The sequence below is a fragment of the Lentzea miocenica genome (genome assembly GCF_033949945.1).
GTDB lineage: Bacteria > Actinomycetota > Actinomycetes > Mycobacteriales > Pseudonocardiaceae > Lentzea > Lentzea miocenica.
The window spans coordinates 171088-227816 of the sequence record NZ_JAXAVW010000013.1 but is presented as its reverse complement, the minus strand read 5'-3'; the positions used below and the strand labels follow the sequence as shown (position 1 = coordinate 227816).

The window sequence follows — 56729 nt, the reverse complement described above, 5'->3', positions numbered from 1 at the left end:
CCGACGCCGTGGGTCAGCACGAGCCAGCCCTCGGGAGTCTCGATGGGGGAGCCGCAGTTGCCGACCTGGACGAGGTTCCAGTCCCTGCCGGGCACTTCCACGGGCTGGGTACCGTTCCAGGTCCTGATGTCGTCGGAGGTCACCACGGCCGAGCTTTCGCCGTCTCCGCGCGTCAACGCCGCGAACCGGCCCCCGACCTTCCTGGGGAACAGGGCCATGCCCTTGTTGCGAGCGGCCGAGCCTGTTGTCTGCGTGACGTGGAAGGTGCGGAAGTCCTTGGTCTGCAACAGTTGCGGTGCGACATCGACACCGTCGAAGGCGGTGTAGGTCGCGTAGTAGGTCGGCTCGCCGTCATCGTCGGTGAAGCGCACGAACCTGGCGTCCTCCATGCCCTGGCGTTCGGACGGGCCGGTCGGCCAGAGCACCCGTCCACTGATGACGGTGTCGTCGGGGAACTCCGAGGTGTAGTTGCACGCGGCGATCCACCGGATCAGCTCGACGGTCCGGTGCGCCTCCTGGCGGGCGACCAGACTCGGGTGCAGGTCGGCCAGCACCAGGTCCAGCTCGGCACCGGTGAACCGCGCGGGCAACCACCGGTTGAGCACGGCGGAGACCTCGTCGTCCTGGCCGAACTCGGCGAGCTTGCCTTGGAAGAGGCTCTTCTCGTACACCGCCTCCCGGTGCAGACCGGTGGTGACGACGTTCGGGGGCGTGTCGACGGTGAGCGCTCCACCGGGACCGATCACCCCGGTGCGGAAGCCGATCGAGGACAGATGACCCTCACCGATGCCGCGCACGCTCAGCACAAATCTCAGCTGCCCCGGTGTCATCCCGCTCTGATCAGGGTGCGCGACCATCGACGGGTTGCACAGCGCGGCGCCCTCGATGGCGTACTCGTGGGTGAAGTACGCGCCGATCAGCAATCTGCGGGAGTCGGACAGTTCGACATCCGGGGACAGGCGGTGGCTCACGCTCGCGAAGTGATCTGCGAACATCACCTGGACGTCCCGGTGCCTGCCTGCGAACAGGCGGATCGTGCGGTCCAGCATGGTGCACACCGTCGCCTCGTCCAGCGCCATCACCCGACGGATCACGGCCGCGGACCGCGACTCGTGCTCCGGCCGCTCCTCTCCTGGCACGAACAGCTTGGAGATGACGCGGCGCGGGTTCGGCCGCAGCCGCACCGATGTGCGCGTGACTCCGGCGTTCATCCGGTGCTCCCCAGCAGAGTGCGGCCGTGTTGCAGAGTGGAGATCAGCGCCAGCGTCGACTCCGCACCCTGGTTGCGATTGGGGCCGTTGGGGGTAAGTCCGTCGTAGCCGCCACCCGTCTCCACGTCGCGCATGGGCACGCCGAGGTCGTTGTCACCGTCGAACCACGCGACCGCGCGGCGGACACCGGCTTGCCACCTCAGGTCGCCGGTGACCTGGTGGGCGCGTGCACACGCGTCCGCGAGCGCCGCGACCTCGATGGGTTGCTGGTCGAACGCCGGGCGGCGTTCGCCGACGCGCCAGCCGCCTGCCGGGGTCGGTGAGAGGTGGACCTCGAGGGACTCGACGGTCAGCAGCCAGCCCAGCAGTCGCAGGCCGTCATCGCGGATCTGGGGATCCTCGAGGAGTTCGCCCGCGGCGATCAGCGCCTCGGGCAGCACGGCGTTGGCGTAGTAGAGGCGGTGCTCGGGCCACGGCCATTCAGCGGCGGGGCGCGGTTCGCCGACGTACGTGGCGACATCACCGAGCAGTTTGGCGGCGAGCGCGTGGCCGGGAACCACACTCAGCACTTCGGCTGCGCCAAGCGCTGCAAACGACGTCGACCGCACCGATGGCGGCCGGTGATGGGCGCTTCTTTCGAAGCCGGTCAGCGCGGCCTGGCGGATCCAGGGCACCGGGCAGCGGGCGGCCGCGGTGCCCAGCCCCCACAGCGCGCGTCCCCACCAGTCACCGAGTCCCGGCTCGTCCCGCCATGCGCGATCGGGGCCGAGCCGGTTGTGGAACTGGCCGTCGTCGGCCTGTGCGTGAGTGGTGAAGGCGAGATAGCGCTCCACCAGGACGACCAGCTCGGCGGACAGCTCCGACTCACGGCACAGAACGACCAGGCCGCGGGCGACGTCGTCCAGGCAGTAGCCGTGTTCCCGGCGGGGCAGCGGACCGTCGGCGTGCTCGTACAGGCCCGTGTCGTCGCTGAGCCGGAGCAGGTGGGCGAAACTCGGGCCGGTCACGTGGTCACGACGACTCGGGCGGCGAGCAGACGCTCCGTCAGGCGGCGATACCGGTTCGCGACGGCCGACCAGCTCAGTGCCGGGGCGAGACGCGCCGAACGGTCGCTCATCCCGGCCGCGAGTCCCGGTTCGGTCAGCACCCGCCGCAGTGCCGCACCGATGGCGGCCGGATCGCGGTGGGGCACCAGCAGCCCGGCCCCGTCCGCCAGCAGCTCGACGGCGTGCGGGAACTCGGTCGCGACCACCGGTTTACGGGCGGCCAGGGCTTCGATGAGCACGCCGGACGTGACCTGCTCGGATGAGTCGTAGGGCAGCAGGACGACATCGGCTTGGCCGACCAGTTCCGCCAGCGCCTCGACCTCACGGTAGGTCGGGTCGAACTCGACCAGGTCCGCGACGCCGAACGCGGCCGCGCGGTTGCGCAGGTTGCGGCGGTAGGCCTCGCCCTCATGCGCCAGCACCTTGGGATGGGTCTGGCCGGCCACCAGGTAACGCGGCTTCAGGTCGCGCAGCGCGCCCAGCGCGGAGATGCCCCACTCGATGCCCTTGCCGCGTCCCAGCAGTCCCCAGGTGAGGATCATCGGCCGGTCGGCGGACGGGCTGTGGGCGGGTGGCTCGACGGGGAGCGCGCCGTGTGGAATCACGACGACCTCATCGGGCCGCTCGATGGCGTAGCCGTCCACGAGCCGCTGCCGCGCGGCCACGGACATGGTCACCACGGCATCGGCGTGGCCGACGACCTCTTCGAGCACCTGCCGCTGGCCAGCGGTGGGCGTGGTGAGCACCGTGTGCAGGACGACGATCACCGGCACCCGCAGCCGGGCGAGCACGCCGAGCACGTCGTCGCCATCGCGGCCGGCGTAGATCCCGTACTCGTGCTGCACCACGACCATGTCGCAGCGGTTGAGCACCTCGGCCGCGTCCTCGACCGCGCCGGGAGTCATCTGGTGCACCATCCGGGTTTCCTCGGTGGCGACCGGCTCCTGGTGCGGCTCCGTGAGAACGCGGACCACCCGGCCCGTGCTTCCCGGCGTCACCGCGGTCAGATGGCGCAGCAGAGAAGCGGTGAACGTGGCGAGTCCACATTGCGTGGGCGGGTACGTGCTCAGAAAACCGTAGGTACGGGCCACGAAGCGGGCCTTTCAGATCGACGGAAGCGGACACTCCACTGTGGACGGATCAGGCGAGGGGTCGCCGCGCCTGGTCCGGGATGTGACCGTGCAAGCTCAGCCTGCGCATCTCGACGTGCTCCCGGCGCGCAGGCAGCGTGATGCGATGCCCGTCCAGCGTGGTCAGGTCGATGGTGCGCACGGGGCCTGAAACGAACCCGTCGAGCTGAGTCCGCCGCCATCGGTCGGCGAGGTGGTAGTAGCTCAGCCACAGGGTGTCGCCCAGCTCGGCGAGCAGTGTGCGCGGCGAGCGCCGAGGCCGCTCGGAGACCGGGTCGGTCGATGGAGCGATGGGAAGGTGGGATGCCGACATCATGTCGGGGACTCCCGTCCCCGGCCGGAAAGCAGCCGGTTCAGTTTTTCGCCGAGTACGACATGAGCTTGACCGCCCAGGTGCGAGGTGTTCCCGGCAAAATCAACTCTACACCAATTCCGCCGTGAACGACGAAACGCGCAGCATGGTTTTGGTAATCGATCACCGCAGCTAGGAGTACCTTCTGTTGATGCGGCAAATGCCGAGCAAGAAATACCGCGAGCGCGTAATATGGTGGTGAATCGCACAATTCGGCAGATCGAAATGTCTCGATTCGGCGTGCCGGCGGGGCGCGATGTCCTCCTGGCCGGCCGCGTGTGCGACCAGGAACGGAGCAGTCGACATGAGCACACCGATGCGGACGACCGAGGTGCTGACCACCGAGCGGCTGCTGTTGCGGCCGTGGCTGGTCGACGACGCGCAGGCAGCGCTGGAGATCTACGGGCACGCCGAGGTGACTCGATGGCTGAGCCCCGACATGGATCAGGTGCTGGATCTGGCTGCCATGCGATTGTTGTTGCAGCAGTGGATCGCCGAAGGCGCCCGGCTGCCCGCTCCGGCCGGGCGATGGGCGATCCAGCGCACCATCGACGACCAGGTGATCGGCGGCGCCATCCTGCTCCCGCTGCCTCCTGGCAACGAGGACTTCGAGATCGGCTGGCAGCTGCGCCCCGATGTCTGGGGCAACGGCTATGCCACCGAAAGCACTCACGCACTCGCCACGTGGGCGTTCAGCCGCGATGTCGAAGAAGTCTTCGCCGTCGTCAGGCCCGGTAACACGCGCGCCGCGGCCACTGTCCGGAAAAACGGCATGCACTGGGTCGGCGAGACCACCAAGTACTTCGGCGTCGAACTGCAGGTGTTCCGACTCCGCATCGCCGACCTCGACCAGGCGGCACCCACCGCGCTCCGCCCGCCGAACCTCGGCGGCGACTGACGCACCCGGCTGCTGTTCCTGAACGTGTACTCGCTTTCCGTCAGGCGGGCGGGCGGGTTACAACTCCGGCCAGGCTGATCGCGTCGTTCGCCTGGGTCGCGCTGTTGTTCACCGGGCGCCATCCGCAGGTTGTCGATTTCCTGCCCACACATCGCTTGCGGCAACACTGACACGTTCCCCGCCGGAACTGCCTCTGCTCGACCGGTACCACCGCCCTGCGTCGGTCCGTGTGGTCCCACGACCGGTCGGAGGCAGTGGGTGGTGTGAAGGGCTAGGGTTCGTTCGAGATCACAATGGCGAGGAGTGACCGACGTGGGCACGAATCGGCACCTCGACGTACTCGTGGCGGTCAATGAGCTCGCCAGGGCGGACCAGGAGCCCGTTGGTGTCCGTCATGTCTGCCTTGCCTGCCGGATAGGTCTGAACGCGGTCGGCGTCGGGGTCTACGTGGTCGGTGTCGCGCAACCGCTCGAGGTCGTCGGGACGGTCGGTGACGAGTTGGCCGAGCTGCAGGTGACGATCGGTGAGGGGCCTGCGACGGAAGCCGTGCGGCAGAACCAGCCGGTGTTCGTGCCCGACCTGGCGGACAGCTGGAGTATGAGGCGCTGGCCCGCGTTTGCCCCGGCAGCGGTCGCGGCCGGGGCGGCAGCGGTGTTCGTGATCCCCTTGACGCTGGGCGCAATCGCGCTGGGAGCGCTGGAGATTTGCCGGGACGCCGTCGGTCCGCTGGAGCCGGATGAGCTCGCGGACGCGCTGCTGTTCGCGGACACGGCGGCAACGCTGTTGCTCGGCCGGTCCGCGACGCCGGCGACGCTGGACTACTACCTGCGGGGTAGCGATCCGGAGCGCCGCTGGGGCGTGGTGCACCAGGCCACCGGCATGGTGTCGGTGCAGCTGGACACTGATCTGGGTGAGGCGTTCCTGCGGTTGCGGGCGCACGCGTATCTCACCGGCCTCCGCCTGTCGGAGGTAGCGGCCGACGTGGTTGCGCGCAGACTGAGATTTACCCCGGATACCAACCATGAGAGGCAGAGGTGAGTCACGTGTTGGACCGGCGGATCGCTCAGACCTTCGTCGAGCTGGCGGACACGCTCGTGTTGCGGTTCGACGCCATCGACTTCCTGCACACCCTGACCGAACGCTGCGTCGAACTGCTGGACGTGGACGCGGTCGGAATCCTGCTGGCCGACCAGCGCGGTGCGCTGAACGTGGTGGCCGCGTCCACCGAGCAGGCCCGGATGTTGGAGCTGTTCCAGCTGCAGGACGAGGAGGGTCCTTGCCTGGACTGCTTCCACACCGGGCGGCCTGTGGCGTGCGTGGACCTGGCGGAGGAGCCGCAGCGCTGGCCCCGGTTCACGGTGGCCGCGCGCGAGCAGGGATTCTCGGCCGTCCATGCGGTGCCGATGCGGCTGCGCGAGCAGATCGTCGGCGCACTCAACCTGTTCCGGACCGCGCCCGGCACCATCCCGGTGGACGCGGTCGAGCTGGCCCAGTCCTTCGCCAACGTCGCGACCATCAGCATCCTCCAGGTTCGTGCGCTCCGGCACAGTGAGATGGTCTCCGAACAGCTGCAGAACGCGCTGAACAGCCGCATCGTCATCGAACAGGCGAAGGGCATTCTGGCCGAACGCCTGCAGATCGGTGTCGCGGACGCGTTCTCCCTGATGCGGACCTACGCGCGCAACAGCAACCAGCTGCTGTCGGACATCGCGCAGCAGGTGATCGCGCGATCACCGGAGATCGCCGACCTGACGAGGACCACCAAACCCCGGCCACATCGGTAGAGAGGCGGCGCACCGTCCACCAGCGTAGGTTCGAGGGTGCCGAGAGCATCTCGCGCGCTGGAAGCCGAACCGGCGCCGTCCTCGGTGTTCCCCCGAGAACGGTCATCAGACGACCGGGACGGGAGTCGGCACGATGCCGAGCCAGCGTGCCTACCAGGTGCCTGTGCGGACCATCCTCGCGACCATCGGGTTGACCCTGGCCACGGTCGTGGCCGTGGTGTTCGTGATGCAGGTCCAACGAGTTCTGGTGTGGATGCTCATCGCGCTCGTCTTCACCGTCGCGTTCTACCCGGCGGTGAACTGGCTGCAGGAGCACGTCAGATGGTGCCGCCGTTCGCTGGCGACATTGGTCGTGTTCCTGGTGGTCTTCCTGGTATTCGGCGGTGTGCTCACACTCTTCGCCATACCGCTGGCCGAGCAGGGCACGCAACTGGCGGCACGGTTGCCGGACATGATCGCGGACGCACGCGGCGGCAGAGGCCCGGTCGGCATCCTCCTGGAACGCACCAACGCGCTCGAGCTCGCCCGCGACAACGAAGAACGCATCCGCCAGTTCGCCACAGGCCTCGGCACCCCGGCCCTGAACCTGCTGAGCAGCGCGGTCACCGGAATCGTCGCAACGATCTCCATCTTCGTCCTGTCCTACCTCGCGGTCCTGCAAGGCCCCAAGGTGATCGACGGGACCCTTGCGCTGTTCCCACCGCAACGCGCGCAGCGCATCCACCGGGTCGGCCGCGAGTGCGCGAAGACCATCACCGGCTACATCTCCGGCAACCTGCTCATCAGTGCGATCTGCGGCCTGCTCACCTACATCGTGCTCAAGATCTTCGGAGTGCCGTTCGCCGAGCTGATCGCGGTCTTCGTCGCGATCGCCGACCTGATCCCGCTGATCGGCGCCACCCTCGGCGCGGTGGTCGCAGGCGTCGCCGCACTCATCCATTCGCTGCCCGCCGCCATCACCGTGATCATCTTCTTCATCGTCTACCAGCAGCTGGAGAACCACCTGCTGCAACCGGTGATCTTCTCCAGGACGGTCAAACTCAACCCGCTGACCGTGCTCGTCGCATTGCTGCTGGCGACCGAACTCGCCGGAATACTCGGCGCACTGCTCGCCATCCCGATCGCCGGCGTCATCCAGGTCGTCCTGCGTGACATCTGGAACCACCGCGCTGCAGCGCCGGGCGCCCGACCTGTCGCGTCAAAGCCAGCCGCGACGTCGGAAAACCAGGTACAGGCCGGTGCAGACCAGCGCCATGAGCAGCAGCGCGAACGGGTATCCCCACACCCAGTTCAGCTCGGGCATGTGGCGGAAGTTCATCCCGTAGATGGTGCCGATCAGCGTGGGAGCGAACAGAATCGCCGCCCATGAGGAAATCCTCTTGATCTGTTCGTTCTGCGCGTTGCTGGCTTCGGCCAGACGTTGCATCTCCTCATTCTGCGCCTGGGTGACCAGGGTGGTGTTGACGGCGAGGATGTCGGCGAGCATGCCGCGGAAGCCGTCGGCCTGCTCGACCACGACGGTGGCGTGGTCGGCCACGTCGCGCAGGTGGCGCTGCAGTTCCTCGTCGATGCCGTGCTCGGCGAACTCGGCCGAGAGGCTGTCGAGGATCGTGAGGAGCGGGCGGGTGGCGCGTTGGAACTCCATCACCTCACGGGACAGCTCGTAGATTCGTCGCGACGCGTTCGGATCGCGGCTGAACACATCGGTCTCGATCTCCTCGATGTCGTTGCGCAGCCCGGAAATGACGGGCGTGTACCCGTCGACCACCGCGTCCAGCACGGCGTACAGCACCGCCTCGGAGCCCAGTCGCAGCAGATGGGGCTGCGCCTCCAGCCGGTGCCGCACGCCGGCCAGATGCGGTGTGTCGGTGTGCCGCACCGTGAGCACGAAATTGGGGCCCACGAACAGATGCAGCTCACCGAACTCGACCCGCTCGGTGTCATCGCGGTAGTTGGCCGAGCGCAGCACCACGAACAGGGTGTCGCCGTAGCGTTCCAGTTTCGGCCGCTGGTGAGCAGTGATGGCGTCTTCTACCGCCAGTCCGTGCAACCCGAGCTGGGTGGCCGCGTCCATCAGCTGAGCCTCTATCGGCCGGTAGAGGCCGATCCAGGCCGTGCTGTCGGGCTGCCGCTCGAGCAGCCGGAAGGTGTCGGCCAGAGTGGCGGGCGACGCGGCATGCCGCCCGTTCAGGTAGACGACGTTGTTGATGATGCTGCTGGTCTCTGAGGGCAGTTGCCGACACTCCTCGCCGGAGGAGCCGTTCCCGGCCGATCGATGTGCCGCCATGCCGGTCACGCCGGGCAGGGCTCCGCGCGCGGCATTGGCAGGACGCCGGGATCATCAAGCGATCCACCGATGATCTGTTCGGCGACGGCTCCGAGGCGCAGTTGGACGTGTTCGATGTCGGGACAGACGTCGAACACGTCGTCCAACCTTGTGATCATCAGCGGCCGCAGCACCACGCGTGTGTCCGCGACCAGAAACAGCCTGACGCCCGCTGCCGTTGCCGCTTCCCTGACAGTGACCAGGACGGTGAGACCGGCTGCTGCGAAGAAACGCACTTCGGTGAGGTCCACGACCAGTTGCCGACAGGTGGGCCGCAAGTGCTCGAGCAGACGTTCGCACAGCAGCGGGCTTGTGCATGAGTCGACCTCGCCGCGCACGGCGAGCACGACAACGCCAGGCGGGGACGCGCACACGGTTACGCTCGCAACTTCTACGTCTGGCTGGACGACAGCTGCGGGTGAGGGTCGATCAGTCGACACACGTTGGAGGACGGGCGTCATGGCGACATCTCCTTGATCGGAAAGCGTCCTCTGTCAGAAGTTCGCAGACACAGCAGTCACGTGTCTGTCCCATCAGGACTGTCCGGAAGGACTCCCGCTGTGTGCGTGGTCACGAGCGCGCGGATCCGGTCAATCATCAGTTCGGCCTCGACCACGCTGAACAGGCCCAGCCCGACAGCACGCTGAATGGAGGCGACCGTGCTCTGATGGGGCTCCGCGATCCCCGCGACCGGCGCTCCAGCGGAAAGCTGATCGATGTGCGCCATGAGAGTGCCCCTCGATCGGATGCCGCCATGCCGGGGTCCAGGGCACTTTCCTGAAACAGTACGCGCTTCTCCAGGCAACGTTTGATCATGACGCGCTCCTCGTCGACCGGCCGGGCACGCAGGCGCCGGGCCGTGTACATGACACGTCGAATTAGTCCGCTGACCAGTGCGTTTTATGTTCTCGGCGTAGGCTGAGGGCACCGGAGGCGACCGAGTACCGCGATGTCGTTGGTGCCGCCTCAGGCGCACGAGCAATTCCGGCGCTCACTCATCGGGCGGGCCGGAGGCAGGAGCGCCGAGATGATCTCGGATCAGCTCAGTCCCACACCCACAGCACCGACAGACCGGCGCGACCACGCGTTGCGCCTGCAGATGAAACCGGCCGGGGCGGCACGGGGGCACGTCGCCGGAGGCTGGTGGCCGTGGTCGGACGACCCGGCAGCCGAGTTCCCCGCGCTGATCACCGCGCTCCGCGCATGGGTAGGTCCGGTCAACCGGGTCTCCTACCACCTCGGCACCTGGGGCCCAGTCGCACGCAAAGCACCCGTCGGCGGCCGCATGGTCCGGTTCGAAGGCTTCCATTCAATCGACCCGCACAACGTCGTGGTGATCGGGGCCGACTACCGGCGGGTCAGCCTGCTCGTCGTGCCACCCGGCATCCCGGCAGGTGCAGCGCGCGCGGCACTGAGATCGGCCGCCGACCGTGACTCGACCGCGAACATCGCGGACATTCTTGCCAGCAACGGTGTGCCGCTGGATGCTCACCACTTCAGCCCTGTGTTCATTCCCAGCGCCCACCCGGCCGAGCCCACAGACCGACGCCCCGCAGACCACAGGAGAGTCGTGGTGAAGGTCCAAGATTGAACACGCTCGTGCAGGCCAAGTACACAGCAATCCCGACCTGCCGGCAGGTGACCGACAAAGTGACGGGTCTGCCGCCGTTCCGGTCAGGCAACGAGAAGCCTTCAGGGTCCGACATGCTCACCGGCTGCGAGTTTCAGCGCATACCCGACTGGCCGCGGGTGAACTTGCAGGTGTTGGCCTGGCGAGACGACATCGGTGACATCTCGTATCCGGCCGGTGCCGGCCGAGGCGGACTCAAGGCTCGTGAAGCCTACGACGCGCCTTCCAAGCCGGGCTCCGACCCGGCCGACGACGGCATTGCCGAGGATGTTGCGGTCGGCGAGCAGGCGAAGTGGCTGACACCGAAGGATAACGGCAGCTGCACCCTGATGATCCTCGATCAGAACGCCGTGCTGCTTCTCGAGTACAAGCCCGCGGACAGACTGGCGCCGAGGTCGCAGGACTGCCGGGGGCCGCTACGTGAACTCGCGAAGTCGTTCTACGACGCGGTACAGACGCGGTAAGCGCCGCGAAGACCCCGGCCGAGTCCACGGCCATCGTCTCCTCTGCCGTGGCGATCTACCTGGTGTGACGCAGAAGAGCGCTTGAGCTGGCAACGGTTCTTCTCAGCGACACCCACATGTCACTTCCGCATGCAAGCGGATGCGCCGTGTCCCGACGGGAATCGCCAAGGCGATCGTCGGGACTCGGCTGGTTCTGACACAGACGTGGGCTAACTGGTCGGGACGGGAGTCGCCGTCTGCTCCGTCAGGGCCAGGGCGAAACGCTTCGGTTTGTCGTTGGGTCTGCGCCCAGCTCGCACGCTATTTGGGGGAGTACTCGCCGGAACCGGAGGCTGACGACGCGGCCGACGACCCGTGCGAGATGACCAAGGCGCACATCGGGTCTTCCAGGCATGGATGATCGAGACCCGGTCCAGTGCGGCCGCGCTGAACAAGCACAAGGATCTGCGGCAGCTCTTCAAGTGGCTGATGCTCGACGAGGAGGACATCGACCGCTCGCCGATGGAGCGGGTGAAGCAGCCCAAATCGCAGAAGAAGCTCATCGCCGTCATCCGCGACGACACCAAGAAGGTCCTCGGTACATCGGTACGTGAAGGAGACCGGAGTCGGTGTAGTGGTGCTGAGTAATTCCGGGTCCGTAAGCGAGGCCGTCGACGGGCGAGGTACTGATCAGGTTGACCCGCATGCCGCTCGTTGCCAACCCAGGCGCGCAGCGGGAGGTGCAGCGGGGTCAGCGCGCGGAGGCGTGTACATGTACGACGGCACGTGCGGGACATCAACGGCACGGCTGGCGCCTATGTCGGCCAGTGGGTGGAACGCAGTGGCAGCGGCAACTGCACGACCACCGGCGGCGAGCCGTTCTTCCAGCCGGTCGTCGAGGCGATGTACAACTACGGCGTTTGGGTCTGCTGAGCACGGGTGAAAGGCGCTCTGTCCACAGCGGACAGAGCGCCCTTTGTCGCCCGGGCCGCTCAGCCGGCGGCGTTCATGAGGTCCACCGCGCTGTGCTGACGGGCGGCATCACTGCGCTGGAACGGGCCCGCCCACGGCTGGTCGTACGCGTCGGCGCTGGAGCGGTCCCGTGTGTAGGCGGTGTCGGCCTGGCGACGCAGGTAGGTGGTGTAGGGGCGGTCTGCCAGTGCTCTGTTCAGGGTGGACAGACCGCGGACGTAGATTCCCTTGAAGGACGGGACATCCCCGCCGCCGCCGTTGTCGAACAGGATGCCGCCCGGGTTGAGGAAGCTGCTGCTGGTCGAGGCATCGGCGAGGGCGCGTGCTTTGGTGAGCAGGCTCGTGTCTCCGGTGGCCCGGTACAGTTCGGTCAGCGCGGCGAGCGGAACGCCCTGGTTGTAGCTCCACGGTGTCAGGTTGTTGTTGGCGCAGGTGGTTGTCGTCAGGCCGTCGTTGACCAGGTTGGCGCTGTTGATCATCTTGCTGTTGACGAACCAGGTCCAGCCGGTCCTGGCGCGCTGCAGATAGCCGGTGTCGCCGGGGATCCTGTTGTGCAGCGCGGCATTGAGCTGAACGTACAGCGAGTTGGTGATCGCGTTCTTGTAGTTTCTGCTCGCGCTCCACCACACTCCGCCGCCACACACCGAGTCCCAGTACCGGAAGATGTGGTCCGCGCCGATCCGAGCGGTGTTCAGGTACCTGCTGTCCCCGGTCAGGTCATAGGCGGCCAGCCACGCCAAGCCCCACCAGGCGATGTCGTCGTTGTAGTCGTTGATGAAATTGCCCTGCCAGGCAGGGAGATTGAGGTTGTAAGTGCGGGCGATGGCGTAGCGGTAGCTGTTCATCCCGGTCAACCGGATGTTGTCGATGATCGCGGTGAGCGCGTTGGCGGAGTTCCACCAGCTGGTCGTGTCGAACAGGCCGTTGCCGAGGTTGTAACGCTCCATCAGCGCTGTTGCCGCAGCCGTGCGCCGTTCGCCGGCGTTCCACGTCGTGCGATACCAGCTCGTGCAAGCGATCGTGGACGATCCGGCCGGCCGACCGCAGGCTCGCAGCAGGCCGACCCCGAAGTTGGCCCAGTCGTCCACGTTGAACATCATGGTTCGCCAGTCGCCGAAGCCCGGCGGGACCGACGTGTTACCGAGCCGGGAGCCGGATCCCCAGCTGACACCGGCGTCGAAGGACCGGTCCAGCCACACCTCGTCCCCTTGCCCGGTAGCCGAGATCGCCGCCCAGCCCATCGCATCCGCGTCGTCGAAGTGCAGGGAGATCCGGCGACTGCCGACCGTGACGGTCTGGGTCAGCCGGTCCGCGGGCGCGAGGGCGGGGTCACGGCCGTCGCAGTACTTGTTGCAGATGACGGCTGCCGCGGCTGGTGCCGCGTTTCCTGTTGATGGCGGGCCACCCGTCCGCTGCGGTGCGCTGGTGCCGGGCTGGTGGACGGACCGCCTCGAACCGGGTGGCAGGGCAGGATCGCGGTTGTCGCAGTAGTTGCCGCAATCAACGACGGGTTGACTCGTCTGCGGAGTGACGGCCACCGGCTCGGGCGGCACGGCCACGACGAGCGCGGACATCATCAGGGACGGGAGAAGAACACTTCTGAGCATGGGGCCTCCCGAGGCGGGGTGGGCGGCCCGAGAGTGCTTGAGAGCGCTCTCAAGACTTGACGCTAGGGTCGGGCAATCTTGCTGTCAACGCATCCCGCTGGTCAGGTTCTTGTCAGGCTGTGCCGAGATGTCGAGGTCCACAGCTGGATCACCCGAGGTGCTTGACGCAGGTCCTGGCCCCCCGATCCCGCGGTTGAGGTCATCCAGCGGCGTGATCGGGAGGCGGCCAGAGCGCGTCGGAGTCCATGTGGCCGAGGATGCGGTGGCCGAGGTCGCGCAGGTGGCGCAGGTCGGCGGGGCTCAACGCGTCGAGGACCAGGGTGCGCACGGCGTTGACGTGGCCTGGCGCGGCAGCAACGACCTTGTCGTGGCCCTCGTCGGTGAGGATGGCGTTGGTGTAGCGCCCGTCGTCCGGGGATGGTTCGCGGCGCATCCAGCCCTGCCGTTCCATGCGCTTGACCAGGTGCGACAGCCTGGACAGTGAACCGCCGGTCAGCTCGGCGAGCGCGCTCATCCGCAGCGTGCGGTCCGGCCTGGAGGACAGCTGGGTCAGCACGGTGTACTCGAAGTGGCTGATGCCGGAGTCGGTTTGCAGCTGCTTGTCCAGCGCGACCGGGATCTTCGACATCAGGACCGCCAGCGGCAGCCAGGCTTCCTGCTCCGGACCGGTCAGCCAACGCGGCTCGGCGGCGCCCGGTCGAGGTGGGTGAGCCTTGCTCATGCCGGCCAGCGTACCTGACTTGAATCGTCAAGCTGTTTGGGCTGCAAGTTCCTTGAAGGTTCAAGTCGGCTCAGCTCGCTGTCGACGCGCTCGCGCCAAGTAGTCCCGCAGATTAACTTGAACATTCAAGTCATCACGGCTACGTTTGACTTGAATGTTCAAGTGATCATCCCCGAAGGGACGGGCTTCCATGAGCGGCTTCCTGAACAGGCGCCGGGTACTCACCGGCGGCGCTGCCGTGCTCGGTGCGGCGATGCTCGGTCCGGCACGGTCGGCCCAGGCGGCGGCACCGGTGGGCGGTGGCAAGGGTGTCTCGGAGGAGTCCAGGACGCTGGATGAGCTTTATCGGGAGGCTTCGGCGCACGGCGGCAAGCTCGTCGTCTACTCGGGTGGCGACCGAGCGTCTTCGGCGGATGCCGTCCGTGCGGCGTTTCTCGCGGCTTTTCCCGGCATCGAGCTGACGATGATCGTGGACTACAGCAAGTTCCACGACGTCCGGATCGACCACCAGCTCGCGACCGGGACGCTGGTGCCCGACGTGGTGCTGCTGCAGACGTTGCAGAACTTTCCCCGCTGGGCCGACGAAGGCAGGCTCCTGCGGTACAAGCCGGCCGGTTTCTCGAAGATTCACAACGCGTTCAAGGATCCCGGCGGTGCGTGGCTGGCACCGTTCATCGTCGGGTTCAGCTACATGTACGACGCCGCCACCGCTGGATCAGCGGCGCCCCGATCACCCGCGGACCTGGTCGATCCACAGTGGAGGGGCAGGATCGCGTCCTCCTACCCCCATGACGACGACGCGGTCCTCTATCTCTACAAGCTGTACGTGGAGACCTACGGCTGGGGCTGGCTGGACAAGCTCGTCGCGCAGGACCCGCAGTTCGCCCGCGGCAGCTTCACCCCTGCCGCGGCGGTCGGCGCCAGGCAGAAGGTCATCGGCATCGGGGGATCCGGCTCGCTGGTCGCTCCCGCGACGACGCCGGCCAGGTGGGCCGTGGCCGACGGGCACCCGTTCATGGCCTGGGGCCAGCGGATGGCGATCTTCAACAACGCCGCGAACCTGGCCGCCGCCAAGCTCTACGTGAACTGGATGGTGTCGGCCGAACGTCAGATGGCGGCGTTCAACGGCTGGTCGGTGCGCACCGACATCACCCCGCCCGGTGGTCTCAAACCGGTGTGGCAGTACCCCAACGCGAACGTCGACGGATTCCCGCGCTTCATGGCCGACCGCGCCGAAGCCGAACGCTGGCGGCAGACGTTCGCACTGTACTTCGGCGAGGTGCAGGGCGAGCCGACTCCCGGCCGGCTCGGGCTGCACCCCGGCAGGTAACAGCACTCCCTTTTCCTACAACGGTATTCCGGACCATTGGAGACACTCATGCGCACCACACCCCCGCGGCTGACAGTGCTCAGGCGCGCACTCGCGACACCCCTGCTCGTGATGGCGCTCGCGACCGCGGCCGCCGTCCCTGCCGCCGCGTCGCGCCCGCAGATGATCGTGCTCCCCGGCGCCGTGTCGGCCGAAGGCATCGCCGTCGGCCGCGGCAGCACGTTCTTCGCCGGAGACCTCATCCGCGGCGACATCTTCCGCGGCGACCTGCGCCGCGGCCAAGCCGAGATGTTCATCGACAACCCCGACGGGCGCATGGCCGTCGGCATGGCCGCGCTGCCCTCGCACAACCTGCTCTTCGTCGCCGGCGGCCAGACCGGCCAGGCCTACGTGTACGACACGGACACCGGCGCGACCCTGGCCACCTACCAGCTCGGCGACCCGTCCGCCTCCATCATCAACGACGTGGCCGTCACCTCGCGTGGCGCCTGGTTCACCGACTCGCGGCAGGCGAAGCTCTACTTCGTGCCGGTCGGCCCGGCCGGGACGCTCGGGCGGTTCCAGACGTTGCCCGTCACCGGACCCGCGGCGGTCACTCCCGGGCAGTTCAACCTCAACGGCATCCAGGCCGCGCCAGGGGGCCGGACACTCGTCGTGGCGCACTCCGGCACGGGCAGCGTGTACCGGGTCGACGCGGCCACCGGCGCCAGTGTCCTCATCGGCGGGGTGAGCGTGCCCGGCGTCGACGGACTCGTGCTCTCCGGCCGGTCGCTGTGGGCGGTGCAGGCATCGAACCAGATCAGCCTGATCCATCTCAGCACTGAGCTCGACTCGGGTGTGGTGCAGAAGGTGATCACCAGCGACCTGCTCCAGTCACCGGCGACCGCGGCACTGCACGGCAACCGGCTCGCGGTGATCAACGGGAAGTTCGACACCGGTTTCCCGCCCACCGCGGACCAGTACGAGGCGGTCGTCATCCCGGCTCGATAGGGGGCCGGTCCACGCGCTGATGGACATCAGCCGGACAAGTTTCTCGTCCGGCCCCGCCGATCGATGTCAACGTTGTCATCCCTGCCCTGTGACACGTGCTGTCGGAGAGTTCGAGGTGACCTGTGGAATTCCCGCACATTCACGCACTGGCGGCGGAATCAGCCGCTGCCGACCCTGTGGCACATTTCCTGCTGGCCCTCGCGGTGATCGTCGTCGTGTGCAACCTGCTCGCCTGGATCTTCCGCGAACTCGGGCAGCCGCCCGTGGTCGGCGAGATTCTCGGCGGCCTGCTGCTCGGGCCCACCGTGCTGGCGCAACTGTGGCCGGCGGGCTCGGCGTGGCTGCTGACACCGTCCGTTGTCGGCACGCTGAACGTGGTGGCCCAGCTCGGTCTGGTCACGTTCATGTTCCTGCTCGGCAGCGAACTGCGGTTCGGTGCGGCCGGCGCGGACCGCAAGATCGTCACCGCGGTGGTGGCGGGCAGCATCGGGCTGCCGTTCGCCGGCGGTGTCCTGCTCGCCCTGTTCGGGCAGCCGCTGATCGCGGGCGAGGCCGGGGGTGGGGTCGCCTACCTGGTGGTCTTCGGCCTGGCGGTGTCGATCACGGCGCTGCCCGTGCTGGCCAGGATCCTCGTGGACGCCCGGATGGACACCACCAGGGTGGGCCGGGTGGCGCTCGCCTGTGCGGCGGTTGGTGACGGTGCCGCGTGGATGGTGCTCACGGTCGTTCTCGCGGTGTCCGGCCTGGCGGCGTCGGGCAGCGCCGTCCTCACGGTCGTCCTGGTGGGCGGCCTGGTCCTGGTCACCGCGCTGGTGGTGCGCCCGGTGCTCGCCTGGCTGGTGGAGCGGGCCGGTGGTGGACCGCTGCTGCTGCCGATGCTGGTGGCCGGCGCGGTGGCGTACGCGGCGGTCACCCAGCTGATCGGCCTGCACGCCGCGGTCGGGGCGTTCCTGTTCGGTGCCGTGCTTCCGCGTGACGACACCATCATGCGGAAGGTCCGCCAGCAGTTGCACGGGTTCGCCGAGGTGGTGCTGCTGCCGCTGTTCTTCGCGAGCGTCGGGTTGAGCACCGCGGTCACCGCGGTCGGCGGCTCGGTGGCGAACTGGCTGCTGCTCGGCGCGGTGGTCGTGGTCGCGACGCTGACCAAGGTCGTCGGCGCGGGCGGCGCGGCCTACCTCGCCGGGATGCCGATGCGTGAGTCCCTGCAGATCGGCGCGTTGATGAACTGCCGGGGCGTCACCGAACTCATCGTCGCCACCATCTGCTTGCAGTACGGCGTGGTGAACACGTTCGGATTCACCGTCCTCGTGTTGATGGCCCTGTGCACCACCGCGGTGACCGGTCCCTTGTTGAGGCTCTTCACCTCGGACAGCCGGGAAGTCGTCGTCCAGCAGCGCTGAGCTCGTTCTGCCGCGCGGACAACCATTCGGAGATTCTGATGTTTCTGACAAATGAGTTCAGCCTGAGCAATCCCGATCTCTTTATCGATCCATACCCCGCTTACGCGGAAATGCGGGAAAACGATCCCATTCACCGTTCGCAGATGTACGGCGGTTCGTGGGTCCTCTTCTCCTACGAGGACGCGGCCGCGCTGCTGCGCGACCCGAGACTGACCAACAACCGGGCGAACCTGCCGGTGCTGGCGCTGCCCGAAGAGGAGCGAGGCCAGTTCGACGACTTCGTCTCATTCCTCCGCACCTGGACCGCGTTCTACGAGGGCGACCACCACCTGTTGCGCCGCAAGAGGATGGACGAGGTCTTCCGCGTGCTGACGCCCTCCCGTGTCGCGGCCGTCGTCCACGAGGTGGTCAACCGCCTGATCGACGGCTGGGGCGGCCGGCGCTCGATCGACGTGGTGCAGGACTTCGCGCGGCCGTTGCCCGCGATGGTGTTCACCCGGCTCATGGGTGCGCCGGAAAGCGACTACGCGCAGCTCGACCACTGGGCCGACGACATCGCGTACCTGTTCGGTGCCAGCGACCTGACCGTCGAGGACGTGAGCCGCGGCTGGGAGAGCGCGCAACTGCTCGTGGCGTACCTGCGCGACCTGGCCGCCGACATGGCGAGGTTGCCGCACAACAGCATCCTGGGCGGACTGATGGCGCAGGACAACCCCGGCTTCAGCTTCACGGAGGCGGAAGCGTGCGCGCAGGTCGTGCTGCTGATGTTCGCGGGCCTCGAACCCTCGCGCCACCTGATCGGCAGCGCGGTGCTCGGGCTGCACCGGTTCCCCGAGCAGCGGGCGCTGCTGGCCGAGCAGCCGCGCCTGTGGCCGGCGGCGGTGGAGGAGTTCCAGCGGTTCGACCCGCCGGTGCAGTACATCGGCCGGATGGCCGCGGAGTCCTTCACCTACCGCGGTCACCAGATCGAGAAGGGGCAGCTGGTGCTGCCCCACGTCGGGTCGGCCAACCGCGACCCGAAGCAGTTCACCGATCCGGACGTGCTCGACGTCCGCAGGCGGGCCAGGCATCTCGCGCTGGGGGAGGGGGTGCACCGCTGCGTCGGCGCCGCCCTGGTCCGCGTCCAGACCGGCGTGGCGGTGCGGACGCTCCTGGAGCGGTTCCCCGGCCTGCGCGTGAGTGGGCATCTGAAGCCGATATGGCATTCGTACGTGGGATTTCACGGCCTGCAGTCCCTGCCGGCCTGGCTCTGAACTCGACGGCGTTCTCACATCTCTTCAGGAGGAAGTTCCCCATGGGCAAGGAAATCAGCTCCGAGTACGACGTCGTCGTCATGGGCGGCGGACCGGCCGGCTCGACCCTCGGCGCGATCCTCGCGCGCCGCACGGACCTGCGCGTCGCGATCTTCGAGAAGGAGCTCTTCCCTCGCGAGCACATCGGCGAGTCGTTCGCGCACACCATGATCCCGGCGCTGGAGCAGAGCGGGGCGCTGCCGAAGGTGCTCGCGAGCGAGTGCTGGATCAAGAAGTTCGGCGGTGGCGTGTTCAACTGGGGCGAGACGCCGATGGTCGCCTTCTTCGACCAGCCCAACTACCTCAAGGACGGCGTGCACCGCTTCGCGATCCACGTCAACCGCGCGGAGTTCGACGACATCCTCCTCAAGCACGCCGCCGAGGTCGGTGTCGACGTCTTCGAGGAGACCTCGGTCAGCGGGTTCTCCTCCGACGGCCAGGGCTGCACCGTGACGCTCAAGGACGGCACCGAGGTCAGGGCGAAGTACTTCGTCGACGCGTCGGGACGGCGCAACAGCATTGCCGCCAAGCAGAAGCGGGAGTGGCTCTCCGGCTACCGCAACATCGCGATCTGGCAGCACTTCCTCGGTGGCAAGAACGTGCAGAGCCTGCCGGGCGACTGGAACATCTTCGCGCCCGGCGACCTGTCGCCCATCGGCTGCTTCGCGTTCCGCGACGGCTGGTGCTGGTACATCCCGGTGCCGAAGGTGATCAACGGCGAGCGCAGGGTGACCCACTCGATCGGCATCGTGACGATTCCGGAGATCCTCAAGCAGGACGGCTACGACTTCACCGACCAGAAGACGTTCCTCGACACGGTGAAAGAGGTGCCGTACCTCAAGGACCTCATCGCCGACGTCGAGCCCGTCGCGGAGAAGATGCTCACCGCGACGAACTACTCGATGATCAACGGGAAGTTCTCCGACTACGACGAGCGGTGGCTGCTCGCGGGTGACGCCTCCTACTTCGTCGACCCGCTGTTCTCCTCAGGTGCCGGGTTCGCCGTGAACATGGCCGCGAACGCCGCGATGGTGCTCGAACAGACGTTGTCCGGCGACCTCGACGAGCAGTCCATGCGGGACCTGTGGCGTGACTACGACGACGGCTGGCACGGCATGGCGGAGAACTTCGCGCTGTCGATCGACCAGTGGTACCACGCGCTGGGCAACGCGAGCCCGGACAGCATCTACTGGAGCCACCGCGGCAGCAGCCCCGACCTCGACATCCAGGAACGCACCTTCGACGTGCTGATCAACACCGCCGTTACCGCGCACGTGCTGCAGAACATCGTCGACGGCCCGGTCGAGGGCATGGCCCCGGCGCCCGTCCAGGCGAAGCCGGGGCCGACGCCCACCTCGGAGCCGTTCGACCCGGACACCGTGCTGATCCTGCGTCCCGAGGTGCGGCTGCGGCAGTCCGTCGCGCTGGACGTGCCGGGCTTCAAGGGTTTCCTGCCCGCGCCGCCGTTCGACGAGGACGTCGACGACGAGACCAGGGCCGCGATGGCCCGCTACTGGTCCGATCCGGTCGCGAACGGCGACGCGCTCACGTCACCGGTCGCGCATCCCGTGCCAGCGCACCGGTTCGCCTTCGACGGCACCGAGATCCGGGGTCTCGACCGCGAGGGCGCTGCCGAACTGGTGACCCTGCTGGAGTCGGGTGCGACCGCCGGACAGTTGCGGGACAAGCTCACCGGAGTCCAGCACCACCTGTTCCAGCGCCTCGTGCGCGCCGGAATGGTGGTCGCGGCCTGACCACACCGCGGGTCACCGGGAACTCCCGGTGGCCCGCGATGGTCAGTTCACGGATGCCCGCCGTCGTTCGCGGGCAGCCCGGAGGTAGCCCTTCACCAGCGACTCCAGGTCGGGCTGGGCGGCCATCCAGCCGCCGGGTGGCGGGCCGTCGGCGCCGCGCACCAGCAGGGTGGTCTGCCGTTCGGTGCGGGAATCGGAGACGATGGTGCCGCGCACCTCCGGCTGCTCCACCGCGGGACCGACGAACAACCGGTGCTCGGCCAGGACGTCGTCCACGTCGCCCGCGAGCTGGATCCGGCCGTCGTCGAGGAGCAGCAGGTGGTCGCAGACGTCGCTCAGGTCGCTGAGCAGGTGGGACGACATCAGCACCGTCGTGCCACGATCGGCGACCTCGGTCATCAGGATGCGCAACGCCTCGTCCCTGGCCAGTGGGTCCAGATCGGACAGTGGCTCGTCGAGCAGCAGCACCCTCGGCAGCCTGCCCAAAGCGAGCGCGAAAGCCACCTGTGTGCGCGTGCCCGCGGACAGCGACCGCACCTTGGCATCGCGGTTCACGCCGGCGAGCAGGTCGAGCACCTCGTCCACGCGCTGCTGGGACCAGCGGTGGTTCATCGCGGCCAGGACGCGCATGTTCTCACCGACGGTGAGGTCCTGGTAGAGCGGTCGGCGCTGGGCGAGGAACGAGACGTCCGGAGGTGTCCGGCCGCGCACCCCGCTGCCGTGCACCCTGATCCACCCGCTCGTGGGCGTGATCAGCCCGGCCGCGAGTGAGAGCAGCGTGCTCTTGCCCGCGCCGTTCGGCCCGACCAGCGCGGCCACGCGTCCTTCCGGCAGAGTGAAGGCGCAGTCGTCGAGAGCCTGGACGCGACCGAACTTCTTGGACAGGCCCTTCGCGCTCAACGCGTTCATGAACGAGGTCCTCCCATGGGGTAGCGCTCCTCGCGGACATCGATGTAGAGCGCGTCCACGTCCTCGATGCCCAATCCACTGGACGAGGCCCGGTCCATCCAGTCCGCCAGGTCCCGGCGCAGGGGCGCTTCGCGATTGGTCGCTTCTCGGGCCAGTGACCGCGTGACGAACGTGCCTGTTCCGCGGCGGCCCTCGACCAGCCCTTCGTGCTCCAGTTCCCGGTAGGCCTTCTGCACGGTGTTGGGATTCACGGCGGTCGCCTCGACCACCTCCCGCGCCGATGGCAGTCGGTCGCCCGGCTTGAGCAGTCCCATCCGCATGGCCTGCTTGACCTGTTGAGCTATCTGCAGATAGGGGGACAGCCCGGAGCGCCGATCGATTCGGAACTCGATCACGCCTGCCAGCATAGGTGCCTCACCGGCGTTGACGGCCGCACGGTCACGTCTGCCGCCGCAGCGCCCATCCGGTGGCGAGCACGAACACCACCGCGAGACCACCGAAGATCGACGCCTCGACCAGGTGCAGGGTGCCGACCTCGCTCGAGGGGATGATGTCGGAGAAGGACTTCGCCAGGCCCTGCTCGCGGTAGCAGGTGGCCAGATCCGTGGCCGCCTCGGTGTTGCCCCGCGAGCCGCACTGGCCGATCCGGTCCTCGGCGCCGTCCGGCACCGGTGTTCCTCGCGCGTCCAGGTAGCCGCTGCGCACGACCAGGGCTGCCTGATCGGTGACACTGGGCTGTGAGGGGTCGTCGGAGACGACCCGCTGGGTGGGGAGCAGGAACTGCTGCACACCGGTCAGGACGAAGCGGACCACCACGAACACCGCGAGCGTCACGGCCATCGCGGCCAGCGTCCGCCCGGACAGGGCGCCGACGAGCATGCCGAGCCCGAAGGTGAACAGGGCGTAGGACACCGGCGCGAGACCGCTGGTGCCGAAGTTGCTGTAGACGAACGGCCCCGAGACCAGCGGTCCCAGCTTGCCCGCCGCGTTCAGCCACCCCGTGACCAGCAGCTGCAGGACGACCAGGACGACCAGCGCCGGCGCGGCGACGACCGCGAACTTGGTCGCCATCCACCGGGTGCGGCTCACGGACTGGGTGAACGCCAGCACGTGCGTGCCCTGTTCGAGCTCCCTCGCGAACAGCGGCGCACCGCAGAACAGGCCGATCAACGCCGGCAGCGCGAGGACGAGCAGCTGGCCGATCTTCATCCGGTCGAACCAGACGGCCTGGAACTCCTGCGCGGCCAGTCCGCACGTGCTTCCGGGCTGCACGCCGCTCGCGATGCAGGACGCGAGACCGTGAGTGTCCAGATAGGACGACATCGAGGACCGGAGGAGCAGGACGCCCGCCGCGCCCACCACCAGCACAGCGAGCAGGGTGATCAACTGGGCGCGCTGCTGGCGCCATACGACCCAGGTCATGCGGCTACCTCCGAGCTCGCGCCACGCATGTAACCCAGCGCCAGATGCCCCAGCGTGGGCCGGAACCGCCGCCATCCCGGTGTGGTGCCGATGGCGTTCGCGGGTACCAGCAGATGCTGGCCGTTGACGCCCCGCTGCGCATCGATCACGGCGGCGCGCGGTACTGGCTCGGGGTGCCCTGGCGGGCCCGCGAGCACCACGTGCCCGTTGAGCAGGTGGTCGACGTCGCCGGAGAGCCGCACGCGGCCGCCGACCAGCAGCAGGAGGTGATCGCACACGCCCTCCAGCTCAGCCAGCACGTGGGAGGACAACACCACGGTGATGCCCTCGCGGCGGCTCTCCTCGACCAGTGTGCCCAGTACCGCCTGCCGGGCGATCGGGTCCAGGTCGGCGAGCGGTTCGTCGAGCAGCAGGAGGCCGGGGCGCTTGCCCAGCGCCAGTGCCAGCGCGACCCTCGTGCGCTGGCCACCGGAGAGGGTGCCGACCTTGGCGGACATCGGAACCTGCGCGCGGGACACCAGGTCCTCGGCGTAGGACTGGTCCCACGTGGGGTTGGCGTGCTTGCCCAGCTGGAGCGTCTCGGCGACGGTGAACTGCGCGTACAGCGGTTTCTGCTGCGCGAGGAACGCCACCGCGGGATGCATCCCCTTGCCGTGCGGGGTGTCGCCGAACACGGAGATCGTGCCCGTGCTCGGCCGCGTCAGTCCGGTGATCAGCCCCATGAGCGTGCTCTTGCCCGCTCCGTTCGGACCGACCAGCGCGACCACCCGGTTGCCCGGGATCTCTGTCGAACAGTCCCGCAGCGCCCAGCCCCGGCGGTAGTTCTTGCCCAGTCCGTCGGCGAGTACCGGCGGTTGGTTCGTCATGTGCTTCTCCTTTCGACGCCGCTGACGGTACACCAGTTCACTAGATACCTAGGTAACTGGGAATGTGATCCAGGACTCCGCGATGAGCCGAATGGCGCCGCTGACGTGTAAGCGCTCCCACCGGAAGGGTTCCCGCGGAGCGGAATGGGTGCTTGCATGCACGTTGAACGCCTCACGCTGCCGCCGCCGCGTCGAACAAGTCGAGGAGGGCACGCATGAGACTCCGCAACACTCTGGCGATCGGGGCCGCGGTCGTCGTGGGCCTGTCGCTGACACCGGGAGCCGCTTTCGGCGTCGAGCGCGACGTGGCGACCAATCTGGTCGTACCGTGGGACATCGATTTCCTGCCCGACCGGTCGGCGTTGGTCACCGAACGCGGCTCGGCCAGGGTTCTGTCCGTCACCGGAGGTGTGACGCGCGAGGTCGCTCGCATTCCCGGCGTGTCGGCGCAGGGTGAGGGTGGCCTGCTGGGCATCGCCGTCTCGCCGACGTACAGCACCGACCGGTACGTGTTCGTCTACTACACGTCCACTTCGGACAATCGAATCGCCCGCTTCCGCATCGGCGAGACACCACAGCCGATCGTGACCGGCATCCCGCGTGGCCGGACGATCCACAACGGCGGCGGGTTGTCGTTCGGCCCGGACGGTCTGCTCTACGCCGGCACCGGCGACGCGGGCAACACGGCCAACGCGCAGAACCCTGGCTCGCTGGGCGGCAAGATCCTCCGGATGACGATGGACGGCAGGCCCGCACCGGGCAATCCGACGTCCTCGCTCGTCTACAGCCTCGGCCATCGCAACGTGCAGGGTCTCGCGTGGGACGCCCAGCGCCGGATGTTCGCCGCCGAGCTGGGGCAGAACCGGCTCGACGAGCTGAACCGCGTCCAGCCCGGCGGCAACTACGGCTGGCCGGCGTGCGAAGGCCCCTGCAACGACCCCAGGTTCGTCGATCCCGTGCTGACCTGGTCCACCGCACAGGCCTCGCCCAGCGGCCTCGCGTTCCACCAGGGAAACCTGTACATGGCGGCGCTGCGCGGCCAACGGCTGTGGAAGATCCCGGTCGCCGCCGACGGTGGCGTCGGCCGGCCGCAGGCGTTGTTCTCCGGCGTCTACGGCCGGTTGCGCGCGGTGACGGCCGCGCCGGACGGCACGCTGTGGTTCTCGACGTCGAACCGCGACGGCCGCGGTACCCCTCAGGCCGGTGACGACCGGATCGTCAGCACGACGAGTTGACCGAACCTGCGGGGAGGGCCTGCATCGCACGGCCCTCCCCGCTCTCAGCCGGCTTGATCGAGCAGCCCGCGGACCACGTCCAGCAGGTCGGCCTCGGCGTAGGGCTTGGCGAGCAGGACAGCCGCATCGTCCAGTTTCTCCGAAGTCGTGCGGCCGGACACGTACAGCACCGGCACACCAGGCCGGATCCGCCGCAGCGTGGCCACGAGTTCGGGCCCGCCCATCTTCGGCATCACGACGTCGGTCACGACGAGGTCGATGTCGTCGTGGGTGTCGACGAGCTTCAGCGCCTGCAGGCCGTGGCGCGCCTCGATCACCGCGTACCCGGATCGTTCCAGCAGGCGGCGCGTCAAGGCGCGCACCTGGCTGTCGTCCTCCACCAGCAGGATGGTCTCCGAGCCCTGCTGAGGTGACGTCCGTGGTGTGGCGCAGGGGAGCGCTGCTGTGGAACTCCACGCACGGGGCAGATACACGGACACCGTCGTGCCCGCGCCGGGCGAGCTCGTCAGGTCGATCTGGCCGCCACTCTGCTGCACGATCCCGAACACGGTGGCCAGACCGAGACCGGTGCCCTTGCCCACCGGTTTCGTGGTGAAGTACGGCTCGAAGATCTGCGCCTGGACCGACTCGTCCATACCTGCGCCGGTGTCGCCGACGCTGAGCATCACGTACTCACCGGGGCGCACGCCGACGATGCGGCCGGGGTGGCAGGCGTCGAGGTGCACGTTGGCCGTCCTGATGCTGAGCACGCCGCCGCCCGGCATCGCGTCACGGGCGTTCGCGGCCAGGTTGAACAGGATCTGCTCGAGCTGCCCGGCGTCCGCCCAGACCGGCGCCACGTGCGGCGGCACGTCCAGCGCCAGCTCGACGTCCTCGCCGACCAACGTCGCCAGCATCGCCCTCACCTTGGTGATCGTCGCGCTGAGGTCCACGCACTCCGGCGCCAGGACCTGCTGGCGGGTGAACGCGAGCAGCTGCTGGGTCAGGTTCGCCGCGCGCTCACCGGCGTGCCGGATGTCCTCGATCTCCGTACGCCGCGGGTCATCCGGGGAACAGCGCCGCAGGAACGCCTCGCTGTTGCCGTTGATGACGGTCAGGATGTTGTTGAAGTCGTGGGCGATGCCACCGGTGAGGCGGCCGATCGCCTCCATCTTCTGCGCGTGCCGCAGCTGTGCCTCCAGCCGCTCGCGCTCTGCGATCTCGTCGACCAGTGCCGCGGTGCGCTCCCGCACCCGGTCCTCCAGCTCGGCATGGGCCAGCTCCAGTGATCGCCGCGCCTGTTCGGCCTCGGTGAGGGCCTGCCGTTCCCGCTCCAGCATCCTGATGCCGCGCAAGGCACTGCTGAGCTGCTGCTGGATAGCTTCGTAGACCCAGCCCGGCATCGAGCCCACCTCGAACAGCGCGAACCCGAGCTGTTCCTCGAGCCCGAAGAGCGCGGCGGCCACGAAGCTGCCCGGCGCCGGCCGGTCGATCCGGTGGGGTGTGAGCTGTGTGGACCGGAAGGACAGCGCCGTGCGGTCCGGCCGCAGTTCGCCGTTCTCGTACGACATCAGCGGGCGTGCCCACTCACGGGTCGACTCGAACGTCATCACGTGGCAGCCGGGGATGCCCAGCCTCGGCAGCTCGGCCACCAGCGCGCCGGTGAGCTCGGCGACGTCCCGCGAGACGATCAGCCGCTGGCCGGCCTCGCGCACGGTCTGATCCTGCCGTTCGTGCAGGAGGTACTCGAACGTCCTCTCCCGCTCGACCACGTCGGACACCATCAGCTGCACCCGCAGCCACAGGTCCTCGATCGCGCCCTCGTCGGTGCCGCGCGCGAGAGCGAACCGGCGCAGGTAGAACAACGGCGCCCACCACGACTGCGCCGCGCATCCGGCGCGTGCGCTGTCGCGCAGGTGCTCCGCGAACACCGCGAGGAAGCCCTCTGGCCGTCCGGCGTCGAGGAACAGGCCGATCAGGCGTTCGGCCCAGCCGTCCGGCAGCACGGCCGACTGCGGACCGAGCCCCTGGCGCAGGTTCGCGGCCACCGCCTCGGCGGTGTCGTGCTCCGGTACGGCGAGCTCACCGTGCGCCGGTGCGGAGATTCCTTTGCCCGACGGGATGCAGCCGCACGAGCGGCGCACGACGAGCTCGGTCGGGACGATCTCCAGCGGGGGTGCGGGCTCACCCCGGACCAGCGCGTGCGCCAGTTCGGCGGCCCTGTACCCCATCTCGTGGAACGGAGCTCGCACCGTCGTCAGCGCGGGCGTCCCCGCGTCGATGTTGACCCGGCGGTGCACGCTGCCCGAGGCCGGCGACGCGGCTGCTTGGTAGCCGAGATCGTTCGAGCGGATGCACGTGTGGTTGTCGTACCCGACGACCGCCACGTCCTCCGGCGTGCGCAGGCCCGCCTCCTGCACCGCGGTCACCACGCCCAGCGCGAACTCGTCGTTGGCCGCCGCGAAGGCGTCCGGCGGTTCCACCGCCTCGTCCAGCATCGCGGCGACCGCGTCCGCCGCGGCGGCGGGATCCCAGGACGGGGCGGGCGCGGTCACGAGCCCCGGTTCGACCGGGAGGCCGTGGCGGGTGAGCGCGTCCAGGTAGCCCTGGTAGCGGTCCTGCGCGCCGACATGTGCCAGCGGGCCGCGGACGAAACCGATCCGCCGATGGCCGTGCACCTCGATCAGATGGCTGACCGCCTGGTCCATGCCGGCGCGGTTGTCCATCAGCACCGTCGGCCAGTCCGCCAGGTGCGCCTCGACGCTGACGATCGGGATGGGCGCGTAGCGGACGGCGAACTCGCGCATCGCGGCCTCGCCGATCTGCTGGCTGATCCGCGTCGTCCAGATGACGAGCGCGTCGATCCGGTCGGGCGCGATGAGGTCGTAGACCGCGTTGGCCTGTCGTTTGTGGCGGTCCGGATGGGCAAGCTCGGTGCCGGTGAAGCAGATGAGGTCGCAGCCGGCCGCGGTCGCGCCGTCGCTGACGCCCTGCCACTGCTCACCGGCGAGTTCGATGAGCGGGCCTGCCGTGATCATGCCGATGGTGGGCCGCACTGTCTCGCCATGTTCCACGAAACCTCACATCTGGCTCGTCGCGCGGTCAAAGCCGGCGTCAGATGATAATCGCCGCCTGAGTCGTTGCCCGGCAAGCAGTTCAGCGGTCACCGGCTCAGGCGGAGTCGCGGATGACCAGTTCCGTGGGCAGGATCAGCGATGTCGGCTGCTCACCGTTCAGCAGTCGCACCAGCATCCGGGTCATCTCCCGCCCCAGCGCCTCGATGGGCTGCCGGACCGTGGTGAGCGCGGGCTGGGTGTGCTTGGCCGTCACGATGTCGTTGAAGCCGACCACCGCGACGTCCTCCGGAACGCGCTTGCCGTGCTCCTGCAGCACGGCGAGCGCGCCGGTCGCCATCGCGTCCGACGCCACGAACACCGCGTCGAGGTCCGGGTGGTCGTCGAGCAGCAGCTTCATGCCCGCGGCCCCGCTGGCCTCGCTGAAGTCACCGTGCGCGACCCGCTGATCGCTCAGCCCCGCCAGCACGACGGCCTCGCGAAAACCCAGGTAGCGCGACGTTCCGGCGTGGGTGTCGAGCTCACCGGTGATGGTGCCGATGTTCTTGCGACCCGACGAGATGAGGTGCTCCACGGCGGAGCGGGCGCCACCCCGGTTGTCCGCGTCGACGTACCACTGCGGGGTCCGGTCGAGCGACCGGCCGCCGTGCACGGTGGGCAGTCCGCTCTCCTCCGTCATCTTCGACAGCGGGTCGTTCTCCTTGAGCGCCAGCAGCATGACGCCGTCCACGCCGCGTGACTGGAGGACCCTGGCGAGCCGGGCACGACCCCGTTCCGACGCGGCGAGCACCAGCATCAGCTGGAGGTCGGTCTCCTCGATGACCGCGTTGACCCCGGTGATCACCTCGGCGAAGAAGAGGTTCGCGAAGAGCGCGGGGTCGTCGCTGGAGATCGCGAGCACCACCGCGCCCCGGCGCTGAGTGGCGAGCGAGCGGGCCGCGGTGTTCGGGACATAGCCGAGTTCGGCGATCGCGATCTCCACGGCCCTGCGGGCTTTCGCGCTGACGTGGCGGGCGTTGTTGATGACGCGGGACACCGTGCCGGTGGAGACACCCGCACGCTGCGCGACCTCTTCCAGGGTGGGCGGTCGCGTGTTCATGGCCGGAGCCTATCAATTCTGTAAGCGCTCACAGGCCACCACGCCTGATCACGTCGGCATACCACCGCGCACTGTCCTTGAGCGTGCGGCGCTGGGTGGCGTAGTCGACGTGCACGATGCCGAACCGCTGGGCGTAGCCGTAGGACCATTCGAAGTTGTCGAGCAGTGACCAGGCGAAGTAGCCCTTCAACGGCACCCCGTGCGCCGCCGCTTCCGCGCACGCCCGCACGTGCCCGTCGAGGTAGGCGACGCGGGCCACGTCGTGCACCTCGTCCTCGAACGCGGCACCGTTCTCGGTGATGTACAACGGGATCGCGGGGTAGTCGCGTTCCAGCCGCAACAACAGGTCGAGCAGGCCGCGTGCGTCGATCTCCCAGCCGATGGAGGTGCGCTGCCTGCCACCGTCGTGCTGCCGCACGTGTTCGGAGCCGACGTACGCGGACGGGCTCGGTGTCGTGCCGTGGCCGACCAGCATGGGGGAGTAGTAGTTCACTCCGAGGAAGTCGATCGGCGCGGCGACGGTCTTGAGATCGCCCTCCTGCACGTGGTCGAAACCGGTGATCGGCGCGAGGTCCTCGACCACGTCGTCCGGATACGCGGCCGTCAGCACCGGGTCGAGGAAGAACCGGTTCTGCATCCCGTCGATCCGGCGCGCCGCGTCGAGGTCCTGCTCCGCCGTGGAGGCAGGGGTGACGTGCGTGAGGTTCAGCGTGATGCCGACCCGTGCTTCTGGCATCGCCTGAACCGCGAGACCGTGGCCCAGCAGGAGATGGTGGGCGGCGCGGACGGCGGCGGCGGGCTCGCGGCGGCCGGGCGCGTGCCTGCCGGTGGCGTAGCCGAGGTACGCCGAGCACCACGGTTCGTTCAGCGTCGTCCAGTGGCTGACCCGGTCGGCCAGTGCCTCGTGCACGATCGCCGCGTACTCGGCGAAGCGCAGCGCGGTGTCCCGCTCCGGCCAGCCGCCCGCGTCCTCCAGCGGCTGCGGCAGGTCCCAGTGGTACAACGTCGGCCACGGCTCGATGTCCTGTTCCAGCAAGGTGTCGACGAGCCGCCGGTAGAAGTCGAGCCCGCGCTGGTTGACCGCACCAGAGCCGAGTGGTTGCACCCGAGGCCACGCGATGGAGAACCGGTACGCGCCGAGTCCCAGCTCGGTCATGAGCCCGACGTCCTCGCGGTACCGGTGGTAGTGGTCGGCCGCCACGGCACCGGTGTCACCGTTGTCCACCTTGCCCGGCGTCGCGCAGAAGGTGTCCCAAATGGACGGTAGCCGCCCGTCCTCGGCGGCCGCGCCCTCGATCTGGTAGCTCGAGGTGGCCGCTCCCCAGAGGAAGCCGGGTGGGAACGTGGTCATGCCTTGACCGCTCCTTCCATGATGCCGCCGATGATCTGGCGACCGAACGCGATGAACACGAGCAGAAGCGGCACCGTGGCGACCAGCGCTCCGGTGAACATGAGCGTGTAGTCCGTGTAGTAGCTGGTGGAGAGCTGGCTCAGCGAGAACTGCACGGTCGGGTTGTCCGCCTCCAGCACGGCGAGCGGCCAGAGGAACTCGTTCCACGTGCCCATGAACGTGAACAGGCCGAGCACCGCGGCGCCGGGGCGCAGCGCGGGCAGCACCACGGTCCAGAAGACGCGGAAAGTGCTGCACCCGTCGACCCGCGCGGCCTCGATGAGCTCGTCGGGCACCGCGCGCTCGGCGTACTGGCGCATCAGGAAGACGCCGAACGCGGACACCAGCGACGGGACGATGATCGCTTCCATCCGGTTCTGCCAGCCGAGCTCGACCATGATCATGTACAGCGGGATGATGCCCATCTGCACGGGGATCATCATGGTCGCGAGGATGACCAGCAGCAGACCGTTGCGGCCGCGGAACTTCAGCTTGGCGAAGGCGAAACCGGCGAGCGAGGAGAAGAACACGACCGCCACGGTCACCACGACCGAGGAGAGCGCCGAGTTCCACATGCCCAGCAGGAAGTTCGCCTGGTCGGCGTCCAGCAGCCTGCCGAGGTTCTCGCCGAGGTTGGGGCCGGGCAACAGCGGCGGCGGCCAGTCACCCACCACGTCGTTGGACCGCGTCGCGACGACGAAGAGCCAGTACAGCGGGAACGCCGAGAGCACGATGCCCGCGATGAGGGTGCAGTAGAGGAGGGGCTGGGATTTGCGCACGGTCACTTCCCCTTTCGCGTGATGAGGAAGTTGACGACCGCGAGGATCGTGATCAGCAGGAAGATCATCCAGGCGACGGCGGAGCCGTACCCGTAGTCGAAGTCGCGGAACGCCTTCTCGAACATGTACATCGACACCGTCTGGAACTGCCGCAGACTGCCACCGGAGATCGCGAAGGTGCCCTGGCCGAAGATCAGTGGTTCGGTGAAGAGCTGCATGCCCGCGATCGTCGAGACGATGACGGTGAAGATGATGGCCGGCCTGATCATCGGGACGGTGATGCTCCAGAACTGCCGGGCCTTGGAGGCACCGTCCACAGTGGCCGCCTCGTACAGGTCGCGCGGGATCGACTGCATCGCCGCGAGGTAGATCAGGGCGTTGTACCCGGTCCACCTCCAGTTGACCATGGTGGCGATCGCCGTCCAGGACGACCACTTGTCCGCCCGCCAGTCGACCGGGGCGATGTTCACCAGGCCCAGCAGGCCGTTCACCACGCCGGCGTCGCGGTCGAAGATCTGGCTGAACACGATGCCGACCGCCGCCACCGAGGTCACGATCGGCAGCAGCACGCCCATCCGCAGGAACGTCAGCCCGCGCAGCTTCTGGTTGAGCAGGCTCGCGAGGACCAGCGCGAACAGCAGCTGCGGCACGGTCGCCAGCACGAGCATGCCGATGGTGTTGTAGACGGCGTTCCAGAAGTCCGGATCGCCGAACAACGTCACGTAGTTGTCGAGTCCGACGAACGCGCCGGCGCCGCTGATGTCCCAGTCGTGCAACGACACCCAGGCCGTGTAGCCGAGCGGGAACAGGCCGAAGATCGCGAAGATCACGAAGAACGGCGCGATGAACAGGTAGGGCGACCAGGCCGTGTCGATCCGGGACAACCGGGCGCGCAGCCTGATGCGCGGCTTCGCGGGCGGCTCGCCGCTGACGGCGGGCCTCGTGGCCGTCCTCGGCCGCAGATCAGTCACCAACGTGTGTCCTCAATGGAGAAGATGGGCAGGCGGCCGGGGCGGTTGCCGCACGCACGCCCCGGCCGCCAGGTCCTCACTTGACCAGCCGCTTGGCGTCGTCGACTGCCTTGGCCCACGCCTCGCCGGGGCTGAGCTTGCCCTGCTCGACGGCGGTCAGCGCGTTGGTCATGCGGTCGTTGATGGCGACGTTGTCCGGGCCGAGGTAGACGGGCCTGAGTGCCTTCACGCTGTCGCCGAAGATCTTGCCGACCGGCGCGTCGTTGAAGTACGCGTTGGTGAAGGCCTGCACGGCCGGGTCGTCGATGGCCTGCGGGGAGGACGGGAAGTTGTTCTTCGACTTGAAGGCCGCCGTCTGTCCCTTGGCGCTGGTCAGGAACTTCGCCAGCTCGGCGGCCTCCTTCTGGTGGGTGCTCTGCGTGGGCACCGCGAGGAACGACCCGCCGCGGACGGCGCCGTTACCGGGCACGCGGGTGACGTCCCACTTGCCCTTGTTCTCCGGCCCTGACTGCTTCTCGATCGTGCCGAGCATCCACGAGGGGCAGGGGATCGTGGCGAACGTGCCGTTCTTGAATCCGGCGTTCCACTGTGGACTCCACTGCTCGATGTTCGCCGAGAGTCCCGCCTCGACCATCTCGACGGTCTGGTCCCAGGCCTTCTTCACACCGGGGTTGCTGTCGATCACGAGCTTGGTGGAGGTGTCGTAGTACGTGTGGTCGCCCTGCTGCATCAGGATGTTCTGGTACAGGCCGCCGGACGAGTCGTAGAAGCCGGCGCCGGTGTTCGCGCCCTTGAACCGCTTGCCGGTCGCGATGTAGTCGTCCCACGTGGGCCAGAGCTTGCCGACCTCCTCGCGGGCGGTGGGCAGGCCGGCCTTGGCGAAGAGGTCCGTGCGGTAACACATGCCCTGCGCCCCGACGTCCGTGCCGAGACCGATGACCCTGCTGCCGTCCGCGGTGGACGCCTGCTTCCACTTCCACTCGAGGAAGTTGTTCTTGAGCTCGCCGGCGCCGTGGTCGAGCAGGTTCACGAACTGGTCGGGCTTCGCCATGAACTGCGAGAGGATGCCCTCCTCGATGGCGACGACGTCACCCGCGCCCTTGCCGGTCGCGAGCCACTGCTGCAGCTTGGGCAGGTAGTCGCCCAGCTTGCCGACGTTCTCCTCCTTGATGGTGACGCCGGGGTGGCTCGCCTCGTACTCCTTGTAGAGCTGGTCGTAGCCGAACTGGCTGAAGGTCTTGACGATCAGCGTGGTCTCGCCAGAGCTGGAGCCGGCGGACCCGCCGCCGCACGCGGAAACCGCCACGAGTGCGCTGAGCAGTGTTGTGGCGAGCAACGCCCGCCTCGGCCGAGCAACCATCAAGGACCTCCAGTTGGCGGATGGTCAGCAAGCGGTAACACCTGCGTTCGGGGCGCTTGGTAACCATGGAAACACCGTTCACCTGCTGCGACGCTGCGGCTTGTGCCGGTGTGGGCGCTAGCGGATCGGGGGAAACTGTTAGCGCTTACAGCACTGTAACCACGACGCCATCCGGATGTGAAGAGGTAACCCGGGTCACAATTCGGCGACGTGTGGTCGTTGACACCCGGGGTCGAGTGGGTGACCATTCGCCTCGACGCTGCGGTCGCGCCGGGAGACCTTCGACCCGAGAGGGCTCCGGTATGTCCGTGAAAACCAAGCTGATCGCCATCGGCCTCCCGCTCGTGCTCGTCGCCGGTGCCGCGCTCCCCGCGACCGCCGCCGAGGGCTACGAGCGCGTGCTGAACGGCACCTTCGACAGCGTGAAGACTCCGTGGTGGAGCAGCGGGAACACTCCGTCCAGAGTGGAGTCCGGCAGGCTCTGCGCCGACATCCCGGCAGGTACGGTCAACCCCTGGCAGTCGATGATCGGCCAGAACGACGTGCCGCTGGAGGCGGGCCAGCCCTACACGCTGCGCTTCACCGCCACCGCGACGAAGAACGTCACGGTCAGGGCAACTGTGCAGCTCGCGGTCCCGCCGAGCACCACCACGATGAACAAGGCGGCCGCCCTCACCAGCACCCCCAAGACGTTCGAGTTCACCGGAACGTCCACAGTGGCCTCCCGCAACGGACAGGTAGCCATCCAGGCCGGTGGCGCGACCGAGGCCTACACGCTGTGCCTCGACGACGTCTCCCTGACTGGTGGCATCATCCCGCCGGGCGGCGGCTGGGACTACGGCTCACCGGTACGAACGAACCAGCACGCCTACCCGGCGTCAGGCACGAAGCGCGCCTCGATCGCCGACAGCTCCACCACTCCGCTGCCGTGGCAGCTGCGTGACGCGGCCGGCCAGGTGGTCGCCAGCGGGGAGACGCAGGTCAAAGGTGACGACGCGATGACCCGCGACCACGTGCACATCGCCGACTTCACGTCGTACCGCACGGCTGGAACCGGTTACACGGTGGCCGTCGGCGATCAGGTCAGCTACCCGTTCGACATCGCCGCCAAGCCCTACGACAGCCTGCGCCGGGACGCGCTCGCGTACTTCTACCACAACCGCAGCGGCCTCCCGATCGAGGCGAAGTACGTCGGTGACGCGTACGCGCGCCCTGCCGGACACGTCGGCGTCGCGCCCAACAAGGGCGACATCTCCGTGCCCTGCCAGCCAGGTGTCTGCGACTACTCGCTCGACGTCAGCGGCGGTTGGTACGACGCCGGCGACCACGGCAAGTACGTGGTGAACGGCGCATTGGCGGCGTGGCAGCTGATGGACCTGTACGAGCGTTCCCTGTACCGCCTCGACATCGAGGGCCTGCGTGACGGCCTGCTCGCGATCCCGGAGCAGGACAACCGCGTGCCCGACGTGCTGGACGAGGCGCGCTGGGAGGTCGAGTTCCTGCTGAAGATGCAGGTGCCCGCGGACAAGCCGCTCGCGGGCATGGCACACCACAAGATCCACGACCTGGCGTGGACACCGCACCCCACGATCCCGCACAACGACGCCCAGCCCCGGTACCTGCACGCGCCGTCGACGGCGGCCACGCTGAACCTGGCCGCCGCGGGCGCCCAGTGCGCGCGCATCTGGAAGCTGTGGGACCGGGCGTTCGCACAGCGCTGCCTCACGGCGGCGGAGACCGCGTGGCAGGCAGCGCTCGCCAACCCCTCTCGTTTCGCTCCGCGTGAGGACAGCGTGGGCGGCGGCCCCTACGACGACACGAACGTCACCGACGAGTTCTCCTGGGCAGCCGCCGAGCTGTACGCGACCACCGGCAACCGCGACTTCCTGAGCAAGGTCACCACGACGCTCACGCCCGCCGGGTTCTCCTGGAAGGACACCGGCGCGCTGGCCGACCTGACCATCGTCCGCCTGCCGTTCCGCTTCCCGATCGACCGCGTGCTCGCGGCCCGTTCCCGAGTGCTCCAGGTCGCCGACGGCCACGTGCGGGACCTGAAGTCGCAGGGCTACCCCAACCCGTCCAAGCCGTCCGACGGCCTGTACGCGTGGGGCTCGACCAGCGCCACCACGAACGCGGCGGTGATCATGGCGATGGCCTACGACCTCAGCCTGAAGCGCGAGTACAGCGACGCCGTCCTGGAGTCGATGGACTACCTGCTCGGCCGCAACGGCCTGAACCAGTCGTTCGTCAGCGGCTACGGCGAGCGGGCCAGCAAGAACCAGCACCACCGGCACTGGGCGCACCAGGTAGACCCCAGGCTGCCCAACCCGCCCGCCGGTGCGCTCGCGGGCGGTCCCAACTCGGGTCTGCAGGATCCCGTCGCCCAGCAGAACCTGCGGGGTTGTGCTCCCGCCAAGTGCTACATCGACGAGCTCGGGTCCTGGTCCACGAACGAGGTCGCCATCAACTGGAACTCGTCACTCGCGTGGATCGCGGCTTTCGCCGACACCCGATAGAGAAACTCCCGCCGCCGCACCGCCCGCACATCGCCGTGCGGGCGGTGTCCGCGACGGGTGAAAGGAAAACAGCCCGAACGAAAGGGGATCCACAGTGCGGTGGATTGTCCGTTTATCGGCGACCCTCACAGCAATGCTCCTGCTCCCCGTCACACCCGCTGCGGCAGCCAATCCCATTGACCTGACCAGCGGCTTCTACGTCAACCCCAACTCGTTGCCCGCCACCTGGGCCCGGAACAATCCCGGCGACTCCCGTGCGGCGCGCATCCAGTCGTCGATCGGCTCCAAGCCGATCGCCCGCTGGTTCGGCAACGACAGCAACATCGGCTCCACCGTCGCGAACTACACCGGCGCGGCGGACGGCCAGGACAAGCTCCCGGTGCTCGTCGCCTACAACCTCCCCGGCAGAGACGCCTGCGGGGGCCACTCGGGCGGCGGCGCGGGCAGTCCGTCGGCCTACCGGACCTGGATTTCCAGCTTCGCCGCCGGGATCGGGACCAAACCAGCGGTGGTGATCATCGAGCCGGACGCGCTCGGCGACTTCGAGTGCATGACCCAGACGCAGATCGACGAGCGCCTCGGCATGCTCACCTACGCCACCCAGATGTTCCAGCAGAAGTCACCGAACACCTACGCCTACCTGGACGGCGGCAACGCCGGATGGGTGGCGGCGTCCACCATGGCGAGCAGGCTGAACTCGGCCGGCGTGCGCAACATCCGCGGGTTCTCGGTGAACGTGTCGAACTTCTACACCACGAGCCAGTCGACGAGCTACGCCAACTCCGTGGTCAGCAACCTCGGCTACGCGGCGAGGTTCGTGGTGGACACGAGCCGCAACGGCAACGGGCACAACGGTCAGTGGTGCAACCCGGCCGGCCGCAGGCTCGGCGTGACCGCCCAGGTGGGCGGTGGCGCGGAGATGCTGCTGTGGGTGAAGACCCCTGGCGTGTCGGACGGGAACTGCGGCATCGCCCCCAACACGCCGGCGGGCCAGTTCAACCCTGACCTCGCCATCCGGCTGATCGACGGAACCTGATCTGAGGACCAGGGGCACGGGCACCTCGAAGTCCGCGTGCCCCCGGCGGTCAGGACTGTAACGGGAAAGCGCTTACCTTCATAGGTGCCATGGCAGTGCCATGGCGCAGGAGTTCGCACGAGCGAAGCGGTCACAGCGGACGGCCGCAGCTGGAGCAGTCGACCGGGCACTCCAGCATTGACGAGTGCCTGAGGCCGGGAACCACCAGCCGGTGAAATGGACATGACGGTGCCGGTTTCGGCTGCGGTGGTCAGGTTGGTCGTGGCGATGTCAGGATGTGGATCAGGAGGACCTGGCGTGGACGAGTCGTTCACCCAGCTGATGTAGCAGCCCGGTCGGCGGTCTGGTCCACTTCGGACAGGACGCGGCTGGACAGCAGCACGGTGCCGCCTCTCGCGGCGTGGCCCCGCAGCGGCGGGTTGGTGAGCAGGGCGTGGGCGATGCCCAGGCGTTGCCGCATGCCGAGGCTGTACTTGCCGATCTTGCGGGTGGCCGCGTCGGCCAGGCCCAGCATCTCCAGCACCTCGTCCGCGCGGCGGCTGGGCACGCCGGACAGGGTCGCGGCCATGCGCAGGTGGCCCCGGCCGCTGCGTCCAGGGTGGACGGCGGCCGCGTCCAGCAGCACACCGGCCACATGGGACGGACTGGGCCACGCGGTGAACGGGCGGCCCGCGATCATCGCCTGGCCGCGGTCCGGCCTGGTCAGGCCGGTGATCATGCGCAGGGGCGTCGACTCGCCGGCGCCGTGTCACTGTCCGTTGCGGGCTGATTCGTCGTGTCGGCCGACAGAGCCGCCGCGGTCCGCTAGCCTCTGTCGCGTTCAGCACGAAGCGATCCTGGGGGACGCGTGATCGATCCGGAGCAGTTGCTCAGCCAGTACGAAGGCAAGCTCGCGCAGGCACAGGCGAAGAGCGACGCCATCCGTGAGAACCTCGCTCACCTGCAGGTGACCGAGCGCAGTCCGGACGGGCAGATCACGGTGACCGTGAACGACGCTGGCAACCTGGTCGGCCTGCAGCTCGGGCAGGCGTTGCAGCGCAAGGACGGCGCGGCGGTCGCGCAGGACATCATGCGCACCCTGCAGGCCGCGCAGAGCCGTGTCGCGAACGCGGTCCAGGAGTCGATGGCGCCGCTCATGGGTGCCGACTCCGAGGCCATGCACATGATGATGGACAAGCTGCGCAGCGCCCAGCCGCCGCCTCCACCCGTGGAGCAGCGGGGAGCCTGGGGTCCGACCGAGACCCGGATGGGGGCCATTGAGGACGATGGCGCGCCGCCTCGTCCCACGCCGCCGCCTCCTCCTGTGCGACCGCAGCAGCCGCCGCCTCGGCGTCCGCCGGCCGACGATGACGACGACTTCAGCAACGGGGGCTTCCTCCGATGAACTACCGCATCGACCTCACCGAGATGGACAACCACGCCAAGCGCGTGGACGAGATCGGCGGGCGCATCGGCACCGCCATCGGAGCGGGCAACGCGGCGTCGAACCCGGAGGCGTTCGGGCTGCTCGGCATTCCGCTCGCGGCGCTTTGTTCCGCCGCGCAGCACATGGCGATGAACACCCTCAACGACGCCGCGGAAGCCGCGCTGGACCACCACAAGCGGGTCAAGGCGTGGCGTGAGTCCGTCAAGGAAAACGACGAGATGCAGGCCGACCGCTTCAGGACGGGGGAGTGATGAGCACGCCGAGCATGGGGCCGGCTCCGGCCCCCACGCAGAACCCGCTGATCCGCGAGGGCGACCCAACCCCGGGCACCGAGGGTGCGGGACTGTTCCACGACGTCACCGAGGCGGTGACCGGGTTCGCCGACGGCAACTGGGCAGAAGGGCTGCTCAACCTGGCGAGTGCCGCCGGTGACATCGGCAAGATGCTCACCGATCCGCTCGCGTATCTGTTCAGCGCGGGCTTCGGGTGGCTGATGGAGCACGTCAGCTTCCTCAAGGAACCGCTCGACTGGCTGACCGGCGACCAGCAGACGCTGGACGGCATGGCGCAGACGTGGTCGTCGGTGTCGAGCTACCTCGACGAGATCTCCACCGACCTCAAGGACGCCGTCAACAAGGACGCCGGTCAGTGGGAGGGCAAGGACTCGGAGAAGTACCGCGCGTTCGGTGCCGATCGCGCGGACACCTACGGCGCCGTCGGCACCGCCGCGCGCGGCATGTCGATCCTGATCACGATCTGCAAGACGATCCTCAAGGTCGTCCGTGACATCGTGCGCGACCTGATCTCCGAGGCGATCGGCAAGCTGATCAGCATCTGCCTGCGCTGGGCGCCGGCCGTCGCGGCTCTGGGTGCTGGCATCGCCGGTGCCGTCGCCGAGGCCGTGCCCACTGCGGTGAGGTACGCGCAGAAGTGCATCGAGTGGTGCCGCAAGCTCACCAAGGCGTTCAGCAAGGCTGGCGGTTTGTTCAAGAAGCTCGACGACACCCTCGCCAGCGCCAGCGTGAACCTCGCCAAGCGCGGCGACGACTTCGTCACCGTGCTGAAGCAGGGCGCGAACGCTGACATCGCCCGTGCGATGAAGGACTTCAACGTCGGTGGCATGCTGAAGGACGCCGGCGCCGGCGCGAAGAAGGTCATCGTCGACGGTGTCACGGGACTCCCGAAGGACATCGGCCCCGCCATGGCCGAGGAGTTCCGCAAGGAAGGCGCGAAGATCGTGGACAACCGGGGCTGGAAGGACTGGCGCGAACTGAAGAAAGAGGAAGACGAAAGGAAGAAAGTCGAGTGAAGGTTCTTCGTCGTGTGGTCGCCGTCCTGGTCCTCCCGTTCCTTGGCTACCTGATCGGCGCCACGATCTTCCTCCACTTCTGGAATCAGGCTGAGCCCGGTGACGTCAAGAACGCCAATCTGGTGGCGGTGGCGAAGTCCTGCGAACGCAATGGCCCGGTGACGTTGCGGCGCCTCGGCTTCTACTACACGTGCGAGGTCGAGGTCCGGATCAGGTCGGACAACGAGACCTACACATCGGACGTGACAGGGTGGCTCGCGCCAGAGGACATCGGCAAGGAGTACGCCGTCCACACCCTGCGGCGGGGACCGTTGTCGCCGGACGTGCGCCCAGATTCGCAGATCTTGCTGGGCTGGTTGTGCACGTTCGTCTTCGGGATAGTCTTCCTCCTGGTGTACGTCAACATCTTGCGGTTCCTGTTGCCCGATCGCGGGCCTCGCAAGCGCCGCATGCCGACGAGGTACGAGCCACCCACGACGTGAGCTGAGCTGTGTCGACGGCTACCTGCTCGATCTGAAGGTTCCGGCGGTCAGTTGCCCTGCTGTCGTGCCTGGGTGATGAACGAGCGGTACCAGTGGTAGCTGGCGCGCGGTGTGCGTTGCTGGGTCTGGTAGTCGACGTGGATCAGGCCGAAGCGGTGCTTGTAGCCGTGCGCCCACTCGAAGTTGTCGAGCAGTGACCAGCAGAAGTAGCCCCGGAGGTCGACTCCGGGGGCTGCTTCGGCCGCGGCGATGTGGTCGCGGAGGTAGGCGATGCGGTCGGTGTCCTCGAATCCCTCGGTGTCGGGGTAGACGCAGCCGTTCTCGGTGACGTAGACGGGTGGCAAGCCGGGGTGGCGGGCTTTGAGGTCGGTCAGCGCGGTGATGAGCCCGACAGGCTCCACCGGCCAGCCCATGCCGGTGCGGGGCACGTCCGGCAGCTGGGTCGTGTCGACGCCGATGTCGTGGGCGGTGCGCTTGGCCGGGTCCGGTTCGCGGTGTGGTGCGTCGGCCACGTGCAGCCGGTAGTAGTAGTTGAGGCCGACGTAGTCCAGTGGTTCGCCGATGATCGACAGGTCCTCGTCGTGCCGGAACGAGAAGTCGCTGATCTCGCTGAACATCGAGGTCAGCTCGTCCGGATACGCCGAGCCGAACAGCGGGTCGGTGAACTGCCGGCGCAGCAGGCAGTCCTGGCGACTGGCCGCGGCGACGTCGGCGGGGGAGCTCGTCACCGGCACGGTGGGGGACTGGTTGAGCACGATGCCGAACTCCTGGCCCGGCAGGCCGTTGGCGCGCATGGCCTGCACGGCCAGGCCGTGGCCCAGCAGCAGGTGGTGCGCCGCCGCCAGCGCGCCGTGGCCTTCGCGTGCACCAGGTGCGTGACGGCCTTCGCCGTAGCCCACGATCGCCGAACAGTACGGCTCGTTCAACGTGGTCCACTTGCTGACGACGTCACCGAGTGCCTCATGCACGGTCGCGGCGTAGTCGGCGAACCGGTAGGAGGTGTCGCGGTCGCGCCACCCGCCCCTGTCCTCCAACGCCTGCGGCAGATCCCAGTGGTACAACGTCAGGAAAGGCTCGATCTCGTTGTCCAGCAACGACTCGACGAGCCGCCGGTAGAAGTCGAGGCCGCGCTGCTCGATCCGGCCCCAGCCGTCCGGCAGGATCCTCGACCACGAGACGGAGAACCGGTACGCGTCGACGCCCAGGTCGATGAGCAGGCGCATGTCGTCGACCCAGCGGTGGTAATGGTCCGCCGCGACGTCACCGGTGTCGCCGTTCGCGACCGCGCCGGGAACGGTCGCGAAGGTGTCCCAGATGGACGGACCGCGGCCGCCGAGGCTCGCCGCCCCCTCGATCTGGTAGGCCGAGGTCGCCACACCCCAGCGGAAGCCGGACGGGAAACTCACAACGATCTCCTCTGCGAGAGGTCAGCCCTTGACGGCGCCCGACATGATGCCGCCGACGATCTGGCGGCCGAACAACAGGAACACGGCCAGCACCGGGACGGTGCCGATGGTCGCGGCGGTCAGCACCAGCGTGTAGTCGGTGGTGTAACCACTGGCCAAAGTGGACAGAGCGGTCTGCACGGTCGGGTTCTCCGGTACCAGCACCACGAGCGGCCAGAAGAAGTCGTTCCACGCCTGCATGAACGTGAACAGCCCGAGCACCGCCGCGGCCGGCCGGGCCGCGGGCAGTGCGACGTGCCAGAACAACCGCAGCGAGTGGCATCCGTCCATCCGGCCCGCCTCGAGCAGCTCGTCCGGGATCGCCCGCTCGAAGTACTGCCGCATGAAGAACACGCCGAACGCGGTCACCAGTCCCGGCACGATCACCGCGTGGATCTGCCCGGCCCAGCCGAAGTCGCTCATCATCATGTACAGCGGGATGATGCCGAGCTCGGTCGGAATGGCCTGCGTGCCGATGATGAGCAGCAGCAACACGTTGCGGCCGCGGAACTTCATCTTGGCGAACGCGAACCCGGCGAGGGTGGAGAAGAACACCACCGACACGGTGACGGTGCCGGACACGATGATCGAGTTCATCAGCGCCAGCGCGAAGTCGGTGGTGTCGAAGACGCGCGCGATGTTCTCGAAGAGGTGGCCGCCCGGCACCAGGACGGGCGGCACGCTGTCGATCGCGTCCGGTGTCTGCGAGGACACGACGAACGACCAGTACACGGGGAAGGCCGACCCGGCGAGCACGGCGATCAACGCCGCGTACGTCCACGGTCCGGCCACCCGCCTGGCCAGCCTGCGCGCCCTCACCGCGGGGCCGGTGGGGCGCACCGGCACGGGGCGGTCCAGCACAGCGGTCATGATTGCCTCACTCCGTCTGGATCCGTTTGGTCACCAGGTAACCGAGACCGGCGACGATGATCGTGGCGATCGCCAGCACGACCGCGATCGCCGAGCTGTAGCCGAAGTCGTAGTTGGAGAAGCCCTGCTCGTACAGGTACAGCGCGGCGGTCTGGAACTGCCGGTCCGAACCGCCGGTCGCGGCCGCCGCACCGGGGTTGAACAGCAGCGGTTCGGCGAGCAGGCGCATGTTGCCGGTGGTCGCGATGATCGTCGAGAAGATGATCTGCGGCCGCAGCAGCGGAACCGTGATCCGCCAGAACTGCTGCCAGCCACTCGCACCGTCCAAAGTGGCCGCTTCGTAGAGGCTGCCGGGGATGGCCTGCATGGACGCGAGGAAGATCAACGCGTGGTAGCCGGTCCAGCGCCACACCACCATCACGGCGATGGCGATGTGGGAGCTGGCCGTGCCGGCCTGCCAGTCGATGTGCCCGGCGCCGAACAGGTCCAGCACCCAGTTGATCAGGCCGAAGTCCCGGCCGAACAGCTGGGCGAAGATGATCGTCACCGCCGCCACCGAGGTGATGTTCGGCAGGATCACGCCCATCCGGAACAGCGTGCGCGTCCGGACCCTGCGGTTGAGCAGCTGTGCGACGAAGAGCGCGAACAGGATCTGCGGGACCGTCGTCAGCAGCCACAGGCTCAGCGTGTTGCCCATGGCGTTCCAGAAGTACGGATCCGCGAACAGCAACTGCTGGTAGTTGCGGAACCAGACGAGGTACGCGCCGCCGGAGTCGAGCAGGTTGCGGTGCTGCATCGAGACCCAGACGGTGTACAGCAAGGGGAACAGCCCGAAGACACCGAAGATCAGGAAGTACGGCGCAACGTACCCGTACGGCGCGAACCTGGTGTCCCACCGGTGCCTTCGGGCTGTCTTGTCGACCAGGGTCATGTGTCAGTCCGTCACTTCTGGACGTCGCCGACGAACTGGCGCCACGAGTCCTCGCCGTTCTGCTTGCCCTGCTCGACGCGCTGCATGGCGTTGCCGATCGCGGTCTGGATGTCGCCCGCCTTCGGCCCCTGGTACTGCGGGTTGAGCTTCTTCGCCGCGTCGGTGAACAGCCTGCCGATCGGCGCGTCGTTGAAGTACGGGTTCTTGTAGTCCACGATGGACGGATCGTCGTACAGCTTCGGGATCGACGGGAGCAGCCCGGCGCTCTTGAACACCTTGGCCTGCTGCTCGGGCGCGGTCAGCCACGCCGCCAGCTCCACGGCCTTGTCGACGTTCTTGCCCGCCTTGGGAACCGTGAGGTACGAGCCACCCCAGTTGCCGCCACCGCCGGGCACGGAGGTGACGTCCCACTTGCCGGCGGCCTCCGGCCCGGCCTGGTCCTTGATCTTGGCCATCTGCCAGGCGGGGCACGTCACGGTCGCGAACTGGCCCTGCTTGAACCCGGTGTTCCAGACCGGCGTGGAGTACAGCAGCTTCGACGACAGGCCTGACTGCACGCCGTCGACCACGAGGTCCCAGCCCGCCTTGATCTCCTTGTTCTCACCCACGACGATCTTGTCTGACTTGTCGTAGTAGCCGACCGAGGCCTGTCCGACTATCGCGTTGAGGACGGTCGGGCCGCCGTCGAACCACTTCACGCCCTCTGGCGCCTTGGCCTGGAACGTCTTGCCCGCGGCCATGAAGTCCTGCCAGGTCGGCCAGAGCGCCGCGATCTGGTCGCGGTCGGCGGGCAGTCCGGCGTTCTGCAGCAGGTCACGGCGGTAGCAGATGGCCAGGCCGCCGATGTCGGTGCCGTAGCCGATCTGCTGGCCGTCCTTGCTGAGCGAGGCCTCCCACTTCCACGGCAGCCAGCGGTCCTTGAGTTCCTTGCCGCCCTTGGTGTTGAGGTCGACGAACTTGTCCGGCGTGGCCTTGAACTGGTTGACGTACCCGGTGTCGACCGCCTCGATGTCCGCGGCGCCGCTGCTGGTGGCGAGGTGCGCGGCGAGGTTCTTGTGGTGGTCGGAGTAGGAGGCGGTGCGGTCCGTGATCTCGATGTCCGGGTGCGTGCTCGCGTACTCCTTGAGCAGCTCGGCGTACCCGAAGTTGCCGAACAACCCGATGGTCAGCTTGGTCTTGCCGCCGGACGCGGCGTTGCCGCTGCAACCGCTGAGCACCACGGCGGTCGCCAGCGCGGCGCAGCCGATGGCGAGTGCTTTGGGGCGCATTTCCAGGCCTCCGTCGATTTTTGGGCGCGTTGAAGCACAAAAGGCGGTGCTTCGAGCGGTGAACCGGCGTCGCTGTGCGTTGCCGGACGAAGATGTGTGGCGCCTATGACAACGGGGTCACCCGGCGGCCGTCAAGTAACGAGATGGTAACCAGGTGAACCGCTTCACCTGATTTGACTAGGTAAGGCGCGGATCGTAGGTTGATGTAACCGCTTACGGTGAAACGGAGGTCAGATGGCGACCGGGCGTGAGATCGCCCAGCTCTGCGGCGTGTCCGTTGCGACCGTGTCACGTGTCTTCAACCAGCCGGAAACGGTCAACGAGGAAACACGTGAACGCGTTCTGCGGATCGCGAAGGAGCTGGACTACCGGCCCAACGAGGCCGCGCGCGCGTTGTCGACGAAGCAGTCCACGATGATCGGACTGGTCTGGGACACCGACCACCGCCGGCCGGACTGGCGGCATCCGTATCTGCAGGACCTGTTGATCGGGCTGAAGTCGGCGCTCAGCGCGCACGGCTACCACCTGCTGATGCTGGCGACGAGCGGTGACGCCCGCGAGGTCGGCGCTTCGCTCGCGGATCCGGTCGGGTACGTGAACATGACGCGCCGCCACCACCTGGGCGGGCTGGTCCTGATCGACAGCGGATCCGATGCCGAGGCGTTCGAAGCCTTTGCGCAGTCCGGGGTTCCGTGTGTGGCGGTGGATGTCGCCGTTGACGGGCCCAAGGCCACTTACGTGACTTCGGACAACGTGGGTGGTGCGCTGTCGGCTGTTCGTCATCTCGTCGGGCTTGGTCACTCGCGGATCGCCACGATCACCGGGCCGGTGGGCAACCAGCCTTCTGATGCTCGTGTTTCCGGGTATCGCACGGGGTTGCTGGACGCAGGGTTGTCGTGGCGGGATGAGTACGTTGTCGCCGGGGACTTCTACCGGTCCAGTGGGACCGTTGCGATGCAACGGCTTCTGGCGTTGGACGAGCCGCCCACCGCTGTTTTCGCGGCGAGTGACGAGATGGCGGTGGGTGCGTTGCTGGCCGCGCGTGCCGGAGGGCTGCGGGTGCCGGAGGATCTGGCGCTGGTCGGGTTCGACGACATCGAGATCGCTGCGGTGGTCGATCCGGCGTTGACCACGGTGGCGCAGGACAAGCCCGGGTTCGGGGTGGCGGCGGCGAAGGCGATCATGGCGATGATCACCGGTGCGGGTCGTCAGGAGCCCGTGGTGTTGCCGACCCGGTTGGTGGTCCGGGGTTCCTGCGGATCCTGATGCGGGTGCCCGCTCTCCCGGCGGGCACCCGCATCAGCTCAGCCTCGTGCGTTGACGTGCAGCGCGAGGGCGGTTCCCGCTCCCAGAGTCGCGGTGAACCTGCCGGACGAGTCCACGGTGACGCGGACGCAGCCGTTTTCCTGGACGTTGCAGTAGGTTCCGGCGGGCAGGGCGGTCTGGTACTGGAGGTTGACCGCGTAGGTCTCGCGGTTGATCGCGACGAATCCCTTGTTGCCGCGGCCGAACGCGATGGCGTCGCCGCCGTTGTCCTGCCAGTTGTTCACGTCGGTGCCGGCGACGGTGTTGCGGAAGGCGACCATGTTCGCGATCTGGGTCCACAGGTGCTGGCACTTCCAGCCGTTGAAGCAGACGGAGTTGCCGGGCGGGCCCGCGTCCTTGTCGCTGAACTCGTAGCCCGAGTAGACCTGGGGAGCGCCGTAGTTCCACGCCAGCATGAACACGTTGGCGAGGGTGTAGGTGGAGTTGTCCTTGTAGGACAGGGTGGAGCCGTTGCGCTCGGTGTCCCAGTTGTCGACGAACGGCCTGGCCTGGCCGCTGGGCAGGAAGCCCCACGACTGGCCGAACGTGCGCAGGTAGGCGAGGTTCTCGTGGTTGAAGATCCGCTTGAGGTCGTAGGCGTAGCGGAACTCGTCCACGTCGCCGGAACCGGTGTACTCGCCGGGTTGCACGGCCTCGCCGGCGCCGTAGATGACCTCGTGCACCCAGAAGGCGTTCGGGTTGGTCAGCTTCGACTTGATGGCGGACATGTCGGCGGCCGCGATGTGCTTGGCCGCGTCGATGCGGAAGCCGTCCACGCCCATGGCGAGGAGCCGGTTGAGGTATCCGGCGATGGCTCCCCGGACGTAGTCGCTGCCGGTGTCCAGATCGGACAGGTTGACGAGCTCGCAGTTCTGGACGTTGTAGCGGTCCTGGTAGTTGTTGATGGCCGAGCGGCAGGAGTGGAAGTCCCAGTCGCTGTAGAGGCCGGGGTAGCTGTACTTCGAGTAGCCGGATCCGCCGGTGCCGGTGCCGGAGCCCGCGCTCATGTGGTTGATCACCGCGTCCGCGATCACCTTGACGCCCGCGTTGTGGCAGGCGGTGACCATGTTCCGGAACGCGGTCTCGTCGCCGAGCCGGCCGGCGATCCGGTAGCTGACGGGCTGGTAGGAGGTCCACCACTGGGGACCCTGGACGTGCTCGGTGGCGGGGGAGACCTCCACGTACCCGTAGCCCTTGGGGCCCAGGACGTTGGTGCACTCCGACGCCACGCGGGCGAACGGCCATTGGAACAGGGTGACGGTGACGTCCTTGCTGCCTGGTGGGGTCGCAAAACCTTGCACGGGTGTGCACAGGGCGACGGCCAGCGCGGCTGTGAGCAGGACGCGAAGAGCCGAGGAAACCACGTTGTCTCCTTGCTGCAGGGGTTCTTCTTCAGGTCGTACCAGGTGGTGGGTCGACCGGGAAGCGATGCAAGAAGTTTCGCGCGCAATTGGGCCGTGGGGCCGTACGGACTAGTCCGCTGTGGTCGTGGTGGCCGCTGCGATGAGTGCGATCAGCTGTCGCCGAAAGTGCTCGTAGTCGTCCACCGCGCCGAGCAGCGTGTCGGACTCGCGTTCCTCGCGGCGGGCGGCCGTGAGCGCGCGGCGGCCGGCCGGGGTGATCTTCACGGACGTTCGTCTGCGGTCGTTGGCGTCCTGGCTGCGCACCACGTGGCCGCCGCGGTCGAGGTGCTCGATGGTGCGGCTCATGGTCTGGTCGGTGACGCGGCACAGCACGGCGAGCTCGCGCTGGGAGCGCGGTCCGTCGGCGAGGTGGTGCAGGGTGATCATGCCCGCGTGGGTGAGGCCGCGGCCTGCCAGGAAGTCCTCGAAGCGCTTCTCGACGACGCGGGCCGCGACCGACAGGAGCCTGCCGGTCGGCCAGGAGGCGACGTCCGCGCCCACCTGGTCGGGGCGGTGCGCCACCGCCAGTTCGTCTCCCTCGGCCACGGCCCCATCATCCCAGACCCGTTCGATCACCCCACGTCGGTCCCGAACGGCATGCCGGTGACGGGTGCGCCGCCCGCGAGCGCCGCCGCGATGGCCGCGGCCGCGGGTGGGTAGGCGAGCTCACCGAGGCCGCCGAGCGGGGCGTTCGTCTGCACGATGGTGACGTCGATGTCGGGTGTGTGGCCGATCCTCGCCCAGCGGTAGTCGCCGAAGGACGACTCCACGACGCGTCCTTCCCGGACGGTGATCTGCGCACCGAGCACAGTGGACACCGCGTCGGCCACGCAGCCCTCGACCTGGGCGCGGACTCCGGACGGGTGCAGCGCCACGCCGACGTCCACCGCCGCGTGCACGCGCAGCACCCGGCGCGACTCCGGTTCCGCGACGGCGATCACCGCGATCGCGGAGCCGTAGTCCTCGTGGCAGGCGACGCCGCGTGCGGTGCCACGCGCCGGCTTGTCCCAGCGGGCACGGGCGGCGACGGTGTCGAGCACCCGGTGCAGCCGTGAACCCGCGGGCAGCAGGGCCCGGCGCAGTGCGATCTGGTCGAGTCCGGACCGCGTGCCGATCTCGCTGAGGAAGTTCTCCTCGGCGTAGAGGAACTGCCCAGCGTAGACGGCCCGCCAGAACCCGGTGCGCAGCGGCGCGGGTCGCACGGTGACCGTTACGTCACCCGGCACGGTGTAGGGGAAGTGGTCGCCGCTCGCCTTGATCAGAGCGGGGTTGGCGAACGGCGGCAGGACGGTCAACGGCCAGGTGACGACCTCGTGCGCCCTGCGGATCGGCATGCCGTTGACGCCGATCTCCGCGGACATCCGGTGCACGGACATCGGCCGGTAGGAGTCGTGGCGCATGTCGTCGGCGCGGGTCCACAGCACCTGCACGGGTGCGTTGGTGCGACGTGAACACGCCACCGCCTCCAACACCGGGTCCGGCTCGATGCGACGACCGAACGCACCGCCGGACGCCGATGCCTCCACCCGCACAGCCGTGGCAGGCACACCGAGCTGACGGGCCAACTGGGTGCGCAGCCCGCCTGGGTCCTGGGTCGGTGCCCACACCGTCACGCCGTCCGGGCGCACGTGCGCGGTGGCGTTCATCGGTTCCATCGGCGCGTGTGCGAGCAACGGCATCCGGTAGATCCGCTGTACACCGTTGATCGGGCTTGACGCGGGCAACGCCGTCTCGAGGTCGGTGATCCACGCACGGCTGTCGGCAGCGGGTGTGCCGCCGTGCCAGGTGATCCGCAGTGCGTCGCGGCCTCGCAACGCCTGGTGGGTCGACCTGGCCACCACCGCCACACCGCCCTGTCCGTCGCCGGGCGCGGTGAGCGTGAGGACCTCGACCACTCCCGGCAGCGCGCGCGTTGTGGTGTCGTCGATCGTGTCGGGCACCGCGCCGAGCCACGGCGGACGGGCCACGACCGCGACGAGCCCGCCGGGTGGACGAGCGTCGATGCCGTACCGGGTGCGGCCGGTGACGATGTCGCGGGCGTCGACCCGGCCACCGCGGGTCCGGCCCAGCAGCCGCCACTTCTCGGGCGGGGTGAGCTCGACGGGCACGGTGGCGGGATCCAGTGCCGCCGCGGCACGGACCAGGGCCCGGTACGGCAGTTTGCCGCGGCGCGGATGGCACACCGCGCCGTCCTTCGCGACGCACTCGGTCACGGGCACGCGCCAGCGTTGTGCGGCGGCGGTGACGAGCAGGCAGCGCGCGGTGGCGGCGGCGGTGCGGATCGGGGTGGCCAGCTGCCGGACGGACGACGAGTTGGCCACGGCCTGGGAGCCGAAGCGTTCGGTGTCGCCGGGGGCCTGTTCGACGGTGATGTCGCTGGTGTCGACGGCCAGTTCCTCGGCGACCATCAGCGCTACCACCGTGCGCACGCCTTGGCCGGTGTCGGGGCGGGGTGCGGTCGCGGTGATCCGGCCCTGGTCGTCGAGGCGCACGAAGACGTTCGGCATCAGGCTTTCGGAGGCGAGGGCGGGTACTGGGATCGCCACGACCAGTGCGCCGGCCGCGGTGCCGCGGAGCAGCGTTCGCCTGCTGATCACTGCGCCTCCCGCATGATCCGGCCTGCCGCGACCTGAGCGTCGGCTGACGTGTCGTGCGGCAACCTTCGCGTCGTGATCACTGCGCCTCCCGCATGATCCGGCTCGCGCGGCGCACGGCGGCGCGGATGCGCGGGTAGGTGCCACAGCGGCACACGTTGTCGCGCAACGCTTCCTCGATCGCCTCGTCGTCGGGGTCCGGATCACGGGCGAGCAGCGCCGCCGCGGCCATGACCTGGCCGGGCTGGCAGTAGCCGCACTGGGCCACGTCCAGCTCTCGCCACGCTCGTTGCACCGGGTGGTCGCCGTCGCGGGACAGGCCCTCGATCGTCGTGATGGGCGTTCTGGTGCTGTCGGCGGTGGTGCGCACGCATGGTCGCGCCGCCTCACCGTCCACATGGGACGTGCAGGCACCGCACAGGCCGACGCCGCACCCGTACTTCACGCCGGTCAGGCCCAGTTCGTCGCGCAGCACCCACAGCAGGGGAGTGTCGCCCTCTACGTCGACCTCGCGTCGTTCACCGTTGACACGTAACAGATATCGGGTCACCGTGCCGCCTCCCGAATTGCTCAGTGCGCTGAACGTATCACGGTCGGGCATGCATAATGCTCAGCGTGCTGAACAATGTGCGGCGGTCCGGTCGTGGTGTGCTGGTGTGGGGAGTGGTGGCGAGTGCGCTGCTCACCGGCCTGGTGTGGGTGCTGGGGCAGCGGCTGCACGGGGTGAGCCTGCTGCCCGACCAGGGTGCGTCCTGGTACTACTGGAAGCTGCCGGATCCGTCCTTCTGGACCAGGGCGTCCGCCTGGCTGGGCTATGCGGCGCACCAGGTGGTGTCGTGGGGCTTGATCTACTACGCGCAGACCCGCGTTCGGCGGTACACCACCGGACTGCACCGCCTGAACGTCGTCGCACTCGCTGCGAACGGTGCGTTCATCGGGCTGCACGCGTTGCAGACGCAGGTGTTCTACGACGGGCTGGCGCAGGACGTCTCGATCTTCAGCTCGCAGGGGTCCGTCGTCCTGTTGCTGGTGGTGGTGCTGTTGATGGAGAACCGGCGCCGCGGGCTGGTGCTCACCTGGTCCGCGCCGATCTCCGCGCAGGTGGTCGGGTTCGCTCGCCGGTACCACGGTTACCTGTTCAGCTGGGCCGCGATCTACACGTTCTGGTACCACCCGATGGAGTCGACCAGCGGGCATCTCATCGGGTTCTTCTACATGTTCCTGCTGCTGGCGCAGAGCAGTCTGATGTTCACCACCGCGCACACGAACCGCTGGTGGACGTTGACGCTGGAGTTGCTCGTGGCCGTGCACGGGACGCTCGTCGCGGTGATGAACTCCGGCCCCAACGGGATCTGGCCCATGTTCCTGTTCGGGTTCGTGGCGATCTTCGTGCTCACCCAGATGCACGGTGTCGGGCTCAGCACGGTGGCGCGGTGGTGGATCGGCGGCACGTTCGTCGTCGCGGCGCTGGCGGTGTACTCGTGGCGGGGGCTCGGCCGGATCGACGAGGTCGTGCGGATTCCGTTGATCGAGTACCTGCTGGTGGCGGTGCTCGCGTTGCTGATCTGGGCGGGCGTCCGGCTGGCCGCGCTGGTCCGGTCGTGACCTGGGTTCGACGACTGGCGGCGGCCTCCTGCGCGGGAGCCGGGCAACGGTGTGCCGACTGTCTCCCGTGCCGAGGCACAGGAGCGGATCGCCGCGCACACCGTCGCCGCGCTCATCGAGGTCGCTACTCGGAGCCCTCGAACGTGACGGCCGGATCGGTGCGGGCCGGTTGTCCCCACACGAGGTCACGGGCGGCGGGGTCGCCCGTGAGGTAGTGGCGGAACCACGACGTCGTCACGCGTCTGGCCGCGGTGAGCTGGGCCGCGCGGGTGATGGAACCGTTGTCGCAGAACAGACCTGAGGAGTCCATGAAACCGCAGTGCGATCCGCCGGTGATGGTGCGCAGCTGCTTCGACGGCGGCTTGGCGGTGAAGATCGGCCGCTGGTGCTCGGCGGGAGGCGCGATCGTGTCCTGCGAGCCGGCGAGGAACTGCGCCGGGACCGAGAGGGTCGATGCCGCGGCCTTGGCCGACGGGTTCGTCTCCGCGGCCGCGTAGGTCGAGACGGACCTGATCTTCGGGTTGCGGGCGGCCGCGAGCACGGCGGCGCCTCCGCCCATGGAATGTCCGGCGACGCCCAGCGCCGCGGTGCTGATGTGGTCGCGGAAGCGGGAACCGGTGGTGGTGTCCTGGGCCACGAGCCATGCCAGCCCGGTGTTGAGGTCGTCGGCGAACGCGCTGTGGCTCGGGCTGAGGCCGCCCTGCGTGGTCGGCACGATCACGACGAAGCCCCACGACGCCAGGTGGTTGTTGGTGCTCGTGTACTTCGAGGTGGCCTGGAAGAAGCCGTGGCCGAAGGCGATCGCGGGGAACCGGCCGGTCGCCACCGGCTGGTTCGTCCCGGCGGCCGTGGCGGGGTAGTGGACGCGGGCCGGCACGGATCGGCCGCCCGCAACGGCGGTGACATCGCTGTACGCCACCGGATACGAGCCGGGCAGCCCGTAATCCGGCGGCGCGGCCAACGCGTCCGGCGTGGCCAGAACGGAGGCCACCAGGGCAAGTGTCATCGCGAGCACTCGCATGACCGCTCCTCGTGAGTTGGGTGGATCTGCAGGGATCAGGGCGCGCCGAACCGCATGCGCAGGTTCGTGACCGCGAGGTGCAGGCGTGGCCGGGCCGCGGTGAGCCGTGCCGGCAGTCTTGGTGCTGTGCGCGGGCTTTCCTCCGCGCTGGCGATGGTCTCGGCGGTGAGGCGCTGTTCGAACGTGAAGTCGGCCAGCTGCTTGGGAATTCCCCACATCACAACGGCGCCACGCCCGGCGGTAGCAGGGGTATCGCCGGGCGCGGTGCCGTCCACACCGTGAGCCAACCCTGGCCGCACAGGTCCCACGGTGCCGCAGGAAAGTCAGAGGGCATCGGTCACCCGCAGGGCCGCCGGGGCATGAGCCGGAACAGCGGGGCGACGTGGGGCCACGGCACGGAGCCGCGCGTAGGGCTCGCCGATCGGTGGACGGGGATACGGCTCACCCTTGTTGGGCCACAACGACATCGCCCGCTCGGCGAGGGCCGTGATGGTCAGCGCGGGATTGACGCCGAGGTTCGCCGGGATCGCGGACCTGTTCACGACGTGCAGCCCGGGGCGACCGTGCATCCGGTGGTACGGGTCGACCACTCCGGTCGCGGGCGAGTCGCCGATCACGCAGCCACCGATGAGGTGCCCGGTCAGCGGGACGTCGGCCAGGTGGGTCCACGCGCCCCTCGCGACGCCGCCAGTGCGGTCCGCCAGTCGCCGCGCCGGGATCCACGAGGGGTTCGGCGCGCCTTCGCCCTGCCTGGTGGTCATGCGCCCGCTCTTCCACGTCGTGGTGAGCGAGTTGTCCAGGCTCTGCATCCGGTCGAATCCGGTTCTGTGCAACGACAAAGCCACGCCGAGACCGCCGAATCCGGCACCGGTGACCACCACCTCGGGGTTCTGTCGCACCGCGCCGACGTTAGGCAGAACCACCCGTTCGCACCAGGACAACGGCGGCCGGGCAATTGACAATCGCGGCCATGAGGACGCTGGCCGAACCCGTGATCCGGCACTGGGACTTCCCGCGCGGCATCGCGAGCGTGGCGCTTCTGCTGCGTTTCGGCGCCGAGCACGGTCTGTCGCGGGAAGCGTTGCTCGACGGCAGCGGCCTCACGCCGGAGCGGCTGGCCGACCCGGCGGCGGAGATCAACGCCCACCAGGAACTCGCGGTGGTGCGCAACCTGGCCGCCTGCCTGTCCCACGCCGGGGTGGCCGCGGGCCGCCGCTACCACGCCACCACGTTCGGCGTGCTCGGTCACGCGTTCCTCAGCGCCGCCACGGTGCAGGACGCGATCGACGTGGCGGTGCGCTACCTCGACCTCAGCTTCGCCTTCACCGCGCCGGCCGCCGTGCTGGACGGCGACCGGCTGGTCATCTCGCTGGAGCCCGGCGCGTTGCCCGGCGACGTGGTGCCGTTCCTCGTCGAACGTGATCTCGCCGCCATCCACACGGTGATCGGCGAACTCGTGACCGGTGACGTTCCGGTGCTGTCCGTCGACCTCGCCCATCCCGCACCGGCCGACACCCGCGAGCACGAGGAGGTGTTCGGCCTCCTGCCCCGGTTCTCCGCGTCGCGCAACCAGTCCGTTGTGGACGCTTCGGTGTTGACGAGGGCTTTGCCGCTGGCCAGCCCGGAAGCGAACGCGCTGTGCGAGCGGCAATGTCAGGACCTCGCCGCCCGGCGCCGCGGGAAGCCAGGCGTCGCGGGGGAAGTCCGCAGGGTGCTGGAGCTGTCGGTGAGGTTCGGGGAGACGATGCCCGTCGTGGCCCGCGCCCTGGGGCTGAGCCCGCGGACGCTGCGCCGCCGGCTGAACGAGTCCGGCACCAGCTACCAGGCACTGCTCGACGAGGTCCGGGCCGAGCGCGCCGTGGTCCTGCTCGCCGGTGCGTCGGTCGAACAGACGGCGACCCAGCTCGGTTTCGCCGAGGCCGCCAGCTTCATCCACGCGTTCCGCCGTTGGTACGGCACGACACCGGCACGATATGCGCACTCGCCGGTCGGTCCTATGGTGCTGCCCAACGTCATTCGGCCGCGCGAGGTATAGGCCGCACACGTGGTGCGGCTCACTTCCGGTTCCTAGCCTCGACGCTGTCCTGCCTGCAATGACGGAGGCGAACATGCGATTGAGGAACGTGTTCCTGGCACTCGCGGCGGCCACCGGCCTGGCCGCGACCTCACTGGCGATGTCGACGGCGGCGGTCCCGCCACCGCAGTCCGGCACCCTCACGAAGTACGACATCACCGGCACGTACGTCAGCGGGTTGTCGTCCGGCGGCTATCTCGCCAACCAGCTCCACGTCGCGTACTCCGGTGTCTTCCAGGGCGCGGGCATCTTCTCCGCCGGTGCCTACGACTGCGCCCAGAACAACCTGAACACCGCCCTGTACGCGTGCATGGACACGCTGCAGGCGCGCAAGACGCCGGCCGAGCTGGAGCAGCTGACCAGAAGCCGGGCGGCGGCGGGCACCGTCGACCCGGTGCAGAACCTGTCCGGTGACCCGGTGTGGCTGTTCCACGGCACCGCCGACCAGACGGTCGCGCAGGTGGTGAACGACGACCTCGCCACCTACTACCGCGACTTCGGCGCGAGGGTCGCCTACAACAACGCGAGCGCGGCCGGGCACGCCTGGGTCAGTCCGATCGGGCCGAACAGCTGCGGGTCCACGTCGTCGCCGTACGTCAACAAGTGCGGCACCACCGATCCGGTGAGGGAGATGCTGGGGCACCTGTTCGGGCAGGTCAACGCCGCGGCCACGACGTTGTCCGGCAAGCTCGTCCAGTTCGACCAGGGCCGGTACGTGCCCGGCGGCAACCCGGCGCCGGTCAGCATGGGCCGGGAGGGCTTCGCCTACGTGCCACGGGCGTGCGAGGCCGGGCCGTGCAAGCTGATGGTGACGCTGCACGGCTGCTACCAGTACTACGGCCTGGTCGGCAACGCGTTGATGGACAAGGGCTACCTGAACGAGTACGCCGACACGAACAACATGATCGTGCTCTACCCGCAGGCCACCACGATGAGCGGCAACCCGCGTGGCTGCTGGGACTGGTGGGGCTACCAGTCGGCGCAGTACCCGCTCAAGACCGGGCCGCAGATGACCGCCGTGGTGAACATGGTCAAGGCGCTGAGCACCGACGGACCGCCGCCGACGACCACGACCACGACGCCGCCGGTCGCGGAGTGCGTCACCGCGAGTAACTACGCGCACACCACCGCTGGTCGCGCCTACGTCACGTTGGGACAGACGTACGCGCTCGGCTCCGGCCAGGCGCTCGGCCTGTGGAACACCTTCACCACCAGCGGCATCCGGCAGACCTCACCGAACTACTGGGTGAAGTGCTGAACGGAGGTTCGCCCGATTGGCGGGGTACTTCCACGTGCCCCGCCGCCGTTTAGGACAATCTCTCCTGACGCCCCGTTCTGCCCAGGAGGATTGTTGATCCACAAGTTCTCGGTTCGCTCCGCGGGGATCGCGGAGCCCGACATCCGTGAGCTCGGCCGATCGTGGGAGCTCGACGACCTCGAGGTGTGGCGCGACTACTACGTCGAGTTCGAGGGC

52 protein-coding genes and 4 pseudogenes (2 of these 56 only partly in view) are annotated in these 56729 nt (G+C 68.4%); 25 read left to right on the top strand and 31 right to left on the bottom strand.

What is annotated here, in order from left to right:
• The 4 genes in view from SK803_RS17815 to SK803_RS17800 are tightly spaced (at most 49 nt apart) and all read right to left on the bottom strand, a layout consistent with a single transcriptional unit that may run on beyond the window.
• On the bottom strand, nt 1-1211 hold the 5' portion of the coding sequence (locus SK803_RS17815) for a glycoside hydrolase family 130 protein (RefSeq protein WP_319967136.1). It extends 274 nt beyond the left edge of the window; 1211 of the gene's 1485 nt are visible here — the first part of the coding sequence; it begins with the start codon at nt 1209-1211; its stop codon lies off the left edge, out of view.
• A complete protein-coding gene (locus SK803_RS17810; RefSeq protein ID WP_319967135.1) occupies nt 1208-2218 on the bottom strand; it encodes a hypothetical protein in 1011 nt (336 codons plus the stop codon). Before SK803_RS17810 ends, SK803_RS17815 begins: the two co-directional genes overlap by 4 nt.
• Entirely contained in the window at nt 2215-3348 is a 1134-nt protein-coding gene (locus SK803_RS17805) for a glycosyltransferase (RefSeq protein WP_319967134.1), read from the bottom strand. Before SK803_RS17805 ends, SK803_RS17810 begins: the two co-directional genes overlap by 4 nt.
• A 49-nt stretch (nt 3349-3397) precedes the next feature.
• Entirely contained in the window at nt 3398-3703 is a 306-nt protein-coding gene (locus tag SK803_RS17800; RefSeq protein WP_319967133.1) for a hypothetical protein, read from the bottom strand.
• 340 nt (nt 3704-4043) lie between these two features.
• Here SK803_RS17800 and SK803_RS17795 point away from each other — a divergent pair, with 340 nt between their 5' ends.
• From SK803_RS17795 to SK803_RS17780, 4 genes and pseudogenes are all read left to right on the top strand, one after another.
• Nucleotides 4044-4637 carry a GNAT family N-acetyltransferase gene (locus SK803_RS17795; RefSeq protein WP_319967132.1) on the top strand — a complete coding sequence of 198 codons (594 nt, stop codon included), beginning with the start codon at nt 4044-4046 and terminating at the stop codon, nt 4635-4637.
• Between the two features lie 312 nt (nt 4638-4949).
• Nucleotides 4950-5675, top strand: coding sequence for a GAF and ANTAR domain-containing protein (locus SK803_RS17790; protein ID WP_319967131.1), 726 nt, complete (start codon nt 4950-4952; stop codon nt 5673-5675).
• A gap of 5 nt (nt 5676-5680) precedes the next feature.
• Complete coding sequence (locus SK803_RS17785) at nt 5681-6421, top strand: GAF and ANTAR domain-containing protein (protein ID WP_319967130.1); 741 nt, start codon at nt 5681-5683, stop codon at nt 6419-6421.
• Between the two features lie 133 nt (nt 6422-6554).
• Nucleotides 6555-7562, top strand: a pseudogene (locus tag SK803_RS17780) (AI-2E family transporter); the annotation flags it as partial.
• Between the two features lie 57 nt (nt 7563-7619).
• Here SK803_RS17780 and SK803_RS17775 read toward each other — a convergent pair.
• Genes SK803_RS17775 through SK803_RS17765 form a run of 3 tightly spaced genes read right to left on the bottom strand, consistent with a single transcriptional unit; the run spans nt 7620 to nt 9474 of the window.
• On the bottom strand, nt 7620-8708 hold the full coding sequence (locus tag SK803_RS17775) for a magnesium and cobalt transport protein CorA (RefSeq protein WP_319967149.1): 1089 nt from the start codon (nt 8706-8708) through the stop codon (nt 7620-7622).
• A gap of 5 nt (nt 8709-8713) precedes the next feature.
• Entirely contained in the window at nt 8714-9208 is a 495-nt protein-coding gene (locus SK803_RS17770; RefSeq protein WP_319967129.1) for an STAS domain-containing protein, read from the bottom strand.
• A 56-nt stretch (nt 9209-9264) separates the two neighbouring features.
• A complete protein-coding gene (locus tag SK803_RS17765) occupies nt 9265-9474 on the bottom strand; it encodes a hypothetical protein (protein ID WP_319967128.1) in 210 nt (69 codons plus the stop codon).
• Nucleotides 9475-9774: 300 nt separating this feature from the next.
• Here SK803_RS17765 and SK803_RS17760 point away from each other — a divergent pair, with 300 nt between their 5' ends.
• From SK803_RS17760 to SK803_RS17745, 4 genes are all read left to right on the top strand, one after another.
• Complete coding sequence (locus SK803_RS17760; protein WP_319967127.1) at nt 9775-10338, top strand: DUF5994 family protein; 564 nt, start codon at nt 9775-9777, stop codon at nt 10336-10338.
• The gene (locus SK803_RS17755; protein WP_319967126.1) at nt 10335-10841 is read left to right on the top strand and encodes a hypothetical protein; all 507 of its coding nucleotides are present in this window, start codon (nt 10335-10337) and stop codon (nt 10839-10841) included. The genes SK803_RS17760 and SK803_RS17755 overlap by 4 nt, the downstream gene beginning before the upstream one ends.
• Before the next feature lie 396 nt (nt 10842-11237).
• Entirely contained in the window at nt 11238-11468 is a 231-nt protein-coding gene (locus SK803_RS17750; RefSeq protein ID WP_319967125.1) for a hypothetical protein, read from the top strand.
• Nucleotides 11469-11606: 138 nt separating this feature from the next.
• Nucleotides 11607-11753, top strand: a complete 147-nt coding sequence (locus SK803_RS17745; protein ID WP_319967124.1) for a hypothetical protein — start codon at nt 11607-11609, stop codon at nt 11751-11753.
• A gap of 59 nt (nt 11754-11812) precedes the next feature.
• Here the strand turns inward: SK803_RS17745 and SK803_RS17740 are convergent, their stop codons facing one another.
• Both SK803_RS17740 and SK803_RS17735 read right to left on the bottom strand, forming a co-directional pair.
• Nucleotides 11813-13399: a glycoside hydrolase family 76 protein gene (locus SK803_RS17740; protein ID WP_319967123.1), complete on the bottom strand. Its 1587-nt coding sequence runs from the start codon at nt 13397-13399 to the stop codon at nt 11813-11815.
• A 199-nt stretch (nt 13400-13598) separates the two neighbouring features.
• Nucleotides 13599-14120, bottom strand: a complete 522-nt coding sequence (locus tag SK803_RS17735) for a MarR family winged helix-turn-helix transcriptional regulator (RefSeq protein ID WP_319967122.1) — start codon at nt 14118-14120, stop codon at nt 13599-13601.
• Nucleotides 14121-14310: 190 nt separating this feature from the next.
• Between SK803_RS17735 and SK803_RS17730 the strand changes: the two genes are divergently transcribed.
• From SK803_RS17730 to SK803_RS17710, 5 genes are all read left to right on the top strand, one after another.
• Entirely contained in the window at nt 14311-15450 is a 1140-nt protein-coding gene (locus tag SK803_RS17730; protein WP_319967121.1) for an ABC transporter substrate-binding protein, read from the top strand.
• Nucleotides 15451-15498: 48 nt separating this feature from the next.
• Nucleotides 15499-16440: an SMP-30/gluconolactonase/LRE family protein gene (locus SK803_RS17725; protein ID WP_319967120.1), complete on the top strand. Its 942-nt coding sequence runs from the start codon at nt 15499-15501 to the stop codon at nt 16438-16440.
• Nucleotides 16441-16562: 122 nt separating this feature from the next.
• Entirely contained in the window at nt 16563-17840 is a 1278-nt protein-coding gene (locus tag SK803_RS17720; RefSeq protein ID WP_319967119.1) for a cation:proton antiporter domain-containing protein, read from the top strand.
• A 143-nt stretch (nt 17841-17983) separates the two neighbouring features.
• The gene (locus tag SK803_RS17715; RefSeq protein ID WP_319967118.1) at nt 17984-19093 is read left to right on the top strand and encodes a cytochrome P450; all 1110 of its coding nucleotides are present in this window, start codon (nt 17984-17986) and stop codon (nt 19091-19093) included.
• Between the two features lie 41 nt (nt 19094-19134).
• A complete protein-coding gene (locus tag SK803_RS17710) occupies nt 19135-20886 on the top strand; it encodes an NAD(P)/FAD-dependent oxidoreductase (protein WP_319967117.1) in 1752 nt (583 codons plus the stop codon).
• A 42-nt stretch (nt 20887-20928) separates the two neighbouring features.
• Here SK803_RS17710 and SK803_RS17705 read toward each other — a convergent pair whose 3' ends face one another.
• The 4 genes and pseudogenes from SK803_RS17705 to SK803_RS46555 form a co-directional block, all read right to left on the bottom strand.
• Entirely contained in the window at nt 20929-21795 is an 867-nt protein-coding gene (locus tag SK803_RS17705; protein WP_319967116.1) for an ABC transporter ATP-binding protein, read from the bottom strand.
• A complete protein-coding gene (locus tag SK803_RS17700) occupies nt 21792-22190 on the bottom strand; it encodes a GntR family transcriptional regulator (protein WP_319967115.1) in 399 nt (132 codons plus the stop codon). Before SK803_RS17700 ends, SK803_RS17705 begins: the two co-directional genes overlap by 4 nt.
• A 43-nt stretch (nt 22191-22233) precedes the next feature.
• The gene (locus SK803_RS17695; protein WP_319967114.1) at nt 22234-23217 is read right to left on the bottom strand and encodes an ABC transporter permease subunit; all 984 of its coding nucleotides are present in this window, start codon (nt 23215-23217) and stop codon (nt 22234-22236) included.
• A 365-nt stretch (nt 23218-23582) separates the two neighbouring features.
• A pseudogene (locus SK803_RS46555) lies at nt 23583-24083 on the bottom strand (ATP-binding cassette domain-containing protein); the annotation flags it as partial.
• 215 nt (nt 24084-24298) lie between these two features.
• Here SK803_RS46555 and SK803_RS17685 point away from each other — a divergent pair.
• The gene (locus tag SK803_RS17685) at nt 24299-25318 is read left to right on the top strand and encodes a PQQ-dependent sugar dehydrogenase (protein WP_319967112.1); all 1020 of its coding nucleotides are present in this window, start codon (nt 24299-24301) and stop codon (nt 25316-25318) included.
• A gap of 44 nt (nt 25319-25362) precedes the next feature.
• Here SK803_RS17685 and SK803_RS17680 read toward each other — a convergent pair whose 3' ends face one another.
• From SK803_RS17680 to SK803_RS17655, 6 genes are all read right to left on the bottom strand, one after another.
• Nucleotides 25363-28371 (bottom strand): substrate-binding domain-containing protein, encoded by a 3009-nt coding sequence (locus SK803_RS17680; protein WP_319967111.1) that lies wholly within the window; start codon nt 28369-28371, stop codon nt 25363-25365.
• Between the two features lie 97 nt (nt 28372-28468).
• Nucleotides 28469-29470, bottom strand: a complete 1002-nt coding sequence (locus SK803_RS17675; protein WP_319967110.1) for a LacI family DNA-binding transcriptional regulator — start codon at nt 29468-29470, stop codon at nt 28469-28471.
• Nucleotides 29471-29498: 28 nt separating this feature from the next.
• A complete protein-coding gene (locus tag SK803_RS17670) occupies nt 29499-30821 on the bottom strand; it encodes a GH1 family beta-glucosidase (protein ID WP_319967109.1) in 1323 nt (440 codons plus the stop codon).
• Nucleotides 30818-31645, bottom strand: a complete 828-nt coding sequence (locus SK803_RS17665) for a carbohydrate ABC transporter permease (protein WP_319967108.1) — start codon at nt 31643-31645, stop codon at nt 30818-30820. The genes SK803_RS17670 and SK803_RS17665 overlap by 4 nt, the downstream gene beginning before the upstream one ends.
• Nucleotides 31642-32601, bottom strand: coding sequence for a carbohydrate ABC transporter permease (locus SK803_RS17660; protein ID WP_406601546.1), 960 nt, complete (start codon nt 32599-32601; stop codon nt 31642-31644). The genes SK803_RS17665 and SK803_RS17660 overlap by 4 nt, the downstream gene beginning before the upstream one ends.
• A gap of 85 nt (nt 32602-32686) precedes the next feature.
• Nucleotides 32687-33970 carry an ABC transporter substrate-binding protein gene (locus SK803_RS17655; RefSeq protein WP_319967106.1) on the bottom strand — a complete coding sequence of 428 codons (1284 nt, stop codon included), beginning with the start codon at nt 33968-33970 and terminating at the stop codon, nt 32687-32689.
• A gap of 308 nt (nt 33971-34278) precedes the next feature.
• On the opposite strand from SK803_RS17655, the gene SK803_RS17650 reads away from it, so the two are divergent.
• Together SK803_RS17650 and SK803_RS17645 are read left to right on the top strand one after the other, a co-directional pair.
• Entirely contained in the window at nt 34279-36486 is a 2208-nt protein-coding gene (locus tag SK803_RS17650) for a glycoside hydrolase family 9 protein (protein WP_319967105.1), read from the top strand.
• Between the two features lie 133 nt (nt 36487-36619).
• Complete coding sequence (locus SK803_RS17645) at nt 36620-37522, top strand: glycoside hydrolase family 6 protein (RefSeq protein ID WP_319967104.1); 903 nt, start codon at nt 36620-36622, stop codon at nt 37520-37522.
• A gap of 310 nt (nt 37523-37832) precedes the next feature.
• Here SK803_RS17645 and SK803_RS17640 read toward each other — a convergent pair.
• Nucleotides 37833-38255 (bottom strand): annotated as a pseudogene (locus SK803_RS17640) (ATP-binding cassette domain-containing protein); the annotation flags it as partial.
• A gap of 114 nt (nt 38256-38369) precedes the next feature.
• Here SK803_RS17640 and SK803_RS17635 point away from each other — a divergent pair.
• Genes SK803_RS17635 through SK803_RS17620 form a run of 4 tightly spaced genes read left to right on the top strand, consistent with a single transcriptional unit; the run spans nt 38370 to nt 40739 of the window.
• Entirely contained in the window at nt 38370-38906 is a 537-nt protein-coding gene (locus tag SK803_RS17635; RefSeq protein ID WP_319967103.1) for a YbaB/EbfC family nucleoid-associated protein, read from the top strand.
• Nucleotides 38903-39199: a hypothetical protein gene (locus SK803_RS17630; protein ID WP_319967102.1), complete on the top strand. Its 297-nt coding sequence runs from the start codon at nt 38903-38905 to the stop codon at nt 39197-39199. Before SK803_RS17635 ends, SK803_RS17630 begins: the two co-directional genes overlap by 4 nt.
• A complete protein-coding gene (locus tag SK803_RS17625) occupies nt 39199-40257 on the top strand; it encodes a hypothetical protein (protein WP_319967101.1) in 1059 nt (352 codons plus the stop codon). The genes SK803_RS17630 and SK803_RS17625 overlap by 1 nt, the downstream gene beginning before the upstream one ends.
• Nucleotides 40254-40739, top strand: a complete 486-nt coding sequence (locus SK803_RS17620; RefSeq protein WP_319967100.1) for a DUF6346 domain-containing protein — start codon at nt 40254-40256, stop codon at nt 40737-40739. The genes SK803_RS17625 and SK803_RS17620 overlap by 4 nt, the downstream gene beginning before the upstream one ends.
• A 47-nt stretch (nt 40740-40786) precedes the next feature.
• Here the strand turns inward: SK803_RS17620 and SK803_RS17615 are convergent, their stop codons facing one another.
• The 4 genes from SK803_RS17615 to SK803_RS17600 are packed head-to-tail and all read right to left on the bottom strand — an operon-like array spanning nt 40787 to nt 45253.
• Nucleotides 40787-42151, bottom strand: a complete 1365-nt coding sequence (locus tag SK803_RS17615) for a GH1 family beta-glucosidase (RefSeq protein ID WP_319967148.1) — start codon at nt 42149-42151, stop codon at nt 40787-40789.
• A 15-nt stretch (nt 42152-42166) separates the two neighbouring features.
• Nucleotides 42167-43054 (bottom strand): carbohydrate ABC transporter permease, encoded by an 888-nt coding sequence (locus SK803_RS17610; protein ID WP_319967099.1) that lies wholly within the window; start codon nt 43052-43054, stop codon nt 42167-42169.
• Nucleotides 43055-43061: 7 nt separating this feature from the next.
• Nucleotides 43062-43985 carry a carbohydrate ABC transporter permease gene (locus SK803_RS17605; protein ID WP_319967098.1) on the bottom strand — a complete coding sequence of 308 codons (924 nt, stop codon included), beginning with the start codon at nt 43983-43985 and terminating at the stop codon, nt 43062-43064.
• 11 nt (nt 43986-43996) lie between these two features.
• Nucleotides 43997-45253, bottom strand: coding sequence for an ABC transporter substrate-binding protein (locus SK803_RS17600; RefSeq protein WP_319967097.1), 1257 nt, complete (start codon nt 45251-45253; stop codon nt 43997-43999).
• A 234-nt stretch (nt 45254-45487) separates the two neighbouring features.
• On the opposite strand from SK803_RS17600, the gene SK803_RS17595 reads away from it, so the two are divergent.
• Nucleotides 45488-46519 (top strand): LacI family DNA-binding transcriptional regulator, encoded by a 1032-nt coding sequence (locus SK803_RS17595; protein WP_319967096.1) that lies wholly within the window; start codon nt 45488-45490, stop codon nt 46517-46519.
• 38 nt (nt 46520-46557) lie between these two features.
• On the opposite strand, the gene SK803_RS17590 is transcribed toward SK803_RS17595, so the two are convergent.
• The 4 genes from SK803_RS17590 to SK803_RS17575 form a co-directional block, all read right to left on the bottom strand.
• Nucleotides 46558-47922 (bottom strand): alpha-amylase, encoded by a 1365-nt coding sequence (locus SK803_RS17590; RefSeq protein ID WP_319967095.1) that lies wholly within the window; start codon nt 47920-47922, stop codon nt 46558-46560.
• Between the two features lie 108 nt (nt 47923-48030).
• A complete protein-coding gene (locus tag SK803_RS17585) occupies nt 48031-48507 on the bottom strand; it encodes a MarR family winged helix-turn-helix transcriptional regulator (protein WP_319967094.1) in 477 nt (158 codons plus the stop codon).
• Between the two features lie 26 nt (nt 48508-48533).
• Nucleotides 48534-50558 (bottom strand): xanthine dehydrogenase family protein molybdopterin-binding subunit, encoded by a 2025-nt coding sequence (locus SK803_RS17580; RefSeq protein ID WP_319967093.1) that lies wholly within the window; start codon nt 50556-50558, stop codon nt 48534-48536.
• A gap of 76 nt (nt 50559-50634) precedes the next feature.
• Nucleotides 50635-51105 carry a (2Fe-2S)-binding protein gene (locus tag SK803_RS17575; protein ID WP_406601545.1) on the bottom strand — a complete coding sequence of 157 codons (471 nt, stop codon included), beginning with the start codon at nt 51103-51105 and terminating at the stop codon, nt 50635-50637.
• Nucleotides 51106-51170: 65 nt separating this feature from the next.
• On the opposite strand from SK803_RS17575, the gene SK803_RS17570 reads away from it, so the two are divergent.
• Nucleotides 51171-52160 (top strand): hypothetical protein, encoded by a 990-nt coding sequence (locus SK803_RS17570; protein WP_319967091.1) that lies wholly within the window; start codon nt 51171-51173, stop codon nt 52158-52160.
• Nucleotides 52161-52284: 124 nt separating this feature from the next.
• Here the strand turns inward: SK803_RS17570 and SK803_RS17565 are convergent, their stop codons facing one another.
• From SK803_RS17565 to SK803_RS17555, 3 genes and pseudogenes are all read right to left on the bottom strand, one after another.
• Nucleotides 52285-53181: an alpha/beta hydrolase family protein gene (locus SK803_RS17565; protein WP_319967090.1), complete on the bottom strand. Its 897-nt coding sequence runs from the start codon at nt 53179-53181 to the stop codon at nt 52285-52287.
• Between the two features lie 35 nt (nt 53182-53216).
• Entirely contained in the window at nt 53217-53480 is a 264-nt protein-coding gene (locus SK803_RS17560; protein ID WP_319967089.1) for a hypothetical protein, read from the bottom strand.
• Nucleotides 53481-53504: 24 nt separating this feature from the next.
• Nucleotides 53505-53990, bottom strand: a pseudogene (locus SK803_RS17555) (GMC oxidoreductase); the annotation flags it as partial.
• A gap of 161 nt (nt 53991-54151) precedes the next feature.
• Between SK803_RS17555 and SK803_RS17550 the strand changes: the two are divergent.
• From SK803_RS17550 to SK803_RS17540, 3 genes are all read left to right on the top strand, one after another.
• Nucleotides 54152-55216 carry an AraC family transcriptional regulator gene (locus SK803_RS17550; RefSeq protein ID WP_319967088.1) on the top strand — a complete coding sequence of 355 codons (1065 nt, stop codon included), beginning with the start codon at nt 54152-54154 and terminating at the stop codon, nt 55214-55216.
• A 73-nt stretch (nt 55217-55289) separates the two neighbouring features.
• On the top strand, nt 55290-56513 hold the full coding sequence (locus SK803_RS17545; RefSeq protein ID WP_319967087.1) for an extracellular catalytic domain type 2 short-chain-length polyhydroxyalkanoate depolymerase: 1224 nt from the start codon (nt 55290-55292) through the stop codon (nt 56511-56513).
• A 93-nt stretch (nt 56514-56606) separates the two neighbouring features.
• Nucleotides 56607-56729: the start of an AIR synthase-related protein gene (locus SK803_RS17540; protein ID WP_319967086.1), read on the top strand. It continues 2652 nt past the right edge of the window; only the first 123 of its 2775 coding nucleotides appear in the window; the start codon lies at nt 56607-56609; its stop codon lies beyond the right edge, outside the window.

What these genes read in the sequence shown, in the direction of transcription:
- SK803_RS17730 (WP_319967121.1), top strand. Translation starts at nt 14,311, where the DNA reads ATGAGCGGCTTCCTGAACAGGCGCCGGGTACTCACCGGCGGCGCTGCC.
- SK803_RS17550 (WP_319967088.1), top strand. Translation starts at nt 54,152, where the DNA reads ATGAGGACGCTGGCCGAACCCGTGATCCGGCACTGGGACTTCCCGCGC.
- SK803_RS17645 (WP_319967104.1), top strand. Translation starts at nt 36,620, where the DNA reads ATGCTCCTGCTCCCCGTCACACCCGCTGCGGCAGCCAATCCCATTGAC.
- SK803_RS17775 (WP_319967149.1), bottom strand. Translation starts at nt 8,708, where the DNA reads ATGGCGGCACATCGATCGGCCGGGAACGGCTCCTCCGGCGAGGAGTGT.
- SK803_RS17750 (WP_319967125.1), top strand. Translation starts at nt 11,238, where the DNA reads ATGATCGAGACCCGGTCCAGTGCGGCCGCGCTGAACAAGCACAAGGAT.
- SK803_RS17605 (WP_319967098.1), bottom strand. Translation starts at nt 43,985, where the DNA reads ATGACCCTGGTCGACAAGACAGCCCGAAGGCACCGGTGGGACACCAGG.
- SK803_RS17770 (WP_319967129.1), bottom strand. Translation starts at nt 9,208, where the DNA reads ATGACGCCCGTCCTCCAACGTGTGTCGACTGATCGACCCTCACCCGCA.
- SK803_RS17610 (WP_319967099.1), bottom strand. Translation starts at nt 43,054, where the DNA reads ATGACCGCTGTGCTGGACCGCCCCGTGCCGGTGCGCCCCACCGGCCCC.
- SK803_RS17715 (WP_319967118.1), top strand. Translation starts at nt 17,984, where the DNA reads ATGTACGGCGGTTCGTGGGTCCTCTTCTCCTACGAGGACGCGGCCGCG.
- SK803_RS17760 (WP_319967127.1), top strand. Translation starts at nt 9,775, where the DNA reads ATGATCTCGGATCAGCTCAGTCCCACACCCACAGCACCGACAGACCGG.
- SK803_RS17705 (WP_319967116.1), bottom strand. Translation starts at nt 21,795, where the DNA reads ATGAACGCGTTGAGCGCGAAGGGCCTGTCCAAGAAGTTCGGTCGCGTC.
- SK803_RS17695 (WP_319967114.1), bottom strand. Translation starts at nt 23,217, where the DNA reads ATGACCTGGGTCGTATGGCGCCAGCAGCGCGCCCAGTTGATCACCCTG.
- SK803_RS17600 (WP_319967097.1), bottom strand. Translation starts at nt 45,253, where the DNA reads ATGCGCCCCAAAGCACTCGCCATCGGCTGCGCCGCGCTGGCGACCGCC.
- SK803_RS17765 (WP_319967128.1), bottom strand. Translation starts at nt 9,474, where the DNA reads ATGGCGCACATCGATCAGCTTTCCGCTGGAGCGCCGGTCGCGGGGATC.
- SK803_RS17740 (WP_319967123.1), bottom strand. Translation starts at nt 13,399, where the DNA reads ATGCTCAGAAGTGTTCTTCTCCCGTCCCTGATGATGTCCGCGCTCGTC.
- SK803_RS17675 (WP_319967110.1), bottom strand. Translation starts at nt 29,470, where the DNA reads ATGAACACGCGACCGCCCACCCTGGAAGAGGTCGCGCAGCGTGCGGGT.
- SK803_RS17800 (WP_319967133.1), bottom strand. Translation starts at nt 3,703, where the DNA reads ATGATGTCGGCATCCCACCTTCCCATCGCTCCATCGACCGACCCGGTC.
- SK803_RS17655 (WP_319967106.1), bottom strand. Translation starts at nt 33,970, where the DNA reads ATGGTTGCTCGGCCGAGGCGGGCGTTGCTCGCCACAACACTGCTCAGC.
- SK803_RS17735 (WP_319967122.1), bottom strand. Translation starts at nt 14,120, where the DNA reads ATGAGCAAGGCTCACCCACCTCGACCGGGCGCCGCCGAGCCGCGTTGG.
- SK803_RS17795 (WP_319967132.1), top strand. Translation starts at nt 4,044, where the DNA reads ATGAGCACACCGATGCGGACGACCGAGGTGCTGACCACCGAGCGGCTG.
- SK803_RS17625 (WP_319967101.1), top strand. Translation starts at nt 39,199, where the DNA reads ATGAGCACGCCGAGCATGGGGCCGGCTCCGGCCCCCACGCAGAACCCG.
- SK803_RS17670 (WP_319967109.1), bottom strand. Translation starts at nt 30,821, where the DNA reads ATGACCACGTTCCCACCCGGCTTCCTCTGGGGAGCGGCCACCTCGAGC.
- SK803_RS17685 (WP_319967112.1), top strand. Translation starts at nt 24,299, where the DNA reads ATGAGACTCCGCAACACTCTGGCGATCGGGGCCGCGGTCGTCGTGGGC.
- SK803_RS17725 (WP_319967120.1), top strand. Translation starts at nt 15,499, where the DNA reads ATGCGCACCACACCCCCGCGGCTGACAGTGCTCAGGCGCGCACTCGCG.
- SK803_RS17595 (WP_319967096.1), top strand. Translation starts at nt 45,488, where the DNA reads ATGGCGACCGGGCGTGAGATCGCCCAGCTCTGCGGCGTGTCCGTTGCG.
- SK803_RS17630 (WP_319967102.1), top strand. Translation starts at nt 38,903, where the DNA reads ATGAACTACCGCATCGACCTCACCGAGATGGACAACCACGCCAAGCGC.
- SK803_RS17710 (WP_319967117.1), top strand. Translation starts at nt 19,135, where the DNA reads ATGGGCAAGGAAATCAGCTCCGAGTACGACGTCGTCGTCATGGGCGGC.
- SK803_RS17565 (WP_319967090.1), bottom strand. Translation starts at nt 53,181, where the DNA reads ATGCGAGTGCTCGCGATGACACTTGCCCTGGTGGCCTCCGTTCTGGCC.
- SK803_RS17545 (WP_319967087.1), top strand. Translation starts at nt 55,290, where the DNA reads ATGCGATTGAGGAACGTGTTCCTGGCACTCGCGGCGGCCACCGGCCTG.